The 56170-nt window shown below is 57.9% G+C and carries 53 protein-coding genes and 1 pseudogene (1 of these 54 only partly in view); 21 read left to right on the top strand and 33 right to left on the bottom strand.

Annotated features, from left to right (window positions below; genetic code table 11):
- Positions 1–75 precede the first annotated feature (75 nt).
- From SPL01S_RS07320 to SPL01S_RS07310, 3 genes are all read right to left on the bottom strand, one after another.
- Positions 76–516 carry a DUF2569 domain-containing protein gene (locus SPL01S_RS07320; protein ID WP_062870685.1) on the bottom strand — a complete coding sequence of 147 codons (441 nt, stop codon included), beginning with the start codon at positions 514–516 and terminating at the stop codon, positions 76–78.
- A 147-nt stretch (positions 517–663) separates the two neighbouring features.
- A complete protein-coding gene (gene araA, locus SPL01S_RS07315) occupies positions 664–2169 on the bottom strand; it encodes an L-arabinose isomerase (RefSeq protein ID WP_063198587.1) in 1506 nt (501 codons plus the stop codon).
- 36 nt (positions 2170–2205) lie between these two features.
- Positions 2206–3891, bottom strand: a complete 1686-nt coding sequence (locus tag SPL01S_RS07310; RefSeq protein WP_063198585.1) for a ribulokinase — start codon at positions 3889–3891, stop codon at positions 2206–2208.
- A gap of 362 nt (positions 3892–4253) precedes the next feature.
- Between SPL01S_RS07310 and SPL01S_RS07305 the strand changes: the two genes are divergently transcribed.
- From SPL01S_RS07305 to araC, 4 genes are all read left to right on the top strand, one after another.
- Complete coding sequence (locus tag SPL01S_RS07305; RefSeq protein ID WP_037433948.1) at positions 4254–5237, top strand: arabinose ABC transporter substrate-binding protein; 984 nt, start codon at positions 4254–4256, stop codon at positions 5235–5237.
- A 60-nt stretch (positions 5238–5297) separates the two neighbouring features.
- Entirely contained in the window at positions 5298–6833 is a 1536-nt protein-coding gene (araG, locus tag SPL01S_RS07300) for an L-arabinose ABC transporter ATP-binding protein AraG (protein WP_063198583.1), read from the top strand.
- A gap of 17 nt (positions 6834–6850) precedes the next feature.
- Positions 6851–7834: an L-arabinose ABC transporter permease AraH gene (gene araH / locus SPL01S_RS07295; protein ID WP_062870690.1), complete on the top strand. Its 984-nt coding sequence runs from the start codon at positions 6851–6853 to the stop codon at positions 7832–7834.
- Positions 7835–8138: 304 nt separating this feature from the next.
- The gene (gene araC / locus SPL01S_RS07290; RefSeq protein WP_006324976.1) at positions 8139–9056 is read left to right on the top strand and encodes an arabinose operon transcriptional regulator AraC; all 918 of its coding nucleotides are present in this window, start codon (positions 8139–8141) and stop codon (positions 9054–9056) included.
- A 137-nt stretch (positions 9057–9193) separates the two neighbouring features.
- Here the strand turns inward: araC and sodD are convergent, their stop codons facing one another.
- From sodD to sodA, 4 genes are read right to left on the bottom strand one after another with little or no spacing between them, the layout of a single operon-like run.
- Positions 9194–10348: a sodorifen biosynthesis terpene cyclase SodD gene (gene sodD, locus SPL01S_RS07285; protein ID WP_062870691.1), complete on the bottom strand. Its 1155-nt coding sequence runs from the start codon at positions 10346–10348 to the stop codon at positions 9194–9196.
- Between the two features lie 41 nt (positions 10349–10389).
- Positions 10390–11367 (bottom strand): sodorifen biosynthesis class I SAM-dependent methyltransferase SodC, encoded by a 978-nt coding sequence (gene sodC, locus SPL01S_RS07280; RefSeq protein ID WP_063198581.1) that lies wholly within the window; start codon positions 11365–11367, stop codon positions 10390–10392.
- A complete protein-coding gene (sodB, locus tag SPL01S_RS07275) occupies positions 11364–13208 on the bottom strand; it encodes a sodorifen biosynthesis 1-deoxy-D-xylulose-5-phosphate synthase SodB (RefSeq protein ID WP_183044543.1) in 1845 nt (614 codons plus the stop codon). Before sodB ends, sodC begins: the two co-directional genes overlap by 4 nt.
- 26 nt (positions 13209–13234) lie before the next feature.
- Positions 13235–13774: a sodorifen biosynthesis isopentenyl-diphosphate Delta-isomerase SodA gene (gene sodA / locus SPL01S_RS07270; protein WP_062870694.1), complete on the bottom strand. Its 540-nt coding sequence runs from the start codon at positions 13772–13774 to the stop codon at positions 13235–13237.
- A 447-nt stretch (positions 13775–14221) separates the two neighbouring features.
- Here sodA and SPL01S_RS07265 point away from each other — a divergent pair, with 447 nt between their 5' ends.
- Positions 14222–15262 carry an oxidoreductase gene (locus SPL01S_RS07265; RefSeq protein WP_004943923.1) on the top strand — a complete coding sequence of 347 codons (1041 nt, stop codon included), beginning with the start codon at positions 14222–14224 and terminating at the stop codon, positions 15260–15262.
- A gap of 75 nt (positions 15263–15337) precedes the next feature.
- Positions 15338–16333, top strand: coding sequence for a bile acid:sodium symporter family protein (locus tag SPL01S_RS07260; RefSeq protein WP_004943926.1), 996 nt, complete (start codon positions 15338–15340; stop codon positions 16331–16333).
- A 32-nt stretch (positions 16334–16365) separates the two neighbouring features.
- Here the strand turns inward: SPL01S_RS07260 and add are convergent, their stop codons facing one another.
- Positions 16366–17364, bottom strand: coding sequence for an adenosine deaminase (gene add, locus SPL01S_RS07255; RefSeq protein WP_063198576.1), 999 nt, complete (start codon positions 17362–17364; stop codon positions 16366–16368).
- A 57-nt stretch (positions 17365–17421) separates the two neighbouring features.
- Between add and SPL01S_RS25665 the strand changes: the two genes are divergently transcribed.
- Positions 17422–17553 carry a hypothetical protein gene (locus SPL01S_RS25665; protein WP_255212456.1) on the top strand — a complete coding sequence of 44 codons (132 nt, stop codon included), beginning with the start codon at positions 17422–17424 and terminating at the stop codon, positions 17551–17553.
- Here SPL01S_RS25665 and SPL01S_RS07250 read toward each other — a convergent pair.
- From SPL01S_RS07250 to SPL01S_RS07215, 8 genes are all read right to left on the bottom strand, one after another.
- Positions 17550–18128 (bottom strand): P-loop nucleotide/nucleoside kinase family protein, encoded by a 579-nt coding sequence (locus SPL01S_RS07250; protein ID WP_063198574.1) that lies wholly within the window; start codon positions 18126–18128, stop codon positions 17550–17552. The genes SPL01S_RS25665 and SPL01S_RS07250 overlap by 4 nt on opposite strands.
- Positions 18125–18562 (bottom strand): PTS sugar transporter subunit IIA, encoded by a 438-nt coding sequence (locus tag SPL01S_RS07245; protein WP_063198603.1) that lies wholly within the window; start codon positions 18560–18562, stop codon positions 18125–18127. The genes SPL01S_RS07250 and SPL01S_RS07245 overlap by 4 nt, the downstream gene beginning before the upstream one ends.
- 9 nt (positions 18563–18571) lie before the next feature.
- Positions 18572–18841 carry a hypothetical protein gene (locus tag SPL01S_RS07240; RefSeq protein WP_063198571.1) on the bottom strand — a complete coding sequence of 90 codons (270 nt, stop codon included), beginning with the start codon at positions 18839–18841 and terminating at the stop codon, positions 18572–18574.
- Between the two features lie 193 nt (positions 18842–19034).
- Positions 19035–19877 (bottom strand): class II fructose-bisphosphate aldolase, encoded by an 843-nt coding sequence (locus SPL01S_RS07235; protein WP_063198568.1) that lies wholly within the window; start codon positions 19875–19877, stop codon positions 19035–19037.
- Positions 19864–21231: a PTS sugar transporter subunit IIC gene (locus SPL01S_RS07230; RefSeq protein ID WP_062870698.1), complete on the bottom strand. Its 1368-nt coding sequence runs from the start codon at positions 21229–21231 to the stop codon at positions 19864–19866. The genes SPL01S_RS07235 and SPL01S_RS07230 overlap by 14 nt, the downstream gene beginning before the upstream one ends.
- On the bottom strand, positions 21224–21538 hold the full coding sequence (locus SPL01S_RS07225; RefSeq protein WP_006324987.1) for a PTS sugar transporter subunit IIB: 315 nt from the start codon (positions 21536–21538) through the stop codon (positions 21224–21226). Before SPL01S_RS07225 ends, SPL01S_RS07230 begins: the two co-directional genes overlap by 8 nt.
- Before the next feature lie 10 nt (positions 21539–21548).
- Positions 21549–22529: a 6-phosphofructokinase gene (locus SPL01S_RS07220; protein ID WP_062870699.1), complete on the bottom strand. Its 981-nt coding sequence runs from the start codon at positions 22527–22529 to the stop codon at positions 21549–21551.
- 567 nt (positions 22530–23096) lie between these two features.
- Positions 23097–23852: a DeoR/GlpR family DNA-binding transcription regulator gene (locus SPL01S_RS07215; protein WP_006324989.1), complete on the bottom strand. Its 756-nt coding sequence runs from the start codon at positions 23850–23852 to the stop codon at positions 23097–23099.
- 101 nt (positions 23853–23953) lie between these two features.
- Here SPL01S_RS07215 and SPL01S_RS07210 point away from each other — a divergent pair, with 101 nt between their 5' ends.
- Positions 23954–24550 carry an NUDIX domain-containing protein gene (locus SPL01S_RS07210; RefSeq protein WP_063198566.1) on the top strand — a complete coding sequence of 199 codons (597 nt, stop codon included), beginning with the start codon at positions 23954–23956 and terminating at the stop codon, positions 24548–24550.
- Positions 24547–24912: a hypothetical protein gene (locus SPL01S_RS07205; protein WP_063198563.1), complete on the top strand. Its 366-nt coding sequence runs from the start codon at positions 24547–24549 to the stop codon at positions 24910–24912. Before SPL01S_RS07210 ends, SPL01S_RS07205 begins: the two co-directional genes overlap by 4 nt.
- A 95-nt stretch (positions 24913–25007) precedes the next feature.
- On the opposite strand, the gene SPL01S_RS07200 is transcribed toward SPL01S_RS07205, so the two are convergent.
- Positions 25008–26189: a MalY/PatB family protein gene (locus tag SPL01S_RS07200; protein ID WP_063198561.1), complete on the bottom strand. Its 1182-nt coding sequence runs from the start codon at positions 26187–26189 to the stop codon at positions 25008–25010.
- Positions 26182–27801, bottom strand: a complete 1620-nt coding sequence (gene malX / locus SPL01S_RS07195; protein WP_063198558.1) for a maltose/glucose-specific PTS transporter subunit IIBC — start codon at positions 27799–27801, stop codon at positions 26182–26184. The genes SPL01S_RS07200 and malX overlap by 8 nt, the downstream gene beginning before the upstream one ends.
- A gap of 258 nt (positions 27802–28059) precedes the next feature.
- On the opposite strand from malX, the gene SPL01S_RS07190 reads away from it, so the two are divergent.
- Positions 28060–29091, top strand: coding sequence for a Mal regulon transcriptional regulator MalI (locus SPL01S_RS07190; protein WP_063198556.1), 1032 nt, complete (start codon positions 28060–28062; stop codon positions 29089–29091).
- Here the strand turns inward: SPL01S_RS07190 and SPL01S_RS07185 are convergent.
- Positions 29088–29963, bottom strand: coding sequence for a LysR family transcriptional regulator (locus SPL01S_RS07185; RefSeq protein ID WP_062792403.1), 876 nt, complete (start codon positions 29961–29963; stop codon positions 29088–29090). The genes SPL01S_RS07190 and SPL01S_RS07185 overlap by 4 nt on opposite strands.
- A gap of 257 nt (positions 29964–30220) precedes the next feature.
- Between SPL01S_RS07185 and ampC the strand changes: the two genes are divergently transcribed.
- A complete protein-coding gene (ampC, locus tag SPL01S_RS07180) occupies positions 30221–31357 on the top strand; it encodes a class C beta-lactamase (protein WP_063198554.1) in 1137 nt (378 codons plus the stop codon).
- A 9-nt stretch (positions 31358–31366) separates the two neighbouring features.
- Here ampC and SPL01S_RS07175 read toward each other — a convergent pair whose 3' ends face one another.
- Positions 31367–32296: a LysR family transcriptional regulator gene (locus SPL01S_RS07175; protein WP_063198551.1), complete on the bottom strand. Its 930-nt coding sequence runs from the start codon at positions 32294–32296 to the stop codon at positions 31367–31369.
- A gap of 102 nt (positions 32297–32398) precedes the next feature.
- Between SPL01S_RS07175 and SPL01S_RS07170 the strand changes: the two genes are divergently transcribed.
- On the top strand, positions 32399–33550 hold the full coding sequence (locus SPL01S_RS07170) for a serine hydrolase domain-containing protein (RefSeq protein ID WP_063198549.1): 1152 nt from the start codon (positions 32399–32401) through the stop codon (positions 33548–33550).
- A 53-nt stretch (positions 33551–33603) separates the two neighbouring features.
- Here SPL01S_RS07170 and SPL01S_RS07165 read toward each other — a convergent pair whose 3' ends face one another.
- Complete coding sequence (locus SPL01S_RS07165; RefSeq protein WP_063198546.1) at positions 33604–35127, bottom strand: YdgA family protein; 1524 nt, start codon at positions 35125–35127, stop codon at positions 33604–33606.
- Positions 35128–35270: 143 nt separating this feature from the next.
- A complete protein-coding gene (manA, locus tag SPL01S_RS07160; protein WP_063198543.1) occupies positions 35271–36449 on the bottom strand; it encodes a mannose-6-phosphate isomerase in 1179 nt (392 codons plus the stop codon).
- A gap of 554 nt (positions 36450–37003) precedes the next feature.
- Between manA and SPL01S_RS07155 the strand changes: the two genes are divergently transcribed.
- Positions 37004–37318: a hypothetical protein gene (locus tag SPL01S_RS07155; protein WP_063198600.1), complete on the top strand. Its 315-nt coding sequence runs from the start codon at positions 37004–37006 to the stop codon at positions 37316–37318.
- Between the two features lie 257 nt (positions 37319–37575).
- Positions 37576–38973 carry a class II fumarate hydratase gene (gene fumC, locus SPL01S_RS07150; RefSeq protein ID WP_063198541.1) on the top strand — a complete coding sequence of 466 codons (1398 nt, stop codon included), beginning with the start codon at positions 37576–37578 and terminating at the stop codon, positions 38971–38973.
- A 61-nt stretch (positions 38974–39034) separates the two neighbouring features.
- On the opposite strand, the gene SPL01S_RS07145 is transcribed toward fumC, so the two are convergent.
- The gene (locus SPL01S_RS07145) at positions 39035–39703 is read right to left on the bottom strand and encodes a peroxiredoxin-like family protein (RefSeq protein ID WP_232246009.1); all 669 of its coding nucleotides are present in this window, start codon (positions 39701–39703) and stop codon (positions 39035–39037) included.
- Positions 39704–39802: 99 nt separating this feature from the next.
- On the opposite strand from SPL01S_RS07145, the gene SPL01S_RS07140 reads away from it, so the two are divergent.
- The 3 genes from SPL01S_RS07140 to SPL01S_RS07130 all read left to right on the top strand — a co-directional run bounded on the left by SPL01S_RS07140 (position 39803) and on the right by SPL01S_RS07130 (position 41846).
- Positions 39803–40693 carry a LysR family transcriptional regulator gene (locus tag SPL01S_RS07140; protein ID WP_063198536.1) on the top strand — a complete coding sequence of 297 codons (891 nt, stop codon included), beginning with the start codon at positions 39803–39805 and terminating at the stop codon, positions 40691–40693.
- Between the two features lies 1 nt (position 40694).
- Complete coding sequence (locus tag SPL01S_RS07135) at positions 40695–41384, top strand: helix-turn-helix transcriptional regulator (protein ID WP_063198533.1); 690 nt, start codon at positions 40695–40697, stop codon at positions 41382–41384.
- Positions 41385–41477: 93 nt separating this feature from the next.
- Entirely contained in the window at positions 41478–41846 is a 369-nt protein-coding gene (locus SPL01S_RS07130; RefSeq protein WP_037432828.1) for a VOC family protein, read from the top strand.
- Here the strand turns inward: SPL01S_RS07130 and tus are convergent.
- Entirely contained in the window at positions 41836–42774 is a 939-nt protein-coding gene (gene tus / locus SPL01S_RS07125) for a DNA replication terminus site-binding protein (protein WP_063198531.1), read from the bottom strand. The two genes, SPL01S_RS07130 and tus, sit on opposite strands and share 11 nt — an antisense overlap.
- 160 nt (positions 42775–42934) lie before the next feature.
- Positions 42935–44200, bottom strand: coding sequence for an MFS transporter (locus tag SPL01S_RS07120; protein ID WP_174523952.1), 1266 nt, complete (start codon positions 44198–44200; stop codon positions 42935–42937).
- A gap of 149 nt (positions 44201–44349) precedes the next feature.
- Here SPL01S_RS07120 and SPL01S_RS07115 point away from each other — a divergent pair, with 149 nt between their 5' ends.
- The 3 genes from SPL01S_RS07115 (at position 44350) to bioD (ending at position 47434) form a co-directional block, all read left to right on the top strand.
- On the top strand, positions 44350–45240 hold the full coding sequence (locus SPL01S_RS07115; RefSeq protein ID WP_006325015.1) for a LysR family transcriptional regulator: 891 nt from the start codon (positions 44350–44352) through the stop codon (positions 45238–45240).
- 158 nt (positions 45241–45398) lie between these two features.
- Complete coding sequence (mlc, locus tag SPL01S_RS07110; RefSeq protein WP_004944010.1) at positions 45399–46616, top strand: sugar metabolism global transcriptional regulator Mlc; 1218 nt, start codon at positions 45399–45401, stop codon at positions 46614–46616.
- Between the two features lie 146 nt (positions 46617–46762).
- Positions 46763–47434, top strand: coding sequence for a dethiobiotin synthase (gene bioD / locus SPL01S_RS07105; protein ID WP_004944013.1), 672 nt, complete (start codon positions 46763–46765; stop codon positions 47432–47434).
- On the opposite strand, the gene clcB is transcribed toward bioD, so the two are convergent.
- A complete protein-coding gene (gene clcB / locus SPL01S_RS07100; protein WP_013812764.1) occupies positions 47431–48711 on the bottom strand; it encodes a voltage-gated ClC-type chloride channel ClcB in 1281 nt (426 codons plus the stop codon). The two genes, bioD and clcB, sit on opposite strands and share 4 nt — an antisense overlap.
- Before the next feature lie 274 nt (positions 48712–48985).
- Here clcB and SPL01S_RS07095 point away from each other — a divergent pair, with 274 nt between their 5' ends.
- Positions 48986–50473, top strand: a complete 1488-nt coding sequence (locus SPL01S_RS07095; RefSeq protein ID WP_013812765.1) for an MDR family MFS transporter — start codon at positions 48986–48988, stop codon at positions 50471–50473.
- A gap of 35 nt (positions 50474–50508) precedes the next feature.
- Here SPL01S_RS07095 and SPL01S_RS07090 read toward each other — a convergent pair whose 3' ends face one another.
- The 7 genes and pseudogenes from SPL01S_RS07090 to SPL01S_RS07060 all read right to left on the bottom strand — a co-directional run.
- Entirely contained in the window at positions 50509–50808 is a 300-nt protein-coding gene (locus SPL01S_RS07090) for a DUF1161 domain-containing protein (protein WP_013812766.1), read from the bottom strand.
- A 91-nt stretch (positions 50809–50899) separates the two neighbouring features.
- Positions 50900–51061: pseudogene (locus SPL01S_RS07085) on the bottom strand (aldo/keto reductase); the annotation flags it as partial.
- A gap of 3 nt (positions 51062–51064) precedes the next feature.
- Positions 51065–52519 (bottom strand): MFS transporter, encoded by a 1455-nt coding sequence (locus SPL01S_RS07080; protein WP_063198522.1) that lies wholly within the window; start codon positions 52517–52519, stop codon positions 51065–51067.
- A gap of 221 nt (positions 52520–52740) precedes the next feature.
- Positions 52741–53820 carry an ABC transporter ATP-binding protein gene (locus SPL01S_RS07075; RefSeq protein WP_063198520.1) on the bottom strand — a complete coding sequence of 360 codons (1080 nt, stop codon included), beginning with the start codon at positions 53818–53820 and terminating at the stop codon, positions 52741–52743.
- Positions 53820–54773 (bottom strand): carbohydrate kinase family protein, encoded by a 954-nt coding sequence (locus SPL01S_RS07070; protein ID WP_081113148.1) that lies wholly within the window; start codon positions 54771–54773, stop codon positions 53820–53822. The genes SPL01S_RS07075 and SPL01S_RS07070 overlap by 1 nt, the downstream gene beginning before the upstream one ends.
- A 21-nt stretch (positions 54774–54794) precedes the next feature.
- On the bottom strand, positions 54795–55634 hold the full coding sequence (locus tag SPL01S_RS07065; RefSeq protein ID WP_063198518.1) for a carbohydrate ABC transporter permease: 840 nt from the start codon (positions 55632–55634) through the stop codon (positions 54795–54797).
- Positions 55624–56170: the 3' portion of a carbohydrate ABC transporter permease gene (locus SPL01S_RS07060; protein WP_063198515.1), read on the bottom strand. It continues 362 nt past the right edge of the window; only the last 547 of its 909 coding nucleotides appear in the window; its start codon lies off the right edge, out of view; the stop codon is at positions 55624–55626. Before SPL01S_RS07060 ends, SPL01S_RS07065 begins: the two co-directional genes overlap by 11 nt.

The following is a 56170-nucleotide window of genomic DNA, read 5'->3' as shown; positions in this document are numbered from 1 at the left end:
AAGGTTATTGCTCTTTTTGCCCTTTTTTGGCGAAAATTTACACAATTATCCGCACAAAACGTGCCACAGCGGCACTCAGCGTTCGGTAAAGGTGCCTTTTACCCGTTGGGAACGCTTCATGTAGGGCACCAATAGCGCCGCCATCAACAGGGGCCAACCCAAACTGCGTACCGCCAGTTCGTCCGGCACCGGTGCAAAGGCGAAGGCTTTTATCGCCAGCAGCACGGTGATCAACAACCACACCAGGAACAGTTTGGGGAAACGCTGCGAGCGCTGGCAAAACAGCCACAGCAGCCACAGGGTAAAGCACCACATCGCCAGCGTGGTCAGGACGGACAAATACCATTGCAGGGTAAATGCCTGGGCGTTGGTCAGCAGGTATTCGCGCGATTCCGGCATGAAAATCGCCATGCCATACAGGAGCATCATCAGGCTGGCGCTAAGCAGGGTGACAATCATATAGGCCATCGGGGCCAGCAACCAACCGCCAATACGGGTGTATTCAGCTTGAGACATAAACGGCTTCCTGGGTAAGACATGAAGCCGCATAGCTTAGCGGGTAATAGGGGGTTAGTCATCAATATCAAGCGGATGGTCGGGACAATGAGGCAAGGGCAGCACGTTTGGCTACCGGCAGCCGGTTTTCCCCCGGCTGCCGACAGATTAACGGCGGTTTAGCTGGTAGTAGGCTTCGTTCCAGCGGATTTCGTTTTTGAACGCCGGCAGAGCAGTGGCGTTATCGATCAACAAGAACTCGATGTTGTGCATCTCGGCGTACAGCCGCAGTTGGTCTGCGTCCAGCGCCTGGGAGAACACGGTATGGTGCGCGCCGCCGGCCAGGATCCAGGCTTCTGCGGCGGTGGCCAGCGTCGGCTGAGCCCGCCAGATGGCGCGCGCTACCGGCAGCTTGGGCAGCGGGTGCGGCTGTTCCACGGTATCCACCTGATTGACCAGCAGGCGGAAACGGTCGCCCATGTCGATCAGGCTGGCGTTAACCGCCGGGCCGGCCGGGGTGGAGAAAATCAATCGCGCCGGATCCGCCTTGCCGCCGATGCCGAGCGGTTGAATGTCCAGCAGTGGCTTGCTTTCTTTGGCGATTGAGGGGCACACCTCCAGCATGTGCGAACCGACCACCAGATCGTTGCCCGGCTGGAAGTGATAGGTGTAATCCTCCATAAACGAGGTGCCGCCGTTCAGTCCATCGGCCATCACTTTCAGGATGCGCAGCAGCGCTGCGGTCTTCCAGTCGCCTTCGCCGCCAAAGCCGTAACCCTGTTGCATCAGGCGTTGCACCGCCAGCCCCGGCAGTTGCTTCATGCCGTGCAGGTCTTCAAAGTTGGTGGTAAAGGCCTGGAAATTGCCTTGTTCCAGAAAACGCTTCATCCCCAATTCGATGCGTGCCGCGTCGATCAGGTTCTCGCGCTTTTCACCGTTGATTTTCGCCGCATCGCTCAACACATAGCTGGCTTCGTATTCTTCAATCAGCGTGTCCACATCGCCACGGCTGACCTCATTGATCACGCTGACCAAATCGCCGATGCCATAGGCATTGACCGAGTAGCCGAACTGGATCTGCGCGCCGACCTTATCACCTTCGGTCACCGCCACTTCACGCATGTTGTCGCCAAAACGTGCCACTTTCAGCTGCCGGCTTGCCTGTTTGGCGGCGGCGGCACGCATCCACTGGGCAATGCGGCGGTGTGCTTCAGGATCCTGCCAGTGGCCGGCAACCACGCTGTGCTGCTGGCGCATGCGGGCGCCGATAAAGCCGAACTCACGGCCGCCGTGGGCGGTCTGGTTCAGGTTCATAAAGTCCATATCCATGCTGTCCCAAGGCACCTGGGCATTGAACTGGGTATGGAATTGCAGCAGCGGTTTGTTGAGGATAGACAGCCCGGCGATCCACATTTTGGCCGGCGAAAAGGTGTGCAACCAGGTCAGGATGCCGATGCACTCCTGGCGATAGTTGGCGTCGCGGCACAGTGCGGTAATTTCATCCGGTGTGGTGACCAGCGGCTTCAGCACCAGTTTTACCGGCAACCCCGCCTCACGGTTGAGACTTTCCACGACCTGTTCGGCGTGCGCCTTGACCTGTTGCAGGGTTTGCGGGCCGTACAGGTGCTGGCTGCCGATGGCGAACCAGATTTCATGCTGCTTAAATGCATCCATCAGAGACTCCTGGGGGTTAGTGTTGGGTATCGGGATTCAGCATGGCGAATCTGCGCCAGGGGCGTAGCGCGGCTCGGCGGCCAGGCACCATTGCTGATAGCGTTGATAAAGCTGTTGATAGCGCGTGACACGCTGCGGATCCGGCTGCAGCGTGCGTTCGATGCCGCAGGCCATCTGGCGCTGCGCCTCGGGCACGCTGCCGAAACGGCCGGCGGCCACGGCGGCGAAGATCGCCGCACCCAGCGCGCAGCATTGATCGGAGGCGACAATCTGCAACGGTCGGTTCATCACGTCGGCGCAGGCCTGCATGATCGTCGGCGATTTCCGCGCGATGCCGCCCATGGCCAGCACGTTGTCGACCGGGATATCCTGCCGTTCGAAGCACTCCATGATGGCGCGGGCGCCAAAGGCGGTGGCGGCAATAAATCCGCCAAACAGCGTCGGTGCGTCGGTCCCGAGGTTCAAATCGGTAATCACGCCCTTCAGACGCTGGTTGGCATAGGGGGTGCGGCGGCCGTTAAACCAGTCCAGCACCACCGGCAGGTGATCCAGCGACGGATTGTTGGCCCAGGATTCGGTCAGCGCGGCCAGCAGGCCGGCTTCAATCTGTTTCAACTGCGGTTGCAGTTCGGGGTGGTTTTTCGCCGCCTCATGCAGCGGCCAGCTCAGCAAACGGCTGAACCAGGCATACATATCGCCAAAGGCCGATTGCCCGGCCTCCAGACCTATCAGTTCCGGCACTACGCTGCCGTCGACCTGGCCGCAGATCCCTTCGATCGCGCGCCCGTCGACCCGCTGACGATCGGCGATCAGGATGTCGCAGGTGGAGGTGCCAATCACCTTCACCAGGGTATAGGGTTGCGCCCCGGCGCCCACCGCGCCCATATGGCAATCGAACGCGCCACCGGATAACACCACGCTCTGCGGCAGCCCGAGGCGTGCGGCCCACTCGGCGGTGAGCGTGCCGACCGGCAAATCGGCGGTGTGGGAGTCTTCAAACAAAGGCCAGGGCAAGTCTTCGACCAGCAGGGGATCGAGCGCGGCGAAAAACGCTTTCGGCGGCAGGCCGCCCCAGTCGGGGTGCCACAGCGTTTTATGCCCGACGCTACAGCGCCCGCGTTTCAAACGCTGTGGGGCGGTGGTGCCGGACAGCAACGCCGGCACCCAGTCACACAGTTCCACCCAAGAGGCGGCGGCTTGGCGCACCCCGGCGTCCTGACGCGAAACGTGCAGGATCTTGGCCCAGAACCATTCGGATGAATAGACGCCGCCGATATAGCGAGAATAGTCGGGGAAATCGCCGCTGCGGCACAGCCGGTTGATGGCGTCGGCTTCCTCGATGGCGGTGTGATCTTTCCACAGCACAAACATGGCGTTCGGGTTGTCGGCAAACTCCGGCCGCAGCGCCAGCACCTTGCCCTGCGCGTCAATCGGCGCAGGCGTGGATCCGGTGGAATCGACCCCGATGCCGATCACCTGCAGCCGTTGCTGCGGGGACATGCGCTGCACCAGGCTGACGATCGCCTGTTCCATGGCTTCTATATAGTCGAGCGGGTGGTGGCGGAACCGGTTCTCTGCGGCGTTGCAGAATTCGCCGCGCTGCCAGCGAGGGTAGTAAACCACTTCGGTATCCAGCTCCTGGCCGTTATGGCAGTCAACCGCCAATACCCGCACCGAATCGCTGCCGAAGTCCAATCCCAGGGCAATAGCGTCTGCCGTCATGATGTTGACTCCTGATGTGTAAATACGCTGTGACAACCATAGGAGCCGGAGCGGTGGGCAGGTGAGGAGCCATTAGCTGGAAGTATGCACTTTTCTGCTTCGCACAGTGATTTTGTGACGGTTGTCATAAGTTGATGTTTGGCGAAACTCGCTAAATATATGCACATATCTGCTGTATTCCACGGATGTGATAGCGCTCTACATTTTGGCAACAAATACCCGCTAAAACTTAATCCGTCTTACAGCTGGTGTTGGGAGATGCCGCGCAAACAAGCGGCGCACCGACAACAGGTACCCTAATGATAACGTTTTCACGGCGAGCGAATTTATTCGCCGAAGAGAACAACACTGCGGAGAGCATCATGCATAAATTCACTAAGGCGTTGGCGGCACTGGGGCTGGCGGCCGTTATGTCACATTCGGCTGTCGCCGAGACCATGAAGCTGGGCTTTTTGGTCAAGCAGCCAGAGGAACCCTGGTTCCAGACCGAATGGAAATTTGCCGACAAGGCCGGTAAGGATCTCGGTTTCGACGTGATCAAAATCGCCGTGCCGGACGGGGAGAAAACCCTTAACGCCATCGACAGCCTGGCGGCCAGCGGAGCCAAGGGCTTTGTCATCTGCACGCCCGATCCGAAGCTCGGCTCGGCGATCATGGCCAAGGCGCGCAGTTACAACCTGAAAGTGATCGCCGTGGACGATCAGTTCGTCACTGCCAAGGGCAAACCTATGGACAGCGTGCCGCTGGTGATGATGGCGGCCACCAAAATCGGTGAACGCCAGGGCCAGGAGCTGTGGAAAGAGATGAACAAACGCGGCTGGAAACCGGCGGACACCGCCGTAATGGCGATCACCGCCGATGAGCTGGATACCGCCCGTCGCCGCACCGGCGGTTCGATTGCCGCGCTGAAAGCGGCCGGCTTCCCGGAAAAACAAATCTACTCGGTACCGACCAAGTCCAACGATATCCCGGGGGCGTTCGACGCCGCCAACTCAATGCTGGTGCAGCATCCTGAAGTGAAAAACTGGCTGATTGTCGGCATGAACGACAACACCGTGCTGGGCGGCGTGCGCGCCACCGAAGGCCAGGGCTTCAAGGCACCTAACGTGATCGGCATCGGCATCAACGGTGTGGATGCGGTCAGCGAACTGTCCAAGGCGCAGGCTACCGGTTTCTACGGGTCGCTGCTGCCAAGCCCGGACATTCACGGCTACAAGAGCATTCAGATGCTGCATGACTGGGTAGAAAAGGGTGTGGAGCCGCAGAAATTTACCGAAGTGACCGACGTGGTGCTGATCACCCGCGACAACTTTAAAACCGAACTGCAGAAAAAAGGCCTGATGTAATCACCGAGCCGCCCGCAGCGTAACGCCGGGCGGCATTTTTGACCGCAGGAGGATCGCATTATGACCGCCGCATTGCCGTATCTGACGTTTAAAGGCATCGGTAAAACCTTCCCGGGCGTGAAGGCGCTGGACGATATCAGTTTCAGCTGCCAGGCCGGGCAGATCCACGCGTTGATGGGGGAAAACGGCGCCGGGAAATCCACGCTGCTGAAAATCCTCAGCGGCAACTACGCGCCGACCCAGGGCGAAATTCAACTGAAAGGCCAGCCGGTTCAGTTCACCAACACCACCGATGCCTTGAACGCCGGGGTCGCGATTATCTACCAGGAGCTGCATCTGGTGCCGGAAATGACGGTGGCTGAGAACATTTATCTCGGCCAGTTGCCGACCAAGCTCGGGCTGGTGGATCGCAAGCTGTTGCGTTACGAATCCCGCTTGCAGCTGGAGCATCTCGGGTTGGATATCGACCCGGATACGCCGCTGAAATACCTGTCGATCGGCCAGTGGCAGATGGTGGAAATCGCCAAGGCGCTGGCGCGCAACGCCAAGGTGATCGCGTTTGACGAGCCGACCAGTTCGCTGTCTGCCAGAGAGATTGAGCAATTGTTCCGGGTGATCCGCGAACTGCGCGCCGAAGGGCGGGTGATCCTCTACGTTTCGCACCGTATGGAGGAGATCTTTGCCCTCAGCGATGCCATTACGGTATTCAAAGACGGCCGCTATGTGCGCACCTTTGACGACATGAACCAGGTCAACAACGCGCAGCTGGTGCAGGCGATGGTGGGCCGCGATCTCGGTGACGTCTATGGTTATCAGCCGCGTGAGCTGGGGCCGGTGAGATTGTCGCTACAGGGATTGCAGGCGCCAGGCGTCAAAACCCCTATCGATCTGAGCGTGCGCGCCGGGGAGATCGTCGGGCTGTTCGGCCTGGTGGGCGCCGGGCGCAGCGAACTGATGAAGGGCATTTTCGGCGCTACGCGGGTCAGCCGCGGGCAACTGACGCTGGATGGCCAGCGGCTGGACATCCGTTCGCCGATAGACGCTATCCGTGCCGGCATCATGCTGTGCCCGGAGGACCGCAAGGCGGACGGCATCATTCCGGTGCATTCGGTGCGGGACAACATCAACATCAGCGCGCGGCGTAAAAGCATCCGCGCAGGCTGCCTGATCAATAACGGCTGGGAAGTCAGCAATGCCGACCACCACATCCGTGCGCTGAATATCAAAACCCCAAGTGCCGGTCAGCTGATTATGAATTTATCCGGCGGTAACCAGCAGAAGGCGATTCTGGGCCGCTGGCTGTCGGAAGAAATGAAAGTGATCCTGCTGGATGAGCCGACGCGCGGTATCGACGTCGGCGCCAAGCATGAAATTTACCATGTGATTTACCAACTGGCGCAGCAGGGCATCGCGGTGCTGTTCGCTTCCAGCGATTTGCCCGAAGTGCTGGGGCTGGCAGACCGCATCATCGTGATGCGCGAAGGCGCCATTTCCGGCGAATTATTGCATGACGATGCCAGCGAGGAAAAAGCCCTCAGCCTGGCGATGCTGCGCACCCCCGATATTGCCCCTGATGCCGCTGTGGCGGTGGCTTGATTGTGAAGGAGAAAGAGATGTCGACCATAACGACCCATTCTGTGAAAAACCGCAGCGGCCGGGGGCTGGCGCGTATCTGGGACAGCTACGGCATGCTGGTGGTGTTCGCGGTGCTGTTTATCGCCTGCGTAGTGTTTGTGCCTAACTTCGGTTCTTTCATCAACATGAAAGGGCTGGGGCTGGCGATATCCATGTCCGGCATGGTGGCCTGCGGCATGCTGTTTTGCCTGGCCTCCGGCGACTTCGATCTGTCCGTCGCTTCGGTTATCGCCTGTGCCGGGGTTACCACGGCGGTGGTGATCAACCTGACCGAAAGCCTGTGGATCGGCGTAGGCGCCGGCCTGCTGTTGGGCGTGGCGTCGGGGTTGATTAACGGTTTTGTCATCGCCCGGCTGAAAATCAACGCCCTGATCACCACGCTGGCCACCATGCAGATCTTGCGCGGGCTGGCCTACATCATTTCCGACGGTAAAGCGGTGGGCATTGAAGACGAACGCTTCTTCACCCTGGGCTACGCCAACTGGCTGGGGTTGCCTGCGCCGATCTGGATCACCGTCGCCTGCCTGATCCTGTTCGGTTTCCTGCTCAACAAAACCACCTTTGGCCGCAATACGCTGGCGATCGGCGGCAACGAAGAGGCGGCGCGGCTGGCTGGGGTGCCGGTGGTGCGCACGAAAATCATCATCTTTGTGCTGTCCGGGCTGGTGTCGGCCGCCGCCGGCATCATTCTGGCTTCGCGCATGACCAGCGGCCAGCCGATGACCTCGATCGGCTATGAGCTGATCGTGATCTCGGCTTGCGTGTTGGGCGGGGTGTCGCTGAAGGGCGGTATCGGCAAAATTTCCTACGTTATCGCCGGCATCCTGATCCTCGGTACGGTAGAGAACGCGATGAATTTGCTGAATATCTCGCCGTTCTCGCAATATGTGGTGCGCGGCGTGATCCTGCTGGCGGCGGTAATTTTCGACCGCTACAAACAGCAGGCCAAACGTACGGCGTAGAAAATCGTTAACCCTGCTCACAGTTCTGCCATCGGCTCAGGCAGTAATCTGCCGGGCCGATACACTACGTATACCAGACTGCTGACAAAGCCCGTTATTAGGGAGAGCGTGCCGAAGGGGTCGTAACGGCCTTGGCCGTCGACCAATTTGCCGGGAGCAAATTGGAACGACTTCATGTCGGCCCGCAGGGTGGGACACAGGGATGTGTCCCATAATGGCCCCTCGGTGCGCTAGGCCCGGGTATCTCGGACTCAAAGACAACTTTGTCATCAACCTCACAATACAAGCCGTTTGAGGAGGACCGATGTATCATCGCATGGCACAGGAACCGCAACCGAACCCGCTGTTACCGGGTTACACCTTCAATGCCTATCTGGTGGCCGGGTTGACGCCGATCATGGCGGACGGCCCGTTGGATTTCTTTATCGACCGCCCCGGCGGCATGAAGGGCTATATTCTCAACCTGACCATCAAGGGCCAGGGAAAAGTGTTCGATGGCGAGGACACCTTTTACTGCAACCCCGGCGATCTGCTGCTGTTTCCTCCCAAGGCATCCCATTACTACGGCCGTTCGCCGGACAGCGACTGTTGGTATCACCGCTGGGTCTATTTCCGGCCGCGCGCTTACTGGGCCGACTGGCTGGAATGGCACAGCAAAACCCATGAGGTGGGGCGCCTGACGCTGCCAAACAACAACCTGCTGCTGGAATTCGACCGGCTGTTCGCCAATATCGAACAGACCCAGCGCTCCGGCCGCCGTTTTGCGGAAGAGCTGGGCATGAACCTGCTGGAACGCCTGTTGCTGCGCGCGATGGAAGAAGATCCGCTCAGCCCGCAGAAAATCATGGATCCGCGGGTCATCGAAGCCTGTCAGTTCATCACCGGCAACCTGGCGGGCGAGTTGCGCATTGACGAGGTGGCGCGCCATGTCTGCCTGTCGCCGTCGCGGCTGGCGCACCTGTTCCGTGAGCAGGTGGGCATCAATATCCTGCGCTGGCGCGAGGATCAGCGGGTGATCCGCGCCAAGCTGCTGTTGCAGACTACGCAGGAGTCGATCGCCACCATCGGTCGGGTGGTGGGCTACGACGATCAACTCTATTTCTCTCGCGTATTCCGCAAGCGGGTGGGGGTCAGCCCAAGCGATTTCCGCCGCCGCAGCCTGGAGATTAACTACCCGGCGAAAAGCGAGCGCCAATCGCCTTACGCGGCTGTTACCGGTTAACTGTAGTAGCGTTGAGGACATGCGCGGTAACCGGGCTGCCAGAGGAGAGGGAACCCGGTTACCGCGCATACGACTATTCCCCCATCACGCTCGCCGCCGCACGTGCGTCCATAGCCAAATTCTGTGTTGAAAGCCGCTTAGCGCCGCCCGTACTGATCTGCTCTTTCCCCCACCTGCCACCACCAGGCGATGGTTGGGATGTCGATCGGCTCTGACAGCTCGTTGCCCCTTGCTTGCCGGGTGAATCCTGAAGCGGTATAAGCCAGCCTGCCTGATGTCGTCCCATCAATAAATCGATAACGTTGGGTTTGCTGGCACCACAAGATCCCGCCAATGGTATATTCTTCCAGCGCATCAATATAAATTTCGGCTCCTTTGTCATGCGGTCCATTTAATACTTCATCACGGAGCTCGACAAAACGCATCAGCATACGGTCCTGCATATTGAAAGCCATTGCCATTGCGGCTTCGACAGAAAGGTTATGGGTGTCCATCAGAACATCGATGATGTTATACCCATCGGCAGTACGTTCCGCCTCCTTGAAGTAGGAATAGCAATCACTTGACCAGTTGACCACGGTGCGGGCCAGTTCCATCAACGCATTGACACGTCTGTCGAACAGCAAACCCGGCCCCAACTCCAACCCGTTGGCGATCTGCGTATTGAGCATAAATGTGGGGGTGGCACCAGTATGCATGCGGGTCACCACATAATCACTCAGGTTGGGGCGTATCCCGCGCGCCACGTTCGATGCTTTCTGGATCTCGATGAAAAACCAATGTCGGACCGAGTCCACCCACTGGTTGGCAAGATAGTCAGGCGACAATTGGCGAACGCGTTGCAGAATGTCCCGCATGGCCACTGCATAGCGATCATTTTTATCGACTATGATGTCGTGGCATTCCAGTGCACGAATAGTTCTGAAAGCGCTGTCCGCCATTTCCATCGGCTTGTCACGAGTTGGGCCTTCATCGCAAAATTCATCGTCCCAGGTAAAAGCAATCATCGCCAGATCGGCCCCCAATTGCAGTTGCTCGGCATTGGGGGCCAAGGTATAGACATAACCTGCAATCCCCCCGCAGTCCTGTCCGTACAGACGCTGGCGCTGTTCTTCAGTCCAGTAAAGACGGTAACGTTCCATGAAATCGAGCGCTTTCTTTTCAACTTCGGCTTTCAGGGGATGCACTTTGTACTGCCGGTTGAAGGGATTATAGTCAGGCACAATATGCATGACGGGTTGGGACGTCAGCGTCGGCTGGGCCTCGGGAGACAAAAAATCATTTGTGTTCATACTGTTCCCCATCATTGAATAGATATGACGTTAACGGATGATTATTTTTTGCAAGCAATCACGCTGTAAGTAGAAACCTTGTTCTTCAGCAGCGCCACCGACCAGTTTTCCGCCAGCACCCGCAGCTCCTCCAGCGCGCCGTCAACCCCCGCGGGGAAATGACGCTCGATATTGGCTTTGGAGTCCATCAGCCAGTGCGCTACGTCAACGTTTGACGGCAATACGCGAAAATCTTTTATGGTGAAACCGCTGTCTTCCAGCACCTGGCTAAAGTAAACCGGCGTTTTTTGATGGCGGCAGGCCAGGCGATCAACAATATCCGGCGTATCGGACTGGTAGCGATCCGGTTCGACGTTGTACAGATTGTCGGAAATGATCACCTTGCCACCGGGCCGCACCCGGTTGAATAACGCGCGCATGGCTTTCTCATACAGCTCGTTGGGGAAGTGAGAGATGACGCCGCGGATGATCACCAGATCATAAAGATCATCAGGATCCGGCAACAGTCCGATGTCCTGCGCGTTGCACAAAAACAGATTGATGCGGCCGCTCAACCCTTGCTCGGCATGGAAGCGGGCGCAGTAGTTGAGCTGCTGGGCGCTGACGTTAACGCCGTCCAGCCGCTGGCATTCCGGATAGCGCTCCGCCAGATGCTTGAGGATGTAACCCCAGCCGCAGCCGATATCCAGGATACGGCGCATCGCCGGCCGATCGCTGCCGGTTACCCCGGCCAGAAACAACTGCTGCTCGAAATAACGGACACTGGACTCATCCAGCCCAGCGGTGGGTTTCAATTTCGACGTCGGCGTCAGGGCGGGGGCAGGAGCCGTATCTTCATACACCCCAAATTGAAACAACAGCGTCTCGCCGATGGCCTTGCGCCAATGTTCCGGTTCTTCGCAGTAGGTCTGTACCACCTTCTCCTCATAGCTGTCGGTATGGCTATCCCGGATCACCTGATACGGCAGGTTTTGTAAATACACCGGATCGGGTGACATCATTTCAGACAGATTGCTCATGGTCGCTCTCCTCGATAAACGCGCGTGTTTTCGTGTAAAAAAGCTTCACTTTCATCGGTAAAACTCCCCACGTCGGCAACAAACTTCGCCACCGGCGGTGTAACAAAGCTGACAATGGCGTTTTCGATGCCGTCGGCGTCCAGACCGCAGGTCGCCAGCAGCTCTGCCGGCTCGCCGTGCTCGACAAAATTATCCGGAAAGCCCAGCAACAAGCTGTTTACCGCGATCCCGGTGGCGGACAGGCATTCCAGGCAGGCGCTACCCGCGCCGCCGGCGATGCAGCCTTCTTCTACCGTAACCAGCGTTTCATGGGTACGCGCCAGGCGCTGCAGCAGCCCAACGTCGAGCGGCTTGACGAAGCGCATATTGACCACGGTCGCATCCAGTCGGACGCCGGCTTCCAGCGCCGGCGCGACCATCGAGCCGAAGGCCAGAATGGCGATCCGTCGCCCAATGCGGCGAACCTGCGCCTTTCCCAACGGCAACGTCGCCATCTCGCGCTGCGGCAGCACGCCGGGGCCACTGCCGCGCGGATAACGCACCGCCGCCGGGCCATGATGATTCAGCGCGGTATGCAGCATTTGCCGGCACTCATTTTCATCCGCCGGGCACATCAGCAGCAGATTGGGAATGCAGCGCAGATAAGCCAGATCGAACATGCCCATATGGGTCGCGCCATCGGCTCCGACCACGCCGGCGCGATCGATGGCGAAGGTTACCGGCAGTTTCTGGATGGCGACGTCGTGGATAAGTTGGTCATAACCGCGCTGCAGGAAGGTGGAGTAAATCGCCACTACCGGCCGCATGCCTTCGGCAGCCAGGCCGCCGGCAAAGGTCACCGCATGCTGTTCGGCGATGCCGACGTCGAAATAGCGATCGGGAAAGCGCTGCTGAAAGGCCACCAGGCCGGAACCTTCACGCATCGCCGGGGTAATGCCGACCACGCGCACGTCGCGCTCTGCCTCGTCGCACAACCAGTCGCTGAATACCCGCGTATAGCTCAGCTTACCGGCGGGGGTGGGCAATATTCCGGCCTGCGGACAAAATTTGGCCGGTGCATGGTAGTTCACGGGATCGGCCTCGGCGTGCGAAAAGCCTTGGCCCTTACGGGTGATGACATGCAGCAACTGCACCCCATGTCGATCGCGCACTCGTTCCAGAGCCGGGATCAGCGTCGCCAGATCGTGGCCGTCAACCGGCCCCGAGTAGTCAAAGCCCAATGTGCTGAACAGTGACGCCGATTCGCCGCCTTGCAGAGCGACGAGATGCTGTTTCAGCGCGCCGACCGATGGCGAGATCGACATGTCGTTATCGTTGAGGATCACCAGCAAGGGCAGGTTCGGATCGAGCGTGGCGTTGTTCATCGCCTCAAAGGCCAGACCGGCACTGAGCGCTCCGTCGCCAATGACCGCGATACAGCGCCGGGCCTGCCGCTGCAGCCGGGCGGCGTGCGCCATCCCCAACGCGGCGGAGATTGACGTGCTGGAATGGGCGGTGCCGAAGCTGTCATAGGGGGATTCATCCCGTCTTGGAAAGCCTGAAATGCCGCCCTTTTGGCGCAGGTTGCTCATCTGTCCGCGTCTGCCGGTAATCGCTTTGTGCGGATAGCATTGATGACCGACGTCCCAGACAATGCGATCGTTTGGCGTATCAAAGACATAATGCAGCGCCAGGGTTAATTCCACCACTCCGAGATTAGAGGCTAAATGGCCACCGCTTTTTGCAATGCTGGATAATAAAAACATCCGGAGTTCATGTGCTGCCTGTGCTAATTGCTCACGGGTTAATTTCCGCAAATCAATCGGAAAATTAATTAACTCCAATAAGGTATCCATAGCCATTCACCAGTCGTTTAATATGGATAGCATTAACGGGATGCAAGCTTTTCCCATCGTGTTATTTCATTGGTGTCAAAACTTTTTATTATTAACCTGAACCAGGTGGTGAATTTTTCCGGATGCAATTCAACCTCATGCAATAACGGGATAACATCAATCCATCGCGAATTTTCTACTTCGTCAGGATTAATATCAGGTTCACCTTCAAACAAGCCAACATAAATATGGTCGAACTCGTATTCAGTCAGATTTCCAGGTACTTCAGCATGATAGGTAAAACTGGAAACTTTTTTCAGTGGGGTGCAAAACCCCATTTCTTCCTGTAAACGCCGCTGGGCGGCAGCATCGGTAGCCTCACCCCAGCGCGGATGGCCGCAGCAACTGTTGGTCCACAATCCGGCCGAATGGTATTTGCTGAACGCTCTTTGTTGCAGCAGCCATCTTCCTTTGTTATCAAATATAAAGATCGAAAACGCACGATGTAATAGCCCTTGCTGATGAACAGAGAGTTTCCCCTCCGAACGGATAGGGTTATCTTTGTCATCAACGAGGATCAGCATTTCTTCCACGAGTGACCCCCGAAATAAATTCGATTGCAGGTAGTATGTTTTTTGATCAATGAAATTTAATTAAAGACGCATTTTTTTCATTGTCAAATTTATTTAATGATGAGTTTGAAAAAATAAATTAATAACGATGATGTATAAGTTGGTGACATATTTTTTACTTATGGATGAGTTCAAGGTTAATTCAATGGTGAGAGGGATTCCGCGGCGAAATATATTTTATGTCAGAGCCAGATGATGAATGATTTTAGCTACAGAAACAAAAGGGTCGGCTAGCCCAATGATGCTAAACCCTCTGTCCTTGACTGTAATGAAGCGCCTCGGTCATGTTGATTGAAGAGTGGGGTTATTGTGCATCGCTGCAGTTAACATAACATTTACTTCTTGTTCCCGCCTGCGTCATGGTGTCAAATCGGATAGGTAGATAGCGAGCCAGCAAGAGGAAATACCATGGCAGAAAAAATTCGGGTTGGGCTGGTCGGTTACGGCTATGCCAGCAAAACCTTTCATGCGCCGCTGATTGTCGGCACCCCTGGCGTAGAACTGGCCGCCGTGTCCAGCAGCGATGCCGGCAAAGTGCACGCCGACTGGCCTGCGATGACGGTAGTGAGCGATCCGCAGGCGTTGTTCAACGACCCCTCTATCGATCTGATCGTCATTCCCACCCCCAACGATACCCACTTTCCGCTGGCGCAGCAGGCGATGGCCGCTGGCAAGCACGTGGTGGTAGATAAACCCTTTACCGTGACATTGTCACAAGCGCAAGAATTGAAACAGCAGGCGGAACAGAGCGGCACACTGCTGTCGGTGTTCCACAATCGCCGCTGGGACAGCGATTTCCTCACGCTCAAGGCGCTACTGAAAGAAGGCGCGCTTGGTGAAGTGGTTTACTTTGAATCGCATTTCGATCGCTTCCGGCCGGAAGTGCGCCAGCGCTGGCGCGAGCAGGCCGGCGCCGGCACCGGTATCTGGTACGATTTGGGACCGCACCTGATCGATCAGGCGCTGCAACTGTTTGGCAAGCCGCAAACGCTGTTTGTCGATCTGGGCGAACTGCGCCCTGGCTCGCAATCGGTGGATTATTTCCATGCGGTGCTGAACTACGGCAATCGCCGGGTGGTGCTGCATGGCACGGTGCTGGCGGCGGCGGAAACCGCGCGTTATATCGTGCACGGCACCCAGGGCAGCTTTATCAAGTTCGGGCTGGATCCGCAGGAAGATCGCCTGAAAGCCGGTGAGCGCCTGCCGCAGGCCGACTGGGGCTACGATATGCGCGACGGCGTAGTGACATTGTCACGCGATGGCATACTGGCGGAGAAGCCGTTGCTGAGCATTCCCGGCAACTACCCGGCCTATTACGCGGCAATTCGCGATGCGATTAATGGCGAGGGCGAAAACCCGGTGCCGGCCGGCGACGCCATCAAAGTGATGGAAATGATCGAGCTGGGCATTGAGTCTGCGAAACAGCAAAAGGCGTTGCCGGTGGTTTGAACGCCGTAGCTTCTGTCATCCACGGTTCCGGGTTCGCTTGCCGAACCCGTTTTACTCTTCGAGGGATCCCGATTCATGTCCTGGTTACAGCGTCTGCGCATTGATAAGTTTTTGTTGGTCCTGATTTTTGTGGTGATCGTCGCCTCGATCTTCCCCTGCGAAGGGGTATGGAAAACCTTCTTCGAACGCCTGACTACCGCCGCCATTGCGCTGTTGTTCTTTATGCATGGCGCCAAGCTGTCGCGCGAGGCGATTATCGCCGGCATGAGCCACTGGAAACTGCATCTGGTGGTGTTTCTCAGCACTTTCGCGCTGTTCCCGCTATTGGGGCTGGCGATGAATTGGATGGTACCGGGGCTGATGACGCCGACGGTTTATCTGGGCTTCCTTTATCTGTGCGCGTTGCCGGCAACGGTTCAGTCGGCCATCGCATTCACTTCTGCGGCGGGCGGTAACGTGGCCGCGGCGATTTGCAGCGCCTCGGCGTCCAGTATCCTCGGCGTTTTCCTGTCGCCGCTGTTGGTGGGGGCCTTGATGCATACTCAGGGCGGGAACACCGACGTAGTGCACGCCATTGGTTCGATAATTCTGCAACTGATGGTGCCGTTTGTGGTGGGGCATTTGGCGCGGCCGTTGATTGGCAAATGGGTCGATCGCCACCGTAAACTGATCAACATCACTGACCGTTCATCGATATTGCTGGTGGTGTATACCGCATTCAGCGCGGCGGTGGTGGAAGGCATCTGGCACCGCATTGATGGCTGGTCGTTGCTGACCATTCTGGTGATGTCGCTGGTGCTGCTGACGGTGGTGCTGATTATCAACACTTACACTGCGCGCTGGCTGGGGTTCGATACCGCCGATGAGATCACTATTGTGTTCTGCGGCTCGAAAAAGAGCCTGGCGAATGGCATTCCGATGGCCAACGTGCTGTTTCCTGCCGCTGCAGTGGGGGCCATGGTGCTGCCGCTGATGATTTTCCATCAGGTGCAATTGATGGTGTGCGCCGTACTGGCGCAGCGCTATGCGCGCAAAACCGCCAAACAGCGGGAGGCGCTGGCGGTGAAATAAACCGGGGCGCGTTATACGCGCCCCTTGCTTCATCAGCCCTGAACTTTATCGCGCAGAGCCTGCTTTTCCTGCTCGCTGAGGAACGCCATTTTCAGGCCGTTTTCCTGTGCGGTGCGGATTTCAGCCGGCGTCAGCCCGGCTTGTGGCGCCGCAACCCGATATTCGTGTTCGATCTCGATGCCCTGAACTGCCGGGTCATCGGTGTTGATCGAGGCCAGCACGCCGTGGCGCAGGAATTTCGCCAGCGGATGCTGGGCCAGAGAAGAGACGGTGCTGGTCTGAATATTGGAGGTCAGGCAGGATTCGATGCCGATGCCGTGTTCAGCCAGGAAGTCCATCAACGCCGGATCTTCAATCGCTTTCACCCCGTGGCCGATACGTTCGGCACCCAGCTCGCGGATCGCCTGCCAGATGCTTTCCGGGCCTGCGGCTTCGCCCGCGTGCACGGTAATGCGCAAGCCGGCGTCGCGGGCGCGGTTGAAGTGGCTGAGGAACAGGCTGCCCGGGAAGCCCAGCTCGTTACCGGCCAGATCCAGCGCGGTAATACCGTCGCGGTGCGCCAGCAGGCCTTCCAGCTCTTGCAAACAGGCCGCTTCGCCAAAGGTACGGCTCATGATGCCGATCAGGCGGACATCGATGCCCCGATCGCGAACGCCGGAACGAATGCCGTCAATCACCGCTTCGACTACCCCAGCCACCGGCAGTTGGTGTTTCATCGCCATGTAATACGGCGAGAAGCGCAGCTCGGCATAGTGCAGGCCGGCATTGGCCGCGTCCTCTACGTTTTCATAGGCTACCCGGCGGCAGGCATCCAGGTCGCCCAGCACCGCCACGCCCCAGTCCAGCTTTTGCAGAAAGCTGATCAGATCCGGTTCGGCATGGGTGATTTGCACATGCGGGCGCAGCGCTTCCAGCTCGTCAGCGGGCAGGGCCAGATTGAACTGACGGCCCAGATCGAGAATGGTTTGCGCACGGATGTTGCCGTCGAGGTGACGGTGAATGTCGGTAAGCGGTAGGCGGGAGTCAATCATGATCTGCACTCGTTATTTTGTTGTAGGTAAAGTGCATATCAGTATAAAAACAAAAGAATGAAAATTGCCATTACGTTGCATAAAAAAGTGATGAAAATCACATTAATTGCGGGCGGCGTCGCATTTTTGGCTAATGGCGGGCAAGAAGTCCCCGTGTTTGCTCTGACCCGCAATCGCGGAAAACATTAACCTGCCATCCGCTTACCGATGTTAGCGCCACCGATGCCGTACTCCGCCAGCGAGTCGACAATCCGGCCGATCTCCAGCGGCTGAGCTTGCTCAACCCGGATCACCGGGCCGATGGCCATCGGGGCGGCGCGTTCGGCCAGCGCCCGCAATTCAGGCAAATATTCTGTACCGGGGTGGCCTTTGGGCCGTTGCCCGATGCGCGAAGCATAGCGCTCTGCCGCCAGCTCGCCGGAAATCTGGTTCCACACTTCCAGAGGTTGCGTCACCCCGGCTTCGCGCAGGTAATGGCGCAACGGCTCTCTGGGCTGAAAGCCGAACCAGGCGTCGATAACGTAAGTGCAGCAGTCGGGGGCCTGCGCCACGATTGACCAAATGGCTTCATAAGCGGCGCAGCCAAGCCGCCGGTTCAGCCCCCGATCCACGTTGTCCATCCGCGACATAAAAGGCTCCTTGATACCGTCGAGGGCCAGATACGGCAGGCCGAAATGGTGCGCCAAGGCCTGCGCGACGGTGCTTTTGCCCGAGGCAGGAATGCCATTGACCAGAATGACGGTTTTTCCGCTCGCCAGAGTCATAATATTTCCACCACTTCTTGCCATATTTTCGCGGCGCGGAGTTTGTCGAGTCGCTCTTTATTGTCCAGCAAATCGACAATGGCACGAATACCGTCTTCGATATGCCGGTTACTGTCGGTCGCGCCGAACAGGATAACGATATCGGCCTTTTCGCTGTCGCGAAAGGCGATAGGCTCCTCCAGCAACACCATGCTGAAGCAGTTTTTAATTACCCCGCACTCCGGCCGCGCGTGGGGGATGGCGATGCCTTCGTCAAACACGTAATAAGCGCCATGGGCCAGCGTATTGCTGATCACCGCCTGATAATAAGAAGCGTGAATATAGCCGTTATCCACCAGGGGCTGAGCCGCCAGCGTAATGACCTTTTTCCAGTCCGTTTCCTTGACGCCGACCTGTATGGCGCCGGCCTCAATCAGCAGTTGTTTAATTGTCATCATGATCCCTCAGAGATTTTTCCTGATAATATTGCGCAGCTCGTCCATCTTGATAAAAACGGCATCGATATGTTGGCGATGGTTCTGGCTTTTGGCATAAATCTTTACTGCCCGATTATAGGCCAGCATTAATGCCTTATGGATTTCGCCGTCCGCCGGCGTTGCCGCCAACCGCCGTTCCAGTGCGTTAATTTCGGCTGCAATTTCATTGGCTTCATCATCGTAATTCGTGGCGGGCAGCGTTTCTTTTTCCCGCTGACGTTTCATAAAATTAAACATATATTCTCCAGTCTATACCTGCGCCTTTCACGCCGCGGCAGGGTGTATCAATCGGCCGAATATATACGGCCCCGACTCCGGCAGGCGCAGCATGCCTCGCCCCTGCAATAGCGGGGGATCCGGGACTGATGAGTTAACCGCTTGACCGCGACTTGAAATGCACAGGGTATATATTAAGAACTAATGACAACCGTTATTTAAACAGACCGATCTTTTCCGTTAATACCTCGGTGACGGCATTGTTAGCCGGGATCAGGAATTTCCGCACGCTGTCGTTCACTTTGCCTTTTTCAAACGTCTGCTTGCAGCGCCCAACCCACTGCACGTTCATCTCGGTGCCCACGTTGACCTTTTCAATGCCGCTGGCCACCGCGCGCCGCATGTCTTCATCGCTGACCCCGGTGCCGCCGTGCAACACCAGCGGGGTATGGGTGGCCGCGGTGATTTCCGCCAGGCGCTGGTGCTGGATATGCGCCTTGCCGGTGTACAGCCCGTGGACGGTGCCGACCGACACGGCCAGCATATCGACCCCGGTTTCGTCTACAAAGCGCTTGGCGTCTTCTACGGCAGTAAAACAGATGTCCTCTTCCGCGACCGCCTTGCCGTCTTCCGAACCGCCGATGGCGCCCAGTTCAGCCTCCACCGAGACGTTACGCTGGCGGGCAATGTCGATCACCTTGCGGGTATTGGCGATATTTTCGTCCATATCAAGGTGCGAACCGTCATACATCACCGAACTGAAACCGGCATCAATCGCCGTCTCGATCGAGGCGATGTCCGAGCAGTGATCCAGATGCAGACAGGTGGGCACATCTTCGCTTGCCGCCAGCGAGCGCACAGAATCAACCAGCAGCCGGTAGCCCAGGTACTCGGCGGTGCCGGTGGAGATCTGGATCATCAGCGGGCTGTGGGTGGCCTTGGCCGCCTTGAAAAAGGCCGGCAGCATCTCCAGGCAATGAAGATTGAATGAGCCGATCGCTTTGAAGTCGCGGGCCTTGGCAACGGATAACAGCTCGTTGAAATTATAGAGTTTCATGGACTTTCCCCTCAGGGTGTTTGGTTGATTTACCGTTAACGAACCACGCAATCAGCGTGACGAAGACAATAAACAGGGCGATGAACAGCCAGTTACCCTGGAAGGCATGCCCCATCACCAGGCCGCTGCTGATGACGTCGGAATCGCTGAAGGTCACGCCGACAAAGCCGTAACTTTCCAGCATCGGCACCAGAATGGCCGGCAGGAAGGTGATGAACAGGCCGTGAACCACGCCACCGATCATCGCGCCGCGTCGCCCGCCAAGAGCGTTACCGAAAATGCCTGCGGTGCCGCCGGCGAAGAAGTTGGTGAGCAGGCCGGGCAGGATCATCGCCAGACCGAACATCGGGAAAACGATCATGCCGATGATGGAACCCAGGGTCGTGGCCAGGAAGCCGACAATCACCGCATTGGGCGCATAGGGGAACAACACCGGGCAATCCAGCGCCGGGCGGGCATCCGGTACGATGCGCATGGCAATGCCGCGAAACGCCGGCACCAGCTCATTCAGCAACAGACGCACGCCGCTGTAGAGGATAAACACGCCGGCGACGAACTGAATGGCCTGCATAAAGGAGTACATCAGGTAATTCATACCGCCGGTGTATTGGGCGATGAACTGCGGCCCGGCCGCCAGTGCGGGGATCAGGTACATCGGGATCATCACCACCGCCATCGACAGATAGGTGTCTTGCAGAAACTTGAAGTTGTCGGGTAATTCCAGATCCTCGGTAGAACGCGACCCTTTGCCGACCACCTTGGCGACCGCCGCCTGCACCAGATAACCGATGGTGCAGAAGTGCCCCAGCGCCACCTCGTCTGAGCCGGTGATTTTGCGCACTACCGGCTGCGCCAGTGCCGGCATCAACACCGCCATCACGCCGCCAAAGATCCCGCCGGTCAAAATCAGCGGCATCCCGGTCAACCCGGCTTTATAGCCGATCACCGCGCCGATGGTAGCCATCCACAACAACGCCTGCCCGGTCAGGAAAATGTATTTGAACGGGGTGATGCGGGCGATGATGATATTCACGGCGAAAATCACCAGCAGCGTCATCGCCACTTCAGAACCCAGCTCGCGGTTGGCCAGGCCGGCAATGGCGGCAACGTCGGTGATGTAACCGGTCATGCCGAAGCCGTGGGTGAAGATACTGTTCAGGTAGGTCAGGGCGCCGACAATGATGTTGATGCCCGCCATCATGATCAGAAAACCCAACAGCGTTTTGAACGTGCCTTCGGCGACTTTGCCGATGGATTTTTTCTGCAGCAACAATCCCAGCATGGCGATAAAGGCAATCAGGATCGACGCCTGACCAAGCAGATCTTTGACGATAAAATCGATCAGGCTACTCATGATGGGGGCCCTTCATGTCGCGCTCTTTCAAAAAGGCCACAATCTTTTGCTCTATTTCCACTTTATCGGTGAGCCGGTGGAGAACAATGACCCGTTTTTTTTCTTCTTCGCTGGCGTCGGCATTTAAAATATCGGCGAAGGTTTTTTGGGTAAGAATAATATCTGATTTAAAGGCGCTGGCTTCAGAGATTGTGGTGTGATCAATATCGGCTTCAATCTCTAATTTTTTAAGCACCGCTTTTGCGCTCATTTCGATGGCAAAGCTGGAGCCGAGGCCGCAGCCGCAAACACACAGTATTTTAAGCATGGACATCTCCTCAGATTATATTTAACTGCCTGGCGAGTTTGTAATGGTGTCCTTCGGTGTCGACCAAACGTTTTTGCATGCTGATTAAATCAATCGGAATAGGTTGGTTGCCGGCATTAATAATGATGGCCTTGTTTTTCATTCCGGAATGAATACAGCGCACGACTTCGCTGGCCATAAGGGTTCCCTGATAAATTTCTTCGCAGGTGGGATCGCCATTGCGCAGACCGTACCCCACGATGGTTTTGCGAATACGCACGCCAATCTTGGGTTCCAGCTGTTTAATCATGGTGTCGATCGCCCCCTGGAAGCCTGGCGAATACTCTTTTGTATATCCTTCAGAACATAAAATGATAACGCTGTTTTGCCGCTCCAGCCGGTGGGTTATTTTTTCCGCCAATGCGTTCAAGGGATGTTGGCATTCTGGAATCAGGGCAAAGTCCGCATTGGATTTTATCGCCGATTGCAGCGTCAGTTCCCCGCAGTAACCGCCCAGCAGCTCAATCATAAATACGCGGCCCGGCAGGGCGCGCCCGGTATTTCTCAGCTTGGAGACTTCTTTTATCACCTGCTCGCAGGCGGTGGAAAAGCCGATGGTGTAGTAGCTGCCAAAAACGTCATTGTCGATGGTCATGCCCACGCCAAAACAGTTAACGCCAAACTCGCTGAGCGTATTTAAAAACTGCAGCGAGCCGTCGCCGCCGGCCATAATAAGCACGTCAATGTGCAGAGCTTTAAGTTGCTTGCCGATAGCTTCATATTCACTGGCGACCAGTTTCTTTGCTGTTCGGCCAGAAGAGATAATGGGCATCGATGAAATAGAGAAATCGACCAGATCGCGTCTGGCGATGGAATGATGCTGATTAGCCAGTAAGCCCGGTATTCCGCCGTTAAAAAGAACGATATCTGCCTGCGCCAGCCTGGCGACCTGGAAAATAAAGTTGTTGATACCGGTGACATCGCCACCGCTTATTACCACGCCGATTTTCATATGCCTGCTCCCAGCCCGTTCCGTTGCAGTCATTGTTATTTTTGGCATCGGTAAAATTTGCAAGCGATATCACAAAACAATCACAAATATTTCCTTGGAACACATTGACAGCACTATTGAGAGTGATTTTTCTGTGAGGCTTGTCTCGTTTTTGTTTTTGATAGATAAAAGAGAAAAGGTGACTATTTATTGATAATCAATATGTTGCCATTCGATTACTGCGGTTTTTTTATAAAGCGGGAAAAATAGCAGGTTGGGCCGGGATCAGTTTAATGAAATGTGATTACTCTCGCATTTTTTGTGGCAGTGAGACGAATACGTAAAATTAATATCCCTCAATATGGGGTCAGGATTAAATAGCTGCGCCTAATAGTACTGCTGGTGAGGAGCATGCAGAGCGCCGACACGCCGTGAATGCATCCATGGAGGCTCGTATCGCGCGTCCATGCGCTCAACGGTCGGCTAACCTGCATGCTCTCCACCCGTCCCAAGCTTGGGGTGTTGCGGTATTAAACGCAGCCATTTAATAACCGTGCATTGATTAAGTCTTTTATTTGGCCGTGCCACTCAGGCCCTCACCACCGTGACCCCGGCCTGTTCCAGCGGGGCGATCAACGCGGCGTCGGTCGCGCGTTCGACGATAATGGTCTGCGCCAGCGTGATGTCGCCAATCGCAAATTGTGAGGCGGCGTTCAGCTTGGCGGCGGAGGCCAGCACCACGGTTTCTGCCGCCCGTGCCGCCAGCGCGCGCTTGATATAGGCCTCTTCGAGATCGCCGGTGCTGAGCCCGGCGGTCGGGTGCACGCCCGTCACGCCCATAAAGTAAATGTCGGCGCGGATGTGCGACATGGCTTCCACCGCGGCGGCACCCACGCTGACGATAGAGTGTTTATACAACCGCCCGCCGATCAGGATCACCTCCACTTTGGGGTGTTCAACCAACCCGACCGCCACGCTGGGGCTGTGGGTGACGATAGTCGCCTCCAGCGTGGGCGGCAGCTGTTTCACCAGCTCGGCGGAGGTGGTGCCGCCATCGATGATCACCACTTGTCCTGGAATGATCATCGCCGCTGCGGCTTTGGCTATCGCGCGCTTGGCGGCGGATTCCTGCCCGTTTCTTTCGGCAAAGGTGCCGATGGCGGGGGAGACCGGCAGCGCGCCGCCGTGCACCCTTTGCAGCAGCCCTTCGCTGTCCAGCTCACGCAGATCGCGGCGGAGGGTGTCTTCGGACAGCCCGAACATTTCGCTGAGTTGTTTGGCCAGCACCTGTCCGTCTTGTGCCAGTTTTTCCAGAATGATTTTTTTGCGCTGACTGGTGAGCATCGCGTTGTCCCGTTAAATTTGCATTGCACGAAATATCTTGATCATACACGAAACTGCACGATAGTATCCAGTTCCTTTCCTGAGTTGTGGAGTTGACCAACATGATTGCGACTAAAGATCGGGTTCGTATCGTTGAAACCCGGGTGCTGTCCGATGACTGGTATCTGCTGAAAAAAACCACTTTTGATTTTTTGCGCCGCGATGGCGTATGGCAACGGCAAAGCCGCGAAACTTACGATCGCGGCGACGGCGCGACTATTTTGCTGTTTAACCGGCAGGTGCAAAAGGTGGTGCTGACGCGCCAGTTCCGCTTCCCGGTGTTCGTCAACGGCCACGACGGCATGCTGATAGAGGCCGCCGCCGGCTTGCTGGACAATGCCTCGCCGGAGGAGCGCATTCGCGCCGAAGCGGAGGAGGAAACCGGCTATCGGGTGCAAAACGTGCAGAAGGTGTTTGAGGCCTATATGAGCCCCGGTTCGGTGACCGAAAAACTGCATTTCTTCATCGGGGAATATGATGCCGACAGCCGGGTGAGCGACGGCGGCGGGGTGGAGGCGGAAGGCGAAGACCTCGAGGTGATCGAGATGCCGTTGGCGGACGCTCTGCACGCCATTCGGCAAGGAACCCTTGTGGATGCCAAAACCATTATGCTGCTGCAGTTTGTGGCGCTTAACCGTAGCCTGGAGAATAACCAATGAGTGCTCAATTGATTCTGATAGCCGGCCCGTACCGCAGCGGCACCGATGGCGATCCGCAGCGTATTGCCGCTAACCTGCACCATTTGGAGCAGGCGGCGCTTGAGGTGTATCAGCGCGGGCATGTGCCGGTGATTGGCGAATGGCTGGCGCTGCCGTTGGCGGCGGCGGCCGGTTCAACCCAATTGGGGGACGCGGTAAGCGAGGCGTTTCTCTATCCGGTGGCTCATCGGTTGATTGCCCAATGCCAGGCTATTTATCGCATTGAAGGCACATCGGCAGGGGCGGATAACGACGTGCGGCTGGCCAATGAGCGCGGGCTGAACGTCTATTACCGCCTGGACGATATCCCGCAGGTGAAATGAGTAGAGGGCGAACAGGTTCGCCCTGAATGGCCCAATAGCGGGTGCAGCCTGTAGCCGGTGACGGCTTGGCCAATACTCGGTGCCAGGCCGGTCGACTAAACCTCGCCCAGAACAAACCTCAGCCCGCTAATCAGTTTATCCAAGCCGGCTTCCACCTTGCTGCGTGGGCAACCGACGTTCAGCCGCAGGAAGCCGCGGCCCTCTTCGCCGTAAGTGAAACCCGGCATAATCGCGACCTTCTCGCGGTCGATCAGCACCTGTTGCAGTTGGCTGTCATCAACGCCCAGCGGACGCAGATCGATCCAGGCCAGGTAGGTGGCCTGCGGCGGTTGCCAGCCGAGCGCCGGGAACGCCTGGTTCAGCCGTTCGGCGACGTAGGTCAGGTTGTCTTGCAGGTAATCGCGCAGTGCATCCAGCCAGGGTTCGCCGTGGCGATAGGCGGCAATGTGCGCCACCACCGCCAACACCGCCGGCGAAGACAGCCCGTCGCGGCTTTTCAGCAGTTGAGTGTAGGCGTCGCGAGCGGCATCGTCGCTGATAAACCCGTAGGCGCCAGTCAGCGCCGGAATATTGAAGGTTTTGGAGCCGGAAGTCAGCAGGGCCCAGGGCGTGGTCGCCACCTGGCTCCATGGCGTGTGGCGCCTCTCGCCCCACACCATGTCCATATGGATCTCATCGCTGATCACCCGTACATCATGGCGTTCGCACAACTCGGCCATCTGCTGCAACTCCGCCACGCTCCACACCTTGCCGGTCGGGTTGTGTGGGCTGCACAACAGCAGGATCTTGGTTTGCGGCCGCGCCAGCAGCGCTTCCAGGTGCGCCATATCGCACCGCCATTGGTCGCCGTCCTTGTGCAACGGGCAGGCCAACAGTTGACGCTGATTACCGAGGATCACCTTGTAAAAGGCGTCATAGGCCGGCGTGTGAGTGACCACGAATTCCCCCGGCGCCGACCACAGGCGGATCAACTGTGCTGCCATGTAGATCACCGACGGACCGTAAACCGCCATCCCGGTGTCGATCGGCGTATTGAAACGCTGCTGATACCAGTGGCGCACCGCGCCGAGAAAATCCTCATGCTGCCAGCGGCTGTAGCCCAGCACGCCGTGCTGCAGGCGCTGTTGCAGCGCCTCGATAATGCAGGGGGCGGTAGCGAAATCCATATCGGAGATGGTGAACGGCAGCAGGTCATCGCGGCCAAAGCGGTCGGCAATGTAATCCCACTGCGTGCACCAGGTGCCGTGCCGATCGATCGGAGTAGAAAAATCAAACATGTGACGCTCCCTGCAGGGCGGCAGCAGGTTGCGATGCCGCTATCAGTGAGTCTAATTCATCTTTCACCGATTGTACCTGCGGGCCGATCACCACTTGCAGATTATGGTCATTGAGGTGCACTACGCCAATGGCGCGGTTGGCCTTCAGCGCCGCGTCATCCACCTGGCTCATGTCGCTGACCGACAGGCGCAGGCGGGTGATGCAGTTATCCAGCGAAACGATATTTTCGCTGCCTCCCAGAGCCGCCAAAATGGCCGGCACGTTATAACCGGATTTACCGACCGCGCCCACCGGCGCGCTTTGGCTGGCGGTGGTGTCGCTCTCGCGGCCCGGCGTTTTGATGTTAAAGCGCTGGATGGAGAAGCGGAAAATGGCGTAGTAGGCGGCAAACCAGATGGCGGCGACAATCGGCACCAGATACCACTTGGTGGCGGTGCCGTGCAGGATGCCGAACACCACGAAATCGATGATATTGCCGTCGGTGTTCCCGATGGTCACGCCTAACAGCGCCATCAGGGTGAAGCCCAGCCCGGTCAGAATGGCATGGATGAAGTACAGGAACGGCGCTACGAACAGGAACAAGAACTCGATCGGCTCGGTGGTGCCGCCGACCACGCAGGCCGCCACGCCGGAGATCAGCAGGCCCTTAATTTTATGTCGGTTTTCCGGCCTGGCGCAGTGATACATCGCCAACGCCGCACCCGGCAGGCCGCCGAGGAACGCCGGCATTTTACCCTGCGACAGGAAGCGGGTAGCGCTTTCGGCAAAGCCGGTGGTGGTTGGGCAGGAGAGTTGCGCCTGGAAAATGGTCAAGGCGCCGCTGACGCTGTGGCCGCAAACGTCCAGCGTGCCGCCCGCCTCGGTAAAGCGGATCAGCGCCACCAGAATGTGGTGCAAACCGAAGGGTAACAGCAGGCGTTCGCCGGTGCCGAAAATCATCGGGCCAAAAGCGCCCGCGCCGTTGATCACCCAGCCGAGGCCGTTGATGCCGGCGGCGAACCAGGGCCAAATCAACGGAATAACCAGCCCGCACAGGCCCAGCACCAGGGTGGTGACGATCGGCACAAAGCGGGTGCCGCCGAAGAACGCCAGCGCATCCGGCAGACGGATGGTATTGAAACGCTCATGCAGCAGATAAACGATAATGCCGACGATCACCGCGCCCAAAATGCCGGTGTCGATTGACTGGATACCGAGGATGTTCTGGATGTTATTGGCTTTTAACACCAGCGGGTCGGTGGTGGGCAGGATGCTGGTCGTGGTCAGATAAAAATTGGTGGCCAGGTTCAGCACGGCAAAGCCGACAAAGCCGGAGAACGCGGCGACGCCTTTGTTTTCGCGAGCCATGCCCAGCGGAATGGCGATAGCGAACATCACCGGCAAGAAGCTAAAGGCAAAAGAGCCTATCTTGCTCATCCAGGTGAACAGCAACTGGAAGGCGGGGTGGCCGATAAAAGGCAGCAAAGTGATGACATCGCGGCTGCTCAGCGAACTGCCGATCCCCAGCATGATGCCGCAAAAAGACAGCAAGGCGACGGGCAGCATGAATGTTTTGCCCAGGCTCTGGAAAAACTCCCAGAGCGTTATTTTTTGTTTTTTAGATGCTGGCATGACCGGCGGCTCCTGGCGAAAAAAACGTGCAAAAGTGATGTGTGCCCCTGTTAGGTAAAAATAAGATAAAACGTTTTACCTAGCAAAAATGCGCCGTTAATCACAATTATGGCAGGTGCTTTACGGTGACAATGGTTATGCCAGTAAAACGTTTTACCGAACAAAGAGATTCGGTATACCATTGTTTCACAGACAGGCCCTATGGCTTTCAGGCTGCAGCGTTTGCACACTATGCCCAGGATCGGGCTTGCAGGGGTTATGACCATCAAAAAGATCACCATCACCGATGTCGCACAGCAGGCTGGCGTCTCCGTCACCACCGTTTCACTGGTGCTGAGCGGCAAGGGGCGTATTTCGGGCACCACAGTGACGCGGGTCAATGAGGCGATCGAACGGCTGGGTTATGTGCGCAACCGCCAGGCGGCGACGTTGCGTAGCGGAGAATCAGGCGTGATAGGGCTGATCCTGCGCGATATCTGCGACCCTTTTTATGCCGAAATGACCGCGGGCCTGAGCGAGGTGCTGGAGGCGCACGGCAAAGTGCTGTTCCTCACCCAGAGCGGCCGCGACGGCAAAGGGCTGATGCGCTGTTTTGACACGCTGCTGGAACACGGTGTCGACGGTATGGTGTTGGCGGGCGGTATGCGTTCGGCGGCGGGCCTGAAGGAGAAGGCCGCAGAGCAGGGCGTTCCCCTGGTGTGCGCCGCGCGTTCGAACGGGCTGGAAGGCGTCGACGTGGTGCGCCCGGACAACATGCAGGCCGCCAAGATGGCCACGGAATTTCTGATCAAACGCGGCCACAGCCAAATTGCCTATCTGGGCGGCCAGAGCAGCTCACTGACCCGCGCGGAACGGCTGGGGGGCTTTTGCGCCACGCTGGTGCAGTATGGCCTGCCTTTTCGCTCCGAATGGATTGTCGAATGCGATGGCCATCAGCGGGCGGCGGCGGAGGCGGCGGAAAACCTGCTGCGCCAATACCCGAACATCAGCGCGCTGGTGTGTCACAAGGCTTCGGTGGCGTTGGGCGCTTATTTCGGCATTGTGCGCAGCGGGCGCAGCATAGGCTCGGAAGGCGTGGACACCTATTATGGTCAACAGGTGGCGCTGATTGGTTTTGGCGACGTGCCTGAAGCCGAACTGACCGAGCCGCCGCTGACCCTGGTGTCCAGCTCTGCGTTGGAGGTTGGGCGCAGTGCGGCTTCACGCTTGTTGCAGCGGATTGGCGACGCCGGGTTGCCGGCGCAAAACGTCATGCTGCCGCCGCGACTGATCGAGCGCGGTTCTGCCTAAGCCTGTTCTTGCCGGGCCTGCTGTTGCAACCAGCCTTCGAAGGTTTTCATCGCCGGGGTCATTGCGCGGGATTTCAGGCGGGTCAGCCAATAGCCGCCCAGATTCGCTTCGGCGGCAAAGGGGCGCACCAGCAGCCCACCCTGCAATTCCCGGGCGAACATACTGGCGGGAGCCAGCGCCACACCACCGCAGTTTATCGCCCCCTCAACCATCAATCGCGACGCATCGAACACCGGGCCGTTAATGCGCCAGGGGGCGATCTGCGCGGCGGCAAACCAGCGTTCCCATTCATCCTTGCGGTAACTGCGCATCAGCAGCTCGTTTTTAAGATCTTCCGGTGAACGCAGCCGCACGGCGACCTCCGGTGGGCACAACACCGTCAACGGCGCGTCAAACAGTTTGATATTGCAGGTCGCGGGCCATAGCCCCTCGCCGAAGCGAATGGCGAAATCCATGCCGTCCGCCGACAGGTTAACCAGATTGTTGTTGGTCAAGATACGCAGATCGATAAACGGGTGGGCCTCCCTGAACGACGCCAGCCGCGGCATCAGCCAGCCGACCGCAAAGGTACCGACCACCGCAATCGTCAGTACCTCATGAAAATGGCCGCCTTCAAACTGCTGCAGTACCGACTCGATGCGGTCAAAGGATTCGGTTAACACCGGCAGCAGCGCCTGGCCTTCCTCGGTAAGATCCAGACCGCGCGGCAGGCGCTTGAACAGCACAATGCCCAGCTGTTCTTCCAGCATGCGCACCTGCTGGCTGACGGCGGCCTGGGTCACGCTCAGTTCCAGCCCGGCGCGGGTAAAGTTAAGGTGGCGGGCAGAAGATTCAAAAGCACGCAGTGCGTTCAGCGGCAGTCGGTTACGCATAACAACCTATAAGTTTTTCTTTTGGCTGGGTGAAATTATTATCGCTTGTCAGGCGGGGGATAAACACCGATATTTTGCGCACTCGTTGCAGTTATCCTGCGGCGAGCCAAGGAATAATCGATACCCATGCCTTTCAGGCCGCAGCGTTGTTGGCTGCAACGTGAAATTTGCCGGGTATAATCACTCAAGGATAGGGTCACGCCGACTGACAAAAAAATCTATTGGCGGCAGCCCTTCAACACAATGAGCTTGTTATCATGAAGAGAATCCATAAGCTGGCGGTGGCGTTGCTGACCGCACTGGCGATACCGGCAGGCCATGCCGCAGATAAAGTCGACATCGATGCCATCGTTCAACCGCTGATGCAGAAATACGGCGTGCCGGGCATGGCGATCGCGGTATCGGTGGAGGGGAAACAGCAGTTTTATCATTATGGCGTGGCGTCCAAACAGACCGGCAAACCCATCACCAACCAGACGCTGTTTGAAATCGGCTCGCTGAGCAAAACCTTCACCGCCACGTTGGCGGCCTATGCCAACGATGAGGGCAAACTGTCGTTCGCAGAGCCGGCCAGCCGTTACCTGCCGGAGCTGCGCGGCAGCGCGTTTGACCATGTCAGCCTGCTGAATCTGGCGACTCACACTTCCGGGCTGCCGCTGTTTGTGCCGGACGAGGTGACCAACGACGCGCAGTTGATGGCTTATTACAAGCAATGGCAGCTACCGCAACCGGCAGGCAGCACCCGCGTTTATTCCAATCTGGGTATCGGCATGCTGGGGATGATCACGGCCAAAAGCCTGAACCAACCTTTTGCTCAGGCGATGGAACAACGCTTGTTCCCGGCCTTGGGGCTGACGCACAGCTACATTAACGTGCCGACCGGCCAAATGGCGAATTATGCCCAGGGTTACAACAAAAAAGATCAACCGGTGCGGGTCACTCCGGGGCCGCTGGATGCCGAATCCTACGGCGTCAAATCCAATGCGCAGGATCTGATCCGCTACCTTGAGGCCAATATGCAGGTCGCGAAGGTGGGGGATAAATGGCGCAAGGCGCTGGACGAAACCCATACCGGCTATTACCGGGCAGGGGTATTCACCCAGGATCTGATGTGGGAAAGCTATCCTTATCCGGTGGAGTTGGCGCGCCTGACGGAGGGCAACAATGCCGGGATGATCATGAACGGCACACCGGCCACCGCCATCACTCCGCCGCAACGGGAACAGGGCGCGGCCTGGTTCAATAAAACCGGCTCGACCGGCGGCTTCTCTACCTATGCGGTGTTTTTACCCAAGCAAAAGATTGCCGTGGTGATGCTGGCCAACAAATGGTTCCCGAATGACGATCGGGTGGCGGCCACTTACCGCATCGTGCAGGCGTTGGAAAAACCTTAAGTCGCAGCCTCAGGGCGCCGCAATGGCGCTCTGGGGCCTATCCTGCAACGCCTGTTTCTCGCGCATAAAATCAATAAATACCCGCAGTTTGAGCGGCATATGACGGCTGGCAGGGAAATAGATGAAAAAACCGGGCGAATCGCCGGCGTAATCCGCCAATACTTCCACCAATTGACCGCTTTCCAGCTCGCGCAGCACCGTACCGCGAAAGCGCTGGGTCATGCCTAGCCCCGCCAGTGCGGCGTCTTTTATCAGCCGATCCTCATTGAAAATCAGGCTGCCGCCGACCTCCAGCGTCAGGTGCCCGTCATTCTGCCTGAAATACCAGGGTTCAAATTTGCCGCTGCCGGGGAAACGGTAGCGCAGGCAATTATGCTCGCTCAGTGCCGCCGGCGTAAGCGGTACGCCGCGCTGCGTCAGATAGCCGGGAGAGGCGATCACTACCCGCCGTTGGCCGTTATCGATCGGCACCGCAATCATGTCTTTCTGCAACATCGCGCGCATACGGATGCCGGCATCGAAGCTGCCGAGCACCAGATCGGAAAAATGGTCGTCGGTAAACAGCTCAAGCTGTACTTCGGGGTAACGTGCCTGAAACTCCTCCAGATAAGGCATCACCAGCAGGGACGCGGCCAGTTGCGGCAAGGTAATGCGCAGCAGGCCGGAAGGTTGCCCGCGCAGGGTGCGGAGATCGTCCGCCGCCACGTCGATTTGGCTCATGGCCGGCGCCACCCGCCGGTAAAAAATCTTCCCTTCATCACTCAGCCGTACCGAACGACTGGTGCGGTTGAACAGCCTGACGCCCAGCCGCGTTTCCAGCGCCTGAATGTTTTGCGACACCGCCGGTGGCGTAACGCCCAGCTGGTTGGCCGCTTGGGTAAAGCTGCCCAGCCGGGCGACGGCTTCGAAAAACGGCAGCAACTGTAACAGTGAACTCATCGATTGCTAATTCCTGCTTAATGATTCGTTAAGTAACCCGACATTTAATTTTATAATAGACAGGATAGACTGATTCTATTCCTTCAAAGAGAACAACAAAACATGTCGACAGCGAATCAGTCATTAGCAGAAAGAGTGCAGGTGGTCAGCCAGAGGGCGATCGACGAAGGGCGCCTGGTGGGCAGCGTGGTGCTGGTGGCGCAACGGGGCGAAGTGGTTTATGCCGGGGCTGCCGGTTATGCCGACCGTGAATTGCAACGGCCAATGCGGCGTGAAACGCAGTTTCGCCTGTCGTCGGTGTCCAAGCCTTACATCACACTGGCGGCGATGCGCATGATCGAGCGACAAAAGTTGAGCCTGGACGATGCGGTAAGCCGCTGGTTGCCGTGGTTCACCCCGGCATTGGCCGACGGTCGCCGTCTGGAGATTAAAATCCGCCACCTGCTGAGCCACACCGCCGGGCTGGATTATCGCCTGAACCAGCCCGCGGACGGCCCGTATCAGCGGTTGGGCATTCAAGATGGAATGGAGTTGTCGTCGCTAACGCTGGAGCAGAATTTGCGCTTGTTAGCACAGGCGGAGCTGCTGGCCGAACCCGGCAGCGCATTTAATTATTCACTGGCGATCGACGTGCTGGGCGCGGTGTTGGAACAGGTGGCGGGCGAGCCGTTGCCGCAGGTGTTCGAACACTGGGTCGCACAGCCGTTGAGGCTGGGCAATACCGGTTTTTACACCACCGATGCCGACAACCTGGCGACCGCTTATCACGATACCAGCGCCAGGCCGGAGCCGATACAAGAGGGGATGCGGCTGACGCTGCCGGAAGGTTTTGGTTTTGATATCGAACTGTCGCCATCACGAGCGCTTGATCCGTTGGCTTATGCCTCTGGCGGGGCCGGCATGGTCGGTGACGCCGACGACGTACTGCGGCTGGTGGAAACGCTGCGTACTGGCGGTGACGGCATTTTGCAGCCCGAGACCGTGGCGCTGATGCGTCAGCCGCACGTGGGGGCTGAAGCCGAGGTTCAGGGGCCGGGATGGGGGTTTGGTTTCGGCGGCGCGGTTCTTGCTGATGCGCAACTGGCGGCCACGCCGCAGCATAATGGCACCCTGCAATGGGGCGGCGTGTATGGTCACAGCTGGTTTTACGATCCGCAGGCGGCGTTAAGCGTGGTGGCGTTGACCAACACGGCGTTTGAAGGCATGAGTGGGCTGTATCCGCAGCAGATCCGCGATGCGGTGTACGGGGGATAGGAGAATAAAACCGGGGCTCCGTACAGGAGCCCCGGGGAACAACGATTTATTGCTTACTGTGCCGGTGCAGGAACTGCATCCTGAGCCGGTGCTTCATCTTCTGCCGGTGCACCCAGCAGGCCGAACATGCCGATGAACTCTTGCAGCGTCATTTTATTGCCGTTCAGATCAACCTGGTTGTCGGCATAGTGGAAGCTGCTGCCAATCACGTCGTCTTTCAGGGTAGTCAGTTTGAACATCTGGCCCATCGCCGCCAGCCCTTGCACCTGTTGCTGTGCCAGCTTTTGCGCTTCTTCCGCGCTATAGCCTTGCAGCAATGCCGTCTGCGAGGTGGTTTCGGTGGCCATCGCGACCGGAATGCTCAGGCTGGCGTCCAGTTTTTTCACCGAACGAGCAATCAACTGGTCCGGAGATTGTGCCGGGGAGCCGGCCTGCGCCGGATCGGACAGGTCCAGGTTCAGGGTAAAGGTGCTTTCACCCTTGCTGTTTTTCCAGCTCAGCGGTGCGATGCTGATGTTCGGGTTGCCTTTCAGCAACAGCGGCAGGTTTTGCAGCAAGATATCGGTGGTTTGCTGCTGGTAAGCGACCGGATCGACGGGTTGGCCCTGTTGCAACATGGCCAGCGCCTGCTGGTTATAACGGTCGGCAAACTCTTTCAGCGACTTGGCGTCCAGTTTGTCGATTTTCAGCGACAGCTTGCCGGAACCGAAGTCGCTGTTCTGGATCTTCAGCGCATCCATGGTGTAATCGATCTGGCCGTTCAGGTTGCTGTCTTTCTCGCCGAACTTGCTCGCCAGGTTAAAGCCGTCCAGCGTCAGGGTATCTTTGCCGTCAACGGCAACTTTGATCTGCTTCACCGCCATGTTCTGGTCGCCGAGGCTGAGATCGAACTGGCCGGCATGGGTCTGGCTCTTCAGCGTAGCGCCTTGCAAGGTAACCTGTTCGATCTGACCGAATTGGTTCGGGCCGCTGATCACGGCGCTGTCGCTGTTGGCGTCCAGCGTGAAGGCCTTCATATCGCGCGAGACATCGGCATTGATGGTGGCACCGCTGAACTTCAGCGCCGATTTGTCTTTGGTGTATTCCAGCGGGATCACGTCAATGGCCGACGAGGTGTCGCCGCTGTATGAAATGCGCGAGTCGGCGGTGAACAGCGACTTGCCTTTGGTAATGTCAAACAGGCCTTTGGTCGCCGGGGTGTTTTCCAGCTCGGTATGCACCGAGGCCATGCTCGGCAACAGATTGAATTTTTTCAGTTGGGCGAACGGGAAAGGGCCGTGATCGATGGTTTCCAGGAACGCCACTTCGTCGCCGGGCTTCAGTGCGGCATCGTCGGTGGTGACGCTGCCGTCGGCACGCAGCACATAACGGATTTTACTGCTGAAAATGCCGCGCTGGTAATTTTCATACCCCAGTTTGACACCGGCTTTCGGCAGGTAGGCTTTCAGTTGGCTGTTGGCGTTATCAACCACTTCACCCATCCGTTGTTCGATCAGTTTGCCGGTGTACCAGGAAGCCCCGGTCCATGCCGCGCCAAGAACCACAATGACGCTGACAGCGACTAACGATTTTTTCATAGTTCTGTTCATCCTTTATTAAGCCATCTGTTGCAAACAGATGGATGGGCAAGTTTGGGCCAACAAAAAAACGCCCGCAGGCGTTTAATTGTGAAGGTAACCCACTCTTTTTAGCAACTAATTTGCTGAAATTTACCGAGTGACTACGACAACAGATTATAAACGCGCGCGATTCGGCCTGAACCGCTAACGCTGACCGGGGACTCGAAAGCGCCGATAAAGCAGGACTCACCCGGCTTCAGCGCCAGTTGCTGCCCCTGTTTTTCCAGCACCGCTTCGCCTTCGACGCAGAACACGATGGCCGCGCTGTTTTGCGCCAGCGTCTGCGGTGCCGCGGAAAGATCGTGCAGCGAGAAGGCAAAATCCTCGACCGGAATCGGGAAGAACAGCTCATCGCCGCGTTTTTCCGGTTGGGTCAGCAGGCCGGAAACCGGCTGCGGACGGAACTGCAGGTTAGCCAGCAATTCAGGAATATCGATAAACTTAGGCGTCAGACCGGCGCGCAGCACGTTGTCCGAGTTGGCCATGACTTCCAGCGCCACGCCTTTCAGGTACGCATGCGGTGTTTCGGCATACAGGAACATCGCTTCGCCCGGTTTGAGCTGCACCACATTCAACAGCAGCGGCGAGAACAGGCCGCTGTCGTCAGGGTAGAAACCGGCGATAAAGCGCAGGGTATCCCAGGGTTCGCCTTGTTGGTTGTTCAGCGCGGCTTTCAGCACCCCGAGCGCCAGCGACTTCTGCTCACCGCTCATCGCCAGCAGGCTGGCAAACAGCGTTGACAGGTGCGCGACGTCCGGTTGTTGCAGGAAGGCGGCGATATCATGGTGCGCCCCGGCAATCGGCTGCAGCAGAGAAACGATGTCGGACAGCTCGCGAAAGCCGTTCATCGCCAGGAACGGCGTCAGCGCAAACACCAGCTCCGGTTTGTGGTTTGGGTCTTTATAATTGCGCTCGGCCGCATCCAGCGGAACGCCGGCGGCGTTTTCTTTGGCAAAACCGACAACGGCGGCGGACTTGCTGGGGTGCACCTGGATCGACAGCGGCTGATCGGCGCACAGTACTTTGAACAGGAACGGCAGCTCGCCAAAGCGGCGGGCAACGTCGGCGCCCAGCTGTTTGGGTTGGTCTTCATCAATGAGGTCGCGCAACGAGCGCAAATTGCCCTTGGCATCCGCCACGCGGGAGCTGCTCTTCGGGTGAGCGCCCATCCACAGCTCCGCCATCGGTTGCCCCTGCGGGTTGGCGATGCCATACAGCCGGGTTAAGGCGTCGTGACTGCCCCATGCATAGTTTTGCACTGCGTTGGTCATTTTTCGCATCTTGATAAACATCCTTTGCGTTCGCCGCCAAAGTGGCGGGGAGTAGCTGACTGATTATAAGGCTAAAACAAGCAGAATCTGCGCACCCATCATACGCTCATCCGATGGCGCTCAATCAGGTGTGCGATCAAACAAGGGGTGCACTTGCGTCCTTCCGAGGGTAAATAACATTTGCAACGCGCTGCTGTTCGGTATGGGCGAAGTATAACGTGATAACAATAAGCGTCACAAATGCCTCTGGCGGTTCGACGGGGTTGCAGGCGGGTAAAAAAACGCCGGTAGAAAGGGATTGTGAAGAGGGTGTTGCATCGGCAGGTTTTGCTCTGGCTATTAATGGAAACGCCAAATGCCATTTTGACGTTATTTCACACCGTTATATTTCAATGTGTGAATGTTGACGTGAATTATTACCCACTGAATATTTATATCATCATTATGTGGTTTTTTTTATTGGCAACCACACAAAGGGCTTAAATCGGAAAACAGTACCGTTCTACAGTGCAGGCAATTAAATGGATTCTTTTGATTATGGCTATTTAAACGCTGAGGCGCTGATGAAAAAATTACTACTGGTTTTGATTATGTGCACTTCCGGCGCCCATGCGGCTGTCGTTGTTACTCATGCTTATGGTTATGGCGTTCGTCGCCCGGTCGTGGTGGTGCCGGGCCCGACGATTGTCACTCCAGCGCCGGTTATCGTGGTGCCGGCGCCAGCGCCGGTTGCGGTCACCGCGCTACCGAGGGTAACTTTCCCCGTCGCGGCGGTCGGCGCAGGGATATATCGTCATAACGAACGGCAGGATGCTTACGATGAAATCAATCATCTGCAAGATGAAAGGATTAATGCCTACAATCAGCATCATCACTAAATAGTGACAGATTAGCGAAAATAACTGAACCGAGCGTCCGAGGGTGATTTTTATTGTATTGGCGCGTTAATGAAGCGCGGGAGGGGAACGGCAACGAAATAATAGCCATGCAATAAAAAGAAATGGAGAAAAAATGCTGTGAGGCAACTCTCTTAATGCGAATAGTTATTATGTCACTATACTGAATGGGCGTGCCGACGGGCTTGAGCGCGTTGGCGTAATCGTACATTTTTAGGAATTGTACTAAGGAGAGAGTGATGGCAGCCGTTCGTATTGAAAAAGACTCCATGGGGCCCATCGAAGTGCCGGCCGATCGGCTATGGGGCGCGCAAACGCAGCGTTCTCTGGCGCATTTTCGCATTTCTTCCGAAAAGATGCCGACGGCGTTGATTCATGCACTGGCGCTGACCAAACGCGCCGCCGCCGGGGTAAATCGGGATCTGGGGCTGCTGCCTGCGGAACGCGCTGAAGCCATCATCAAGGCCGCCGATGAGGTGTTGGCGGACAAACACCCGGACGAATTCCCGCTGTCGATCTGGCAAACCGGTTCCGGCACCCAGACCAACATGAACATGAACGAAGTGCTCGCCAACCGTGCCAGCGAGCTGTTGGGCGGGGTACGCGGCGAAGAGCGGCGTGTGCACCCGAACGATGACGTCAACAAGAGCCAGAGCTCCAACGACGTGTTCCCGACCGCGATGCACGTGGCGGCGGTGATAGCGGTGCGCGAACATCTGATCCCCGAACTGAAAGTGCTGCACAAAACGCTGAGCGACAAAGCGGAAGCCTTCCGCGATATCGTCAAAATCGGCCGCACCCATCTGCAGGACGCCACACCGTTGACACTAGGCCAGGAAATTTCCGGCTGGGCGGCGATGCTGCAACATAATTTGCAGCACATTGAAGCCAGCATTCCGCACATTTGCGAGCTGGCGTTGGGCGGCACGGCGGTGGGTACCGGGCTGAACACCCATCCTGAATATGCGGTGCGCGTCGCCAGGGCGCTGGCCGACTTGACCCGCCAGCCGTTCGTTACCGCACCCAACAAATTTGAAGCGTTGGCGACCTGTGATGCGTTGGTGCATGGGCACGGCGCGCTGAAAGGGCTGGCGGCCTCATTAATGAAAATCGCCAACGATGTGCGCTGGTTGTCCTCCGGCCCGCGCTGCGGCATCGGCGAAATTTCCATCCCGGAAAACGAACCGGGCAGCTCCATCATGCCGGGCAAGGTCAACCCGACCCAGTGCGAGGCGATGACCATGCTGTGCGCTCAGGTGCTGGGCAACGACGTGGCGGTGAATATCGGCGGCGCCTCCGGTAACTTTGAGCTGAACGTGTTCCGTCCGATGGTGATCCACAACTATCTGCAGTCTATCCGGCTGCTGGCCGACGGCATGCAGGGCTTTAATGAGCACTGCGCGGTGGGCATCGAACCCAACCGCGATCGCATTAGCCAGTTGTTGAACGAATCTTTGATGCTGGTTACCGCTTTGAATACCCATATCGGCTATGACAAAGCGGCGGAAATCGCCAAGAAAGCGCATAAAGAAGGGCTGACGCTAAAAGCCGCAGCGCTGAAACTGGGTTACCTGACCGAGCAGCAATTCGATCAGTGGGTGCGCCCGGAAGAAATGGTCGGCAGCATGAAGAAGTAACCTCCCACCTTTGATCGTCACCAAGGGGCGCAGTTCATTCATGACTGCGCCCCTTTCAGTATCAGCGTAAAGCGTCGAGCACCGGCAGCAGCTCCAGCGGATCTGGCCGACGGGTGTAATCGGCATTCACTTCGGCATAAAGGATTCGGCCATCCTGGGCGATGACATAGCGTGCCGGCATCGGGAGCGTGCCGCTGTCGTCCTGATTTAACCGGGTTAAATCGAGATTGAGTCGGTTGAGATACAGGTCGCGCAAATTGTCCGGCAGCCTGTAACTTAGCCCGAAAAGGGCGGCCAGTTGATTGCCGTGATCGCTAAGCAAAGGAAAGGTGAGCCCATGGTCGCGGATTGATTGGCGGTTGCCGCGTGCCGTCTGGGGGGAAATGGCCACTAGCCGCGCCTGACGGGATCTAAATTCCGGCTGAGCGGCTTCCAGAGCCTGTAGCTCGATGTTGCAGTAAGGGCACCACGCGCCGCGAAAGAAGCTGATAATCAACGGCCCATTCGCCAGAAGATCGTGGGAAGACAAGCGCGTATTGTCCGCATCCGGTAACTCAAACGCGGGGGCTGTATCCCCGCATTTCAACGCTCGTGCAGCGGCGCCCGTGGCGTTAAGTTCATTTATTGCGCGGCGCATCAGCTCATGATCCTGTGCCTCCAGCGTAAAGGGCAATTTACCGGCTTCAAATTCAGCCTTGAAAGCGTCGAGTTTGTCCTGAAGTTTCATCATGGCTCCTGTTGGGGGGACTTATTATCGCCATCTTGCCCATTCCTTAACGGCCAGTGTAGACTGCCAAAAACGCTAATGGTTATTCCCTTAAGGAATGATGTGGGCAAATTTTCTGATTTGGAAACCTTTATCTGCGTGTGCGAAACGGAGTCCTTCACCGCCGCCGCCCGCAGATTGAACGTAGGGCAACCGGCGGTTTCAAAAACCGTGGCCCGGCTCGAGCAACAGTTGAATACGCGATTGATGCTGCGCTCTACGCACGGGCTGCGGCCCACGGATGCCGGCCAACAACTTTATCAACGGGCGAAACGTATCCTGAATGAACTGGCGGAAACGGAATCCTTGGTTCGGGAAGGAGGGGCGGGCCTAAGCGGCAGGCTGCGGGTTTCCTCCGCGGCGGTATTTGCCCGAATAGTCGCGTTGCCCGATTTGACCGCTTTCCTGCAAGCCAATCCTCGTTTGGGCATCGATCTGTTGCTGGATGACGGCAACCTGTCACTGATAGAGGAAGGTGTGGATATCGCGCTTTGCACCGGTAGCCTGGACGATTCGTCCTTTACCGCTCGCAAGTTGGGTGAAATAGAGCAGTGCGTCATGGGGACCCCAGCTTACTTTTCCTCCGCAGGCGTTCCTCTGCGGCCCGAAGATTTGGCGCAGCATGAAATGGTGGTCTATCAACGCCGCAGCGGCGCTGAAAATTGGTCATTCAGCCGGCATGGGGAAACCCGCGCGCTGCGTTTACAGGGGCGAATGCGGGTCAATGCCGCCGAATGCTTGCGCGAGTTGGTGCTGTCTGGATTTGGCGCCACCGTGGCCGGCGAAGGGCTGTTTCGCAGTGAATTGCAAAGTGGGGCCATTATGAAGGTCATGACCGACTGGCAATTGCCGCCGTTAGAACTCTGGGCCGTTTTTCCTGGCGGCCATTTCGCCCCCGCCAAAGCCAGGGCATTCGCCGATGTAGTCCAGCAAGCCTTGTGCAGGGAGCCATGACATGTCACGTACCGAACGTTTACTGGATCTGATGCAGATCCTGCGGCGTCATCGTTATCCGGTCGCCGGCCATGCGCTGGCGCAGGAAATGAACATCAGCATGCGCACGCTGTACCGCGATATCGCCACGTTGCAACAGCAGGGGGCGGAGATCGTTGGGGAAGCAGGGGTGGGTTATGTGTTGCGGCCCGGTTTTATGCTGCCGCCGCTGATGTTCTCGCCGCAGGAAATCGAAGCGCTGGTGCTGGGAATGCGCTGGGTGGGGCGGCGTGGCGACACCCAATTGGCCGGCGCGGCGAATAATGCGCTGGCAAAAATTGCCGACGTTCTGCCCGCCGCGCTACGCGATGAGTTGGAAGCCAACACCTTGTTGATTGGGCCGATAGACGTGGCTCAGGTGGCGGACGAAACGGTGATGCTGATCCGCGATGTTATCCGCCAGGAGCGCAAACTCGCCGTAAATTATTGCGATCTTGCCGGTAAAATCAGCGAACGCATTTTGTGGCCGTTCGCGCTTGGCTATTTTGAACAGGCGCGCATGCTGGTCGCCTGGTGCGAGTTGCGCCAGGAGTTCCGCCATTTCCGCCTCGATCGTATCTGTCTGGCTACACCGCTGGCGCAGCGCTACCCACGCGGCCGCCGCGTGCTGTTGAAAGAGTGGTATGAAATTCAAGGCATTACTCCCCAGTAAACAATAATCACTACTGCCAAAAACTGTCAGCAGGGCGGGCTAATTTATCGCTATCGGGAACCGCCGGTTCCCTTCAGCCATGAGGACAGTCTGATGACAACCCCAAACATGACCCTGCTTTACGTCGATAGCCCGGAAAAAAGCGTCGTTTTCTATCGACGGTTACTGGGGCGGGAGCCGGTGGAGCTTTCACCCACCTTCGCGCTGTTTGTACTGAGTAACGGCTTCAAACTGGCGATGTGGTCGAAGCATACCGTAGAACCGGCCGCAACGGCTGCCGGTGGTGGCGGTGAGATTGGTTTTCTGTGCGAGCACCCGCAGCAAGTAGACGCGCTTTGTCAGCAGTGGCGTGAGCTGGGGGTGGAGATTATCCAGCAACCGGTGTCGCTCGATTTCGGTTATACCTTCGTCGCCACCGATCCGGACGGCCACCGCCTGCGGGGCTACGCGCTCAGCCTGTAGGTGCGTCGGTATACAGATGTAGCCGTTTGACCAGTAGCCGCAGCGGTTTGGCATCCGGTTTGTACTTGTGCTTGACCGTTGCGGCGTTGTAATTAAGCAGTTCGCCAATCTTCGGCACCTGCGCGCCGCTTTCCTCCTGGCACAGGGCGATCAGCGGTAGCGGACAGGGGTGTTGCACCTGTTTTTGCTGCTCCTGATACCACACCCGGGCGATCGGCTGTACCTTCACCGGGCGTTTGATTTTCAGCACCGCCTGTTGCGGCAGGCGGCTGACGTCATCGATCTCGCGGCTAACCAATTCTGCCCACTGCTCGCGATTATGTGGCGGCACTGCGCGCCCGGCCTTCAGGCTCTTTTCCAACTGAGCCAAGATATCGTCGCGTTTCACGTTTTTGATAATGTGTTTATTGGCCCAGCCGAAGCGGACCGAATCAGGATTGCTCAGGGCGGTGATGGCGCGATAGGCGCTGAGGGTGATCAGGCCATGCAGGTGAGTGTGGACGAAATCAAACCGCTGCTCCGGCGCCAGGCCCGACTCGACGGTGATAATCTGCTCCAGTTCGGCCTTCAGCCGATTAATCAGGGCGATCTGCGCCTGCAATGCCTGGTATTGCGGTAATTCCACGGCCAGACAGATCACGCCGGGCAAGCGTACCGCCGCCTTACTGCTGACGTTGTGTTTATTGTGATGGATAAACAGCCGCTGGTAGTGTTCCAGTGCGAGGTCGCGCGCCGCCTGGCCGACATGCTGCTCGACGGCGATTTGCTCCACCGCCGCGTGCTCTTTGCCTTTCTCGATTTCCGGCAGGCTGAACACCCGTGCCGCCAGCAGCCGCAGCGGGAGGATCTGCTGGTGGAGCGCGGCCAGAGCCAGCTCCAGCTCGGTGAAACACGCATTCATTCTGCCGATTAGACCGTATTTATCCATCATTCACCTCGTATTTTAGTTACAACATACAATAAGAGAACGGCAAACGAAAGGGCAACCTCGGCCACAGTGATAACACCAGGCCCTCAGTGGTCCAGCCTGGCAGGGGAATTAAGGTTGCCGCCTGTTTCTGCGTACAGGCAGGCGGCAAGGAGAGGGGTCAGACGCGCGCCGCTTCCGGCAGTTTCTTCAGATAGTGCACTACCAGCAGAGCCAGCAGCAGCATCACGCTGATAAACGCCACCACACCGCTCCAGCCGAAACTGTGCCAGAACACGCCGCCGAGCGTACCGGCGACGCTGGAACCGACGTAATAGCAAAACAGATAAAGAGAAGACGCCTGGCCTTTGGCGCGCCGCGCCCGGCGGCCGATCCAACTGCTGGCAACCGAATGGGCGGCAAAGAAACCGGCGGTAAACAGCATCATGCCGATAAAAATAACCGCTACCGGTGCCAGTGCGGTAATCAGGATACCGATCAGCATAATCAGGATCGAAGCCAGCAGAACCGGGCCACGGCCGAAACGAGACGTCATTGCGCCAGCTTTCGGTGAGCTGTAAGAGCCGGTCAGATACACCACCGACAACAGGCCGACAATCGCCTGGCTGAGGTGATAAGGATCGGACAGCAGGCGGTAGCCAATGTAGTTGAACAGGGTGACAAAGCTGCCCATCAGCAGAAAACCCTCGGCAAACAGCAGCGGCAGGCCCTTGTCGTGCCAATGCAGCCTGAAGTTAATCAGCAGGGTTCGCGGGCGCAGCGAACTGGCGCGAAAATGCGTAGACGCGGGCAGAATACGCCAGAACATGCAGGCTGCGGCCAGCGCGAACAACCCGATCACCGCCAGCGACACGCGCCAGGAGAAGAAATCGGTCAGCACCCCGGTTACCAGGCGGCCGCTCATGCCGCCGATGGAGTTGCCGCTGATGTAAAGCCCCATCGAAAAGGCGACAAAGCTGGGGTGGATTTCTTCGCTAAGGTAAGTCATGCCAACGGCGGCCACGCCGCTCAGCGACAGCCCAATCAGTGCGCGCATCAGCAAGATACCGTGCCAACTGGTCATAAAGGCGCAAATCAGGGTGCATATTGCCGCCAGCAACAGCGCCACCACCATCACCGATTTACGGCCGATGGCATCGGACAACGGGCCGGTAAACATCAGGCCGAGTGCCAGCAGGCCGGTGGACGCCGACAGCGACAGGCTGCTTTCCGCCGGCGAGATGCCAAAGTCTTGCGACAGAACCGGCAGGATCGGCTGCACGCAGTACAGCAGGGCGAAAGTAGCCAACCCGGCGGAAAACAGCGCCAGAGTAACGCGCATAAACTGCGGCGTTCCGCGTTCGATGTAAGGGAGTTTATTCAGGGTGGAGCGTTTGGCTTTTGGCGCAGCAGCCGCATCGTCGTTGGCGGCCAGCGTCGACGGCATACTAGCCGCAGAACGCACAGGGGTTGTCACAGTCTTTCCTTACCGAACGTCGGGAGATTTAAATCAGCACATCATGGGTTAACAAAATGATAGGGAGAGCTCAGTTTTTTGTCTAATATATTAATAATTCAAATTAAGACGTTTAAAGTATGAATATCGAACTGAGACACCTGCGCTATTTTGTCGCCGTGGCGGAAGAATTGCATTTCGGTCGTGCGGCGGAACGTCTGCGCATTTCGCAACCGCCGCTCAGCCAGCAAATCCAGGCGTTGGAGGAAATGGTCGGCGCGCGTTTGTTGGCGCGTAACAACCGCAATGTCAGCCTGACGCAGGCGGGGGAAATGTTCCTGAAAGAAGCTTATCAGGTGCTCGATCAGGTCAGCCGTGCGGCGGAGAAGGCCGCGCGACTGGAGCGTGGCGAACTGGGCGAGTTGACCATTGGTTTCACCTCTTCGGCGCCGTTTATCAGCGTGGTATCGCGCAGTTTGCGAGCTTACCGCCAACAGCACCCGCACGTGCATATAAAAATGCGTGAAGTGAACACCAAGCAACAGATCGAACCGCTGCTCAACGGCGAGCTGGATCTGGGCGTGATGCGCAATACGCGCTTGCCGGAGGTGCTGAAGCATCAATTGTTACTGTGCGAGCCACTGGTCGCGGTGGTGCCGGAAGGGCATCCGCTAACCCATGTTGCGCCCGGCACCTTGCGTTTTCAGCATCTGGCGGAAGAACCCTTTGTGTTTTTCTCGCGAGAGGTAGGCACGGCGTTGCATGACGAAATCCTGTCGCTGTTGGCCAAAGCGGGGATCACGCCTTATATCACCCAGGAAGTCGGTGAAGCGATGACCATCATCGGCCTGGTGTCTTCCGGGCTGGGTATTTCTATTTTGCCGGCGTCTTTTGGCCGGGTGAAAGTCGATGGGGTGAAATACCTGCCGCTGGCGGAACCGGAGGCGATGACCGAAGTCTGGTTGGTGCATCACCGCCAAAGGGCGCTGACCGCAGCGGCCAAATCGCTGATGGCACTGTTGCTGCCGTGACGGAGTGCTGCGCAAATAAAACGCAATCCGCAGCGAAAGCGGGGCGAATTTGTGCGGCAAATCACATAACGAATCAAATAGTTGACGCTGTATTACAAAAGCCCCACCATAGCCTCTAGTCTTTATTTAGAAGCGCGAAAAATAGTAGGAGCAGGTTTGTGATTGCTGTTGGGCAGCCTGGGCATATCGATCAAATCAAACAAACAAATGCAGGGGCAGTTTATCGGTTAATCGATCAACTGGGCCCAATTTCGCGCATCGAACTGTCAAAACGCGCGCAGCTCGCCCCCGCCAGCATCACCAAAATCGTGCGTGAGCTGCTGGAAGCGCATCTGGTTAAAGAAAACGAATATCAGGAAGTCGGCAGCCGTGGGCGGCCGGCGGTCGGGCTGGTGCTGGACACCGAAGCCTGGCATTACCTTTCCGCTCGTATCAGCCGCGGCACCATTACGCTCGCGCTGCGCGATCTCAGCAGCAAACTGGTGGTGGAAGAGCTGTTGCCGCTGGATGCCGAACACCCTGAACCGCTGCTAAAACGCATTCTCAGTGAAGTTGACCAATTTTTTATCCGCCATCAAAGCAAACTTGAGCGGCTGACGGCGATCGCCATTACGCTGCCGGGCATGATTGATGTGGCCTCCGGCGTGGTGCACCGCATGCCGTTTTACGATGTCGTGGACATGCCGCTGGGTCCCGCGCTGGAAACCCGCACCGGGCTGCCGGTCTACCTGCAACACGATATCAGCGCCTGGACCATGGCCGAAGCGCTGTATGGCGCCTCGCGCGGCAGCCAGAACGTGATTCAGGTGGTGATCGACCACAACGTCGGGGCGGGTGTGATCACCGGCGGGCGGGTGCTGCACGGCGGCAGCCATAGCGTGGTAGAGATTGGTCATACGCAGGTCGATCCTTACGGTAAACGCTGTTACTGCGGCAACCACGGTTGTCTGGAAACCGTCGCCAGTATTGAAAACATCCTGGAGATCGCCCAGCAGCGTCTCGCGACCTCCATGAGCTCCAGCCTGCACGGCGCGCCGCTGACGGCTGAGTCCCTGTGCGATGCGGCGCTGGCGGGCGATCAACTGGCCAAAGACATCATCCTCGGCGTGGGTCACAGCGTGGGGCGTATCCTGGCGATCATGGTCAACTTGTTCAACCCTGAAAAAATCCTGGTCGGTTCACCGCTGAATCGCGCGGCGGAAATCCTGCATCCGGCCATCGCCTCTTGCATTCGTCAGCAGTCGTTGCCGGCTTACAGCGACCATGTACAGGTAGAATCTACTCAGTTCTTCAACAAAGGCACCATGCCCGGCGCCGCACTGGTGAAGGAAGCCTTGTACAACGGTTCGCTGTTGGTGCAACTGTTGCAAGGGTAGCATCAGTAATACTTATCGTTTAACGACAAAAGATTGCGCTACCTCAAGCCCTGTGCGTTCAGCATCCCCTAGAATTTTCCCGTTCGTCTCCTTCGCCTTAATGCGGCGATATTTGGATTCATGGAGCATTTCGGGGCAATTAAAACATGTTAAAGCGTTTATTTGTAACAGGCACGGATACCGACGTCGGTAAAACCGTGGTTTCCCGCGCCTTGCTGCAGGCGCTCGCCGCGCAGGGCCGTTCGGTAGCCGGCTATAAGCCGATCGCGGCGCGTTGTCAGGAAACCAGCGAAGGCATTCGCAATAAAGACGCTTTGGTTTTACAGGCGTCTTCGACCCTGCCGCTGTCGTACGAGGAAATTAATCCCATCACCTGTCTGGATGAGGTGTTTCACGCCCATGCCACCGAGGATATCAACTACGGCGTGATGAGCAGCGGGTTGCAAAGTTTGTCCGCCAGAGCCGACACCGTGGTCGTGGAGGGCAGCGGCGGTTGGCGTGTGCTGATGAACGATCTGCGTCCCTACGCCGAGTGGGTGATCCAGGAGCAATTGCCGGTGGTATTGGTGGTGGGAATCAAGCTGGGCTGCGTCAGCCACGCCTTGTTAACGGCGCAGTCGATCATTAATGACGGCTTACCTTTGTTGGGATGGGTGGCGAACCGGATTAACCCGGGGCTGGCGCATTACGCAGAAACCATTGAAGCCTTGCGTCAACGCATCCCTGCGCCGCTGTTGGGCGAAATCCCTTATCTGCCGCGCGCCGAGCAGCGCGAACTGGCGCACTATCTCGATATCTCCGCGCTGTTGAACCGTTAGGCGTTGTGATAGACCGAGACTGAGCGCAAGCCGCGCGATACGGTGGTGGCGATCACGCAGGCCAGCAGGATACCGGGCAACAAGGTGTATTCGCCGGTCATCTCAAACACCATCAGTGCGGCCATAATCGGCGCGTGAGTGGTGGCGGCCAACAGGGTCGCCATGCCGGTCAACGCCATCAGCAAGGGTACGGCCGCGCCCAGTTCGGGCCAGGTGGCGCACAGTTGCCCAACCAGCGAGCCCAGCGCAGCCCCGACAAACAGCGTTGGGGTGAACACGCCGCCGGGCGCGCCGGAACCACTGCTGGCAAGCACCGCCAGAAGTTTGCAGATCAAAATGGCGCCAACCAGCAATACGCCGGGCGGCGCGCTGAGCAGAGACTGCACCACGCTGTAGCCATTGCCCCACACTTCAGGAAACAGCAGCGACAGTAAACCAACAATGAATCCGCCCAGCGCCAGCTGTAGCGGCGGCGTCAGGCGCAGCGATCGGAACGCATGGCCGGAAGCCGACATCGTCCACAGAAACAGCGGGCCGCAGATACCGGCCAGTATCCCGAGCAGCGCCATCAACAGATATTGCACCGGCCAGGGCGCAGGCAGCGGTTCCACCAGATACAGCGGCGCCTGGCCACCGTTGAGCAAATTAGTTACCAGCAGCGCGCTGACGGCGGCAATCACCACCGGGCCGAGCGAAGCCAGCATCAGAGTGCCAAACAGAATTTCGGCGATAAACAGGCTGCCCGCCAGCGGCGCGTGATAGGCGCTGGCCATACCGGCGGCCGCACCGCAGGCCACCCACAGTTTCCACTCTTTCTCATGGGTGAAACGCTGGGCAAATACCGATCCCACCAGTGCTGCCAGCAGGATCATCGCGCCTTCGCGGCCGATAGCGCTGCCGCTGGACACCACCAGCAATGAAGCCAGGCATTTAATCAGGCTGGCGCTGACATCAAGCCGCCCGTCGCCGGTTTCTATCGCTTCCATATAATCGGTGGGCGCTATTTGCCGCTGATGTTGATAACGCTGATAAACCCACAGCAACAAACCGGCCGCCAGGCCGCCCAGAGCCGGAGTCAAGGCTCTGCGCCAGCCCGGTAATGCCGCGGCGGCGGCCACCAGGCTGCCATCTTCGTGATCGAGCAATGCCCACTCCAGCCCGAGCATGGCGCGGTGAAACAGCCAAACGACCAACGCGGCGGCAATGCCCAGAAAGATGGCGGTAAACAGGCGGCGCAGCAGGGCGCGATAGTGATGCAAGTGGACCCATCGTTTCATGAGGCGGTAAAATCGTGAGAAAAATGAAAGGTTCAGTTGGGCATTGTGCTTGCCGGTCCGGCCGAAGGCCAGAGAATCTTTTTAGATTCGCCGCTGGGATCGTGGTTTCAACGGCGAAACGATAAATCCCGTTGATTTACAGTTACGTTGTCACCAAGTGTTCAAATGATGCGTTTTTCGCCATTGAAAACAGGGAAGTAGACACAGCTTACGGCAGCGTTTAACCCGGCGGGTATAATTTGATGACAATAAAAATCCAGAGCCAAACAACGCTATGACTAATAACGACTCATCTGCACCCCTCGCTCATCGCCCGCTGATTCTGATCGCCTGCATGCTGGCAATGTTTATGTCAGCCATCGAGGCGACGATTGTCGCCACGGCGATGCCGACCATCATTGGCGATCTCGGCGGTTTCTCGCTGCTGGGCTGGGTCTTTGCGGTCTATTTGCTGGCGCAGGCCATCACCATTCCGATCTATGGCCGGCTGGCGGATCTATTGGGCCGCAAGCGGGTATTTTTCTTTGGCGCATCGCTGTTTTTACTGGGCTCGGTGTTGTGCGGTTTTTCGCCCAACATGTACTGGCTGATTGGTTTTCGGCTGTTGCAGGGGCTGGGCGCCGGGGCGATTATGCCGATTGCGACCACCATTATCGGCGATATCTACAGTGCGACCGAGCGGCCGAAAGTCATGGGCTATCTGTCCAGCGTGTGGGGCGTGTCGGCAATCATCGGTCCGCTGCTGGGGGCGTTTATCGTCCAGCATTTGCCTTGGGCGCTGGTGTTCTGGGTCAACTTGCCAATCGGCCTGCTGGCGATGTTTTTCCTCGGCCGTTATCTGCCTTCCAGTAAACAGGTGCGGAAACACGCGCTGGATCTGGCGGGCACGGCGTGGCTGACGCTGTTTGTCGCGGCGCTGCTAATGTCGCTGCTGCAGGCGGAAAGTCTGGGGTGGTGGGTGTTGCCGCTGTTGTCGTTGGCGGCGGTTTCGCTGATGCTGCTGATCCGCCAGGAACGCCGCGCGCCAGAGCCGCTGTTCCCGCTGGCATTATGGCAAAGCCGGGTGATTGTGGCCGGTAATATTGGCGGAGTGGTGATCGGTGCGGCGATGATGGGGATCAGCGCTTTTCTGCCGACTTTTATTCAGGGCGTGATGGGCGGAACGCCGCTGGAAGCTGGAACCACGCTGGCGTTGATGTCGATCGGATGGCCGCTGGCCAGCACCCTGAGTGGGCGGCTGATGTTGATGACGTCTTACCGTACCACCGCGTTGTTGGGGGCGCTGTTGCTGGTCGCAGGTGGGTTGATTTTATTGCTGCTGCAGCCGAACGGCGGTCTGTTGTGGGGGCGGTTGGCGGCCTTTATGGTGGGTGCCGGCATGGGGTTGTGCAACACCACGTTTCTGGTTTCAGTGCAAAACGCCGCGCATCACAGCATTCGCGGCATAGCCACCGCCTGTACGGTCTTCACCCGGATGATGGGGTCGGCCATCGGCACCGCTATTCTGGGCGCAACATTGAACCTTAACTTGCAGTATCGTCTGCCGCAAACCGCCGATCCGGTGCAGCAACTGATGGAGCCGGCGGTGCGTGGCGCAATGACGCCGGAAAAGCTGGCCGATATCATTCAGCAGGTGGCCGCTTCGTTACATTGGGTGTTTTTGGTTTCCGCACTGATTTCGTTGCTGGCGCTGGCGGCGGCGATGTTGATTCCCGCACGGCATAGGCCGCAAGGTGAGGGTGAAGAGGCGGAACAGGCGTAAAAAAGGAAAGGGCGCGGTTGCGCCCTGAGCTGCAGTTATTGTGCGGTTTTGGTGTCCTGGCTGGTGCCGGTCTGAGCCGCGTCACCGTTGTCATCGCCGTTGCTCAGGCGGGTATAGACAATTTTCTGGGTGTCGTTTTCGCAGTGACCAACGACCAATCCGCCAGCCTGTTGAGCCTGGTCATTGGGCACGATGTCCAGCTTGAAGCCGGATTCCGGTACGCCGTTTTTGACAATTTTCTGTGAAATGTCCGCCTTCACGCTTTCGCATGAAGCCAAGGCTGCCAAGGGGGCTGCGGTTAGCAGCAGTGCACCCAGGATAAGCGCTTTTTTCATCAATTCGTCCTTATTTGAGCATGAGCTTCCTTTGTCACAATAGCAGCAATGGCGGCGGAGGTTAACGTTCGCCGCTTGCTGCGGCGTGATTAAGGATGATGCCGGCGTCGATACAGCGGTCTATCTGGCTGCGGGCTTCGTCAACGCCGGTATCGCCGGTTTTGGCGAATTTGCCTGCGCCGCCAAAGGTCATGGTGCCGAGACTCAGCGCCGAAACTTTCAGGCCGGAATGGCCAAGCTGACGGTATTGCATCGTTTAACTCCTTGCCTTGGTTGCCACGGATTCATCAGCGCCAGCCGGTGCCGACGAAGGGGATTTTTTCCGGCGGACTTCGCTGCCGGCATCGGGATTCAACGTCAGACTGTCTGCCACCGCCAACAGGGCGATAACGCCGATAACGCCAAACGCCAACTGGAAATCGACCAGCGGCAGGCGACCGGCCGACGGCGGTATCAGCATTTCCCCCAACCGCAGCGCCAGCGCACCGATGGCGATGCCCAGGCCGCTGCCCAGTTGCTGCGATACGGTGAACAGGGTATTGGCGCCGCCCATCTGCGGCTGCGGCACTTCGGAAAATGCCAGTGTATTCAGCGCGGTGAACTGCATGGAACGCGTCAACCCGCTGACGAACAGCAATGCCACAATCAGCCATGTTGGGGTTTGCGGCGTCAGCAGCGCGCAGGCAAAAATGGTGGCGGCGTTCAGCAGCCCATTCACTACCAGCGTGGTGCGAAAACGGAAACGATAGAGCACGGCAGAGGTAAAAGGCTTCATCGCCAGATTCCCGGCAAACACCGCCAACACCAATAACCCGGCGTCAAAGGCGTTGAGACCAAAGCCGATCTGGAACAGCAGCGGCAGCAAGAAGGGCACGGCGCCAATGGCGATGCGGAATAAGGCGCCACCCCAAATAGTGACGGCGTAACTTTTTATCCGCATTGCCCACAGAGTGATCAACGGGTGCGCGGTGCGTTTGGCGTGGCGCACCGCCAGCGCGCCCAGCGCAAGGCTGCCGAGGATGCACAGTAGCGGCACCAGCCAGGAGAGCTGCGGGTGATTGATCAGGTCCAGGCCGAACATCAGGCCGAAGCAGGCGATGCCGGTCAGCACGAAGCCGATGGCGTCAAAGGGCACGCCTTTCTGCGGCGCTTCTTGTGGTATCAACCGCCAGGCCAACCACAGCGCGGCGACGCCCAGCGGCACGTTGAGCAGAAAAATCCAGTGCCATGACGCGTAGGTGGTAATAAAACCGCCGACCGGCGGGCCAAGGATGGGTGCCACCAGCCCCGGCCAGGTAATGGTGGCGATAGCTTTTATCAGATCCGGCTTGGCGGTATTGCGCAGCACCACCAACCGGCCGACCGGCACCATCAGCGCGCCGCCAAAGCCTTGCAGAATGCGGGCAGCGGTAAAGGTGGGCAGGTTAACGCTGGCGGCACACAGCACCGAGGCCAGGGTGAAAATCACTACCGCGGCGGCAAAGATATTGCGTGCGCCAAAGCGGTTGGCGATCCAGCCGCTGGCGGGAATAAACACCGTCAGCGTCAGAATATAGGCGGAAATGCCGATGTTCATGTCCACCGCCCGCACGCCGAAAGCGGCTGCCATCTGCGGCATGGCGGTGACAATCACCGTACCGTCGAGGTTTTCCATAAAGAAGGCGCCGGCCACCAACAACGGCAGCGCGCTGGCGCGTGAAAACCAGCTCATGGCAAAGCGCGCCGTGTGGCGCACAGACAGAATGCAGGCATGACAAGAAACCCCGTTTCAAAAAATGTAATCCGGACGAGTTTTCGAGCATAGCGCATCGTACACAGGTTAAAAAGAGGTTAAGCAGGTGATGATTAGCGAGCACAGCGATCTGCGCTCGCAGAGGGGAATAGCCAGTTTCAGCCCGGTTTTTTCAGGCCGAAGTCATGGGTAATCAACACTCAACTTTCGCTTAGCCGCTGGCCGCTGGCGGCGTCGAACAGGTGGATCGCGTCGATGTTGGGCGCCAGCCACAGCGGCTGGCCGCTTTCTGCATTGATGCGGCCGCTGAACTGCACATGCAGTCGGTAACCGCCCCAGGTCAGGTGCAACAGACTGACATCACCGGTGATCTCCATCAGCCGAAGCTGGGCGGGCGGCTGTTCGCTGACCTCCACCAGCAGAAAATCATGCGGGCGCAGTCCGAGGATCACGTTACTGCCCGCAATTGCCTGACGCCACTTATCGGGTAGCGGCAGCCACAGCTCACCGCAGGTTACGCCGGGGCGATCGCCGCGCGGCGTGACGATACCCTCCAACAGGTTCATGGGCGGCGAACCGATAAAGCGCGCCACAAAGGTGTTGGCGGGCGCGTCGTAGATCTCCAGCGGCCGGCCCTGTTGCACGATATTGCCGTCTTTCATCACCACGATTTGATCGGCCAGCGTCATGGCCTCAATCTGGTCGTGGGTGACGTACACCGTGGTGGTTTTGAACTGCTGATGCAGCGATTTTATCTCGGCGCGCAACTCCATGCGCAACTGGGCGTCGAGGTTGGACAACGGCTCATCGAACAGAAAGACCTTCGGATTGCGCACCATGGCACGCCCCATCGCCACCCGCTGGCGCTGGCCGCCGGACAGCTCTTTCGGATAGCGCTGCAACAGATGATCGATCGCCAGAATGCGTGCCGCCTGCTGCACTTTGCTCTGCTGCTCGCTTTTGCTGACCTTCATGACCTGCATGTGAAACGCCATGTTTTCCGCCACCGTCAGGTGCGGATAGAGCGCATAGCTCTGAAACACCATGGCGATATCGCGATCGGCGGGGTCCAGATCGTTAATTTTCTGTTTATCCAGCAGGATAGCGCCATCGGATAGCGTATCCAGCCCGGCCAGCAAGCGCAGCAACGTGGATTTACCGCAGCCGGAGGGGCCGACCAGCACGGTAAAGCTGCCGTCGGGAATGATCAGATCCAGCGGATTCAACACCCGCTGTTTGCCATAATATTTGGCGACTTTCACCAGTTCTACGCTTGCCATCAGATCATCTCTCCGGCGCAGGTTTTCAGGGTGTTCCAGTCCAGGTATTGACGCGGCGAACTGCTGATGGCGTGGCTGGCGGCGCGAATGCCCCAGCGCAGCGCCACCGTGGCCGAATGGCCGTGCAGGCAGGCGGTCAGGAACCCGGCGTTGAAACTGTCGCCGGCGCCGATGGTATCGACCACCTTGATCGGGTGCGCCGCAGCTTGCAACAGCCGTTCGCCGCACCACATGCGCGCGCCGTCCGGCCCGCATTTCACCACACAGGCGGCGTCGGTCGGTTGCTGGCGGTTCAGGGTGCGGGCGGCGGTGTACAGATCTTCATGGCCTGCCATGCCGCAGGTTTCTACTTCATTCAGCAGCAGAATGTCGCAGAACGGCAACCAGTCGGCGATCTGCCCGCGCAGCGCATCGCTCCAGCCCTGCGGCGGCCAGCCGGTGTCCACCGCAATGCGGTAGCCGCGCTGGCGCAGCGTTTGCAGCAGCGCCGGGTAATCCGCCAGCAAAGTGGTGCACAGGAAGGTGCCGCATAACAGCACGGTGTCGCCGTTGCCGGCGAACAGCGGGATCTGGTGCAGCACGTCATCCTGGCTCAGGCGGGTGATGTGCCCTTGATTGCTGAAAAAGGTGCGTTCGTTGTCGGGGTGCGTCACACCGAAGGTCAGCGAGGTTTCACAGCTGTAGGTCGGCCAATACAGCGAGCTTTCCGGGAACAGCTGCGCCAGCCAGGGGCTGAAATAGTCGTTGCCCTGATTGGCCACCAGCCGGTAAGGCGTCTCCAGCGCCGCCAACGCCAGCGCGCAGTTGCCGGCCGAGCCGCCGGGGCGCAGTTCGCTGTGATCCAGCATCGTCTCGGTGCCTTTCTGCGGCCACTGGTGCAGGGTGCTCATGATCACGTCGACGTTGATATTGCCGACCACGTACAGGGTGGGTCTGGTGTTGGTATTCATCATGTGAATTTTTTCCCTTTTAAGTCAGCCTTTGCTGCCGCCGCTGGTTAACCCGCTGACCAGCGTTTTTTGCAGCCAAATGGCAATAAAGAGTGGCGGTATGGCGGCCAACATGCCGACTGCGGCGATCAATCCGTCATCGGTGGCGCGCCCCGCGGTGAAACCGGCGATAGTCACCGGCAGCGTCTGGGCCTGAATGTTGCTGGTAAACAGCAGCGCGTAGAAAAATTCGTCCCAGGCCAGCAACCAGCCGAACAGCGCCGAAGCCCCGAGCGCCGGTTTCGCCAGCGGCAACGTGATGCGCAGCAACACCTGCCACTGACGCAGCCCATCCAGCCGCGCCGCCTGTTCGATATCGATCGGCAGGGCGTCGAACTGATTCTTCAGCATCCAGGTGAGAAACGGCAGGATCAGCGAGCAGTAGACCAGCACCAGGCCGATATGGGTATTCAGCAGCGCCAGCTGTTGCAGAATAAAGTACAGCGGCAGCACGAAGGCGACCGGCGGCACCATATAAATCGCCAGACTGGCGAACAGCCAGCCGTCGCGGCCCGGATAGCGTGAGAAGCTGAACGCCGCCGGGATCGCCAGCAGCAGCGAAATCAGCGTAGCGCCGCAGGCCACCAGCAGGCTATTGAACAGCGCGTGCAGGAACAGTGCCCCAGGCTGGCCGGCCTGTAACGACAGCAAGCTACCGTAGCGCGAAAAGTCCCAGCGGCGCGGCAGCCATTCCAGCGGCACGCGGGTCAGATCGGCGGAGGAACTGACGCTCATCAAAAACAGCCACAGCATCGGCGCGAGGATCGACAGCGCCAGCAACAGCGCGGCGCCATAGCGCAGCATCAGGCGGATTTTACGCTTCATCGGCGAGGCTCCTTCGGCGCTGGCGGAACAGCATCAGCATGTAGAGTGCGATCAGCAAACCGCACAGCAGGGTCATCAGCACTGCGTAGGCGGCGCCGCTGCCGGCACGCAGATAGCTGAACGATTCCTGATAAACGAAGAAGCTGAGGGTCTTGGTGCTGTCCATCGGCCCGCCGCGGGTCATCACGTAAATGATGTCGAACACCTTGAAGGCGTCGATGGTGCGTAACACCAGCGCCACCGCCAGCGGGGCCAGAATGGCGGGCAGGGTGATGGCACGGAATCGCCGCCAGGCGGAAGCGCCGTCCAGTCGGGCCGCCTCGTACAAATCCTCCGGGATAGATTGCAGTGCCGCCAGCGTCAATAGGGTGATCAGCGGGTAGTTTTTCCAGATATCCGCCAGCATCACCGCGTTCAACGCCGAGGCGGGATCGCCCAGCCAACTGCGGTAATGGTCAATGACCCCAAGCTGGGTCAGCAGCGCATTGATGCTGCCGTAATCCGGGTTGAAGTTCAGCCGCCACATTGTCGCGTTG

The sequence above is a fragment of the Serratia plymuthica NBRC 102599 genome (assembly GCF_001590925.1).
GTDB classification, from domain to species: domain Bacteria; phylum Pseudomonadota; class Gammaproteobacteria; order Enterobacterales; family Enterobacteriaceae; genus Serratia; species Serratia plymuthica.
This window is presented reverse-complemented; position numbering and strand designations above follow the sequence as displayed.

Coding starts and splice junctions, on each gene's coding strand:
- SPL01S_RS07250 (WP_063198574.1), bottom strand. CDS start 18,128: ATGACTCTGGCGAGCGGAAAAACCGTCATTCTGGTCAATGGCATTCCT.
- sodB (WP_183044543.1), bottom strand. CDS start 13,208: ATGGCTATGGATACCTTATTGGAGTTAATTAATTTTCCGATTGATTTG.
- SPL01S_RS07155 (WP_063198600.1), top strand. CDS start 37,004: ATGAAAAAATTACTACTGGTTTTGATTATGTGCACTTCCGGCGCCCAT.
- SPL01S_RS07215 (WP_006324989.1), bottom strand. CDS start 23,852: ATGCTCACCAGTCAGCGCAAAAAAATCATTCTGGAAAAACTGGCACAA.
- manA (WP_063198543.1), bottom strand. CDS start 36,449: ATGCGAAAAATGACCAACGCAGTGCAAAACTATGCATGGGGCAGTCAC.
- SPL01S_RS07310 (WP_063198585.1), bottom strand. CDS start 3,891: ATGACGGCAGACGCTATTGCCCTGGGATTGGACTTCGGCAGCGATTCG.
- SPL01S_RS07245 (WP_063198603.1), bottom strand. CDS start 18,562: ATGACAATTAAACAACTGCTGATTGAGGCCGGCGCCATACAGGTCGGC.
- SPL01S_RS07235 (WP_063198568.1), bottom strand. CDS start 19,877: ATGAAACTCTATAATTTCAACGAGCTGTTATCCGTTGCCAAGGCCCGC.
- SPL01S_RS07185 (WP_062792403.1), bottom strand. CDS start 29,963: ATGCGTAACCGACTGCCGCTGAACGCACTGCGTGCTTTTGAATCTTCT.
- SPL01S_RS07095 (WP_013812765.1), top strand. CDS start 48,986: ATGACTAATAACGACTCATCTGCACCCCTCGCTCATCGCCCGCTGATT.
- SPL01S_RS07170 (WP_063198549.1), top strand. CDS start 32,399: ATGTCGACAGCGAATCAGTCATTAGCAGAAAGAGTGCAGGTGGTCAGC.
- clcB (WP_013812764.1), bottom strand. CDS start 48,711: ATGAAACGATGGGTCCACTTGCATCACTATCGCGCCCTGCTGCGCCGC.
- araH (WP_062870690.1), top strand. CDS start 6,851: ATGTCGACCATAACGACCCATTCTGTGAAAAACCGCAGCGGCCGGGGG.
- sodC (WP_063198581.1), bottom strand. CDS start 11,367: ATGAGCAATCTGTCTGAAATGATGTCACCCGATCCGGTGTATTTACAA.
- SPL01S_RS07210 (WP_063198566.1), top strand. CDS start 23,954: ATGATTGCGACTAAAGATCGGGTTCGTATCGTTGAAACCCGGGTGCTG.
- araA (WP_063198587.1), bottom strand. CDS start 2,169: ATGGATGCATTTAAGCAGCATGAAATCTGGTTCGCCATCGGCAGCCAG.
- malX (WP_063198558.1), bottom strand. CDS start 27,801: ATGCCAGCATCTAAAAAACAAAAAATAACGCTCTGGGAGTTTTTCCAG.
- SPL01S_RS07075 (WP_063198520.1), bottom strand. CDS start 53,820: ATGGCAAGCGTAGAACTGGTGAAAGTCGCCAAATATTATGGCAAACAG.
- SPL01S_RS07135 (WP_063198533.1), top strand. CDS start 40,695: ATGTCACGTACCGAACGTTTACTGGATCTGATGCAGATCCTGCGGCGT.
- SPL01S_RS07200 (WP_063198561.1), bottom strand. CDS start 26,189: ATGTTTGATTTTTCTACTCCGATCGATCGGCACGGCACCTGGTGCACG.
- SPL01S_RS07065 (WP_063198518.1), bottom strand. CDS start 55,634: ATGAAGCGTAAAATCCGCCTGATGCTGCGCTATGGCGCCGCGCTGTTG.
- araG (WP_063198583.1), top strand. CDS start 5,298: ATGACCGCCGCATTGCCGTATCTGACGTTTAAAGGCATCGGTAAAACC.
- fumC (WP_063198541.1), top strand. CDS start 37,576: ATGGCAGCCGTTCGTATTGAAAAAGACTCCATGGGGCCCATCGAAGTG.
- SPL01S_RS07130 (WP_037432828.1), top strand. CDS start 41,478: ATGACAACCCCAAACATGACCCTGCTTTACGTCGATAGCCCGGAAAAA.
- SPL01S_RS07260 (WP_004943926.1), top strand. CDS start 15,338: ATGTCCTGGTTACAGCGTCTGCGCATTGATAAGTTTTTGTTGGTCCTG.
- SPL01S_RS07205 (WP_063198563.1), top strand. CDS start 24,547: ATGAGTGCTCAATTGATTCTGATAGCCGGCCCGTACCGCAGCGGCACC.
- SPL01S_RS07090 (WP_013812766.1), bottom strand. CDS start 50,808: ATGAAAAAAGCGCTTATCCTGGGTGCACTGCTGCTAACCGCAGCCCCC.
- SPL01S_RS07175 (WP_063198551.1), bottom strand. CDS start 32,296: ATGAGTTCACTGTTACAGTTGCTGCCGTTTTTCGAAGCCGTCGCCCGG.
- SPL01S_RS07145 (WP_232246009.1), bottom strand. CDS start 39,703: ATGATGAAACTTCAGGACAAACTCGACGCTTTCAAGGCTGAATTTGAA.
- SPL01S_RS07080 (WP_063198522.1), bottom strand. CDS start 52,519: ATGAGCTGGTTTTCACGCGCCAGCGCGCTGCCGTTGTTGGTGGCCGGC.
- SPL01S_RS07230 (WP_062870698.1), bottom strand. CDS start 21,231: ATGAGTAGCCTGATCGATTTTATCGTCAAAGATCTGCTTGGTCAGGCG.
- add (WP_063198576.1), bottom strand. CDS start 17,364: ATGATTGACTCCCGCCTACCGCTTACCGACATTCACCGTCACCTCGAC.
- SPL01S_RS07120 (WP_174523952.1), bottom strand. CDS start 44,200: ATGCCGTCGACGCTGGCCGCCAACGACGATGCGGCTGCTGCGCCAAAA.
- bioD (WP_004944013.1), top strand. CDS start 46,763: ATGTTAAAGCGTTTATTTGTAACAGGCACGGATACCGACGTCGGTAAA.
- tus (WP_063198531.1), bottom strand. CDS start 42,774: ATGGATAAATACGGTCTAATCGGCAGAATGAATGCGTGTTTCACCGAG.
- SPL01S_RS07320 (WP_062870685.1), bottom strand. CDS start 516: ATGTCTCAAGCTGAATACACCCGTATTGGCGGTTGGTTGCTGGCCCCG.
- ampC (WP_063198554.1), top strand. CDS start 30,221: ATGAAGAGAATCCATAAGCTGGCGGTGGCGTTGCTGACCGCACTGGCG.
- SPL01S_RS07265 (WP_004943923.1), top strand. CDS start 14,222: ATGGCAGAAAAAATTCGGGTTGGGCTGGTCGGTTACGGCTATGCCAGC.
- SPL01S_RS07305 (WP_037433948.1), top strand. CDS start 4,254: ATGCATAAATTCACTAAGGCGTTGGCGGCACTGGGGCTGGCGGCCGTT.
- SPL01S_RS07225 (WP_006324987.1), bottom strand. CDS start 21,538: ATGCTTAAAATACTGTGTGTTTGCGGCTGCGGCCTCGGCTCCAGCTTT.
- SPL01S_RS07190 (WP_063198556.1), top strand. CDS start 28,060: ATGACCATCAAAAAGATCACCATCACCGATGTCGCACAGCAGGCTGGC.
- SPL01S_RS07070 (WP_081113148.1), bottom strand. CDS start 54,773: ATGATGAATACCAACACCAGACCCACCCTGTACGTGGTCGGCAATATC.
- araC (WP_006324976.1), top strand. CDS start 8,139: ATGTATCATCGCATGGCACAGGAACCGCAACCGAACCCGCTGTTACCG.
- SPL01S_RS07220 (WP_062870699.1), bottom strand. CDS start 22,529: ATGAAAATCGGCGTGGTAATAAGCGGTGGCGATGTCACCGGTATCAAC.
- SPL01S_RS07165 (WP_063198546.1), bottom strand. CDS start 35,127: ATGAAAAAATCGTTAGTCGCTGTCAGCGTCATTGTGGTTCTTGGCGCG.
- sodD (WP_062870691.1), bottom strand. CDS start 10,348: ATGAACACAAATGATTTTTTGTCTCCCGAGGCCCAGCCGACGCTGACG.
- SPL01S_RS07240 (WP_063198571.1), bottom strand. CDS start 18,841: ATGTTTAATTTTATGAAACGTCAGCGGGAAAAAGAAACGCTGCCCGCC.
- SPL01S_RS25665 (WP_255212456.1), top strand. CDS start 17,422: ATGAAAATTGCCATTACGTTGCATAAAAAAGTGATGAAAATCACATTA.
- SPL01S_RS07115 (WP_006325015.1), top strand. CDS start 44,350: ATGAATATCGAACTGAGACACCTGCGCTATTTTGTCGCCGTGGCGGAA.